This window comes from Sphaerisporangium sp. NPDC049457 (assembly GCF_055586705.1).
The window spans coordinates 112,252-166,255 of record NZ_JBVJHR010000007.1; the positions used below are offsets into that span (position 1 = coordinate 112,252).

General features: G+C 71.3%; 61 protein-coding genes and 2 pseudogenes (2 of these 63 running past the window's edge). 42 read left to right on the top strand and 21 right to left on the bottom strand.

Features of this window, described 5'->3' with window-relative positions:
- Positions 1-18, bottom strand: the beginning of a protein-coding gene (locus ACZ6QO_RS12945; protein ID WP_465850335.1) for a DUF488 domain-containing protein. It extends 348 nt beyond the left edge of the window; only the first 18 of its 366 coding nucleotides appear in the window; the start codon lies at positions 16-18; its stop codon lies beyond the left edge, outside the window.
- Positions 19-496: 478 nt separating this feature from the next.
- Between ACZ6QO_RS12945 and ACZ6QO_RS12950 the strand changes: the two genes are divergently transcribed.
- On the top strand, positions 497-2,245 hold the full coding sequence (locus ACZ6QO_RS12950) for a serine/threonine-protein kinase (protein WP_465850337.1): 1,749 nt from the start codon (positions 497-499) through the stop codon (positions 2,243-2,245).
- A gap of 307 nt (positions 2,246-2,552) precedes the next feature.
- Here ACZ6QO_RS12950 and ACZ6QO_RS12955 read toward each other — a convergent pair whose 3' ends face one another.
- Together ACZ6QO_RS12955 and ACZ6QO_RS12960 are read right to left on the bottom strand one after the other, a co-directional pair.
- Positions 2,553-3,317 carry an SDR family NAD(P)-dependent oxidoreductase gene (locus ACZ6QO_RS12955; protein WP_465850339.1) on the bottom strand — a complete coding sequence of 255 codons (765 nt, stop codon included), beginning with the start codon at positions 3,315-3,317 and terminating at the stop codon, positions 2,553-2,555.
- A gap of 49 nt (positions 3,318-3,366) precedes the next feature.
- On the bottom strand, positions 3,367-4,314 hold the full coding sequence (locus ACZ6QO_RS12960; RefSeq protein WP_465850340.1) for an NADP-dependent oxidoreductase: 948 nt from the start codon (positions 4,312-4,314) through the stop codon (positions 3,367-3,369).
- A gap of 157 nt (positions 4,315-4,471) precedes the next feature.
- Here ACZ6QO_RS12960 and ACZ6QO_RS12965 point away from each other — a divergent pair, with 157 nt between their 5' ends.
- The 4 genes from ACZ6QO_RS12965 (at position 4,472) to ACZ6QO_RS12980 (ending at position 7,592) form a co-directional block, all read left to right on the top strand.
- Positions 4,472-4,855: a winged helix-turn-helix transcriptional regulator gene (locus tag ACZ6QO_RS12965; RefSeq protein ID WP_465850342.1), complete on the top strand. Its 384-nt coding sequence runs from the start codon at positions 4,472-4,474 to the stop codon at positions 4,853-4,855.
- 194 nt (positions 4,856-5,049) lie between these two features.
- On the top strand, positions 5,050-5,502 hold the full coding sequence (locus ACZ6QO_RS12970; protein WP_465850344.1) for an STAS domain-containing protein: 453 nt from the start codon (positions 5,050-5,052) through the stop codon (positions 5,500-5,502).
- 142 nt (positions 5,503-5,644) lie between these two features.
- Entirely contained in the window at positions 5,645-6,571 is a 927-nt protein-coding gene (locus tag ACZ6QO_RS12975; protein WP_465850345.1) for a pentapeptide repeat-containing protein, read from the top strand.
- A 244-nt stretch (positions 6,572-6,815) separates the two neighbouring features.
- Entirely contained in the window at positions 6,816-7,592 is a 777-nt protein-coding gene (locus ACZ6QO_RS12980; RefSeq protein WP_465850347.1) for an SDR family oxidoreductase, read from the top strand.
- Between the two features lie 61 nt (positions 7,593-7,653).
- Here the strand turns inward: ACZ6QO_RS12980 and ACZ6QO_RS12985 are convergent, their stop codons facing one another.
- The 3 genes from ACZ6QO_RS12985 to ACZ6QO_RS12995 are packed head-to-tail and all read right to left on the bottom strand — an operon-like array spanning position 7,654 to position 11,050.
- Complete coding sequence (locus ACZ6QO_RS12985) at positions 7,654-8,424, bottom strand: ABC transporter permease (protein WP_465850349.1); 771 nt, start codon at positions 8,422-8,424, stop codon at positions 7,654-7,656.
- The gene (locus ACZ6QO_RS12990; RefSeq protein ID WP_465850351.1) at positions 8,421-10,004 is read right to left on the bottom strand and encodes a DUF1349 domain-containing protein; all 1,584 of its coding nucleotides are present in this window, start codon (positions 10,002-10,004) and stop codon (positions 8,421-8,423) included. Before ACZ6QO_RS12990 ends, ACZ6QO_RS12985 begins: the two co-directional genes overlap by 4 nt.
- Entirely contained in the window at positions 10,001-11,050 is a 1,050-nt protein-coding gene (locus ACZ6QO_RS12995) for an ABC transporter ATP-binding protein (protein WP_465850353.1), read from the bottom strand. The genes ACZ6QO_RS12990 and ACZ6QO_RS12995 overlap by 4 nt, the downstream gene beginning before the upstream one ends.
- A 135-nt stretch (positions 11,051-11,185) precedes the next feature.
- On the opposite strand from ACZ6QO_RS12995, the gene ACZ6QO_RS13000 reads away from it, so the two are divergent.
- The 3 genes from ACZ6QO_RS13000 (at position 11,186) to ACZ6QO_RS13010 (ending at position 14,866) form a co-directional block, all read left to right on the top strand.
- Positions 11,186-12,775, top strand: a complete 1,590-nt coding sequence (locus ACZ6QO_RS13000; protein WP_465850355.1) for a sensor histidine kinase — start codon at positions 11,186-11,188, stop codon at positions 12,773-12,775.
- Positions 12,776-12,900: 125 nt separating this feature from the next.
- Positions 12,901-13,584, top strand: a complete 684-nt coding sequence (locus ACZ6QO_RS13005) for a response regulator (RefSeq protein ID WP_465850356.1) — start codon at positions 12,901-12,903, stop codon at positions 13,582-13,584.
- A gap of 385 nt (positions 13,585-13,969) precedes the next feature.
- A complete protein-coding gene (locus tag ACZ6QO_RS13010) occupies positions 13,970-14,866 on the top strand; it encodes a helix-turn-helix transcriptional regulator (protein ID WP_465850357.1) in 897 nt (298 codons plus the stop codon).
- Between the two features lie 80 nt (positions 14,867-14,946).
- Here ACZ6QO_RS13010 and ACZ6QO_RS13015 read toward each other — a convergent pair whose 3' ends face one another.
- Positions 14,947-16,122, bottom strand: coding sequence for a GDSL-type esterase/lipase family protein (locus ACZ6QO_RS13015; protein WP_465850359.1), 1,176 nt, complete (start codon positions 16,120-16,122; stop codon positions 14,947-14,949).
- A gap of 100 nt (positions 16,123-16,222) precedes the next feature.
- A complete protein-coding gene (locus tag ACZ6QO_RS13020; RefSeq protein WP_465850360.1) occupies positions 16,223-16,792 on the bottom strand; it encodes a TetR/AcrR family transcriptional regulator in 570 nt (189 codons plus the stop codon).
- A gap of 139 nt (positions 16,793-16,931) precedes the next feature.
- Between ACZ6QO_RS13020 and ACZ6QO_RS13025 the strand changes: the two genes are divergently transcribed.
- Positions 16,932-17,162, top strand: a complete 231-nt coding sequence (locus ACZ6QO_RS13025; protein ID WP_465850361.1) for a hypothetical protein — start codon at positions 16,932-16,934, stop codon at positions 17,160-17,162.
- Positions 17,163-17,196: 34 nt separating this feature from the next.
- Here the strand turns inward: ACZ6QO_RS13025 and ACZ6QO_RS13030 are convergent, their stop codons facing one another.
- On the bottom strand, positions 17,197-17,349 hold the full coding sequence (locus ACZ6QO_RS13030) for a hypothetical protein (protein WP_465850363.1): 153 nt from the start codon (positions 17,347-17,349) through the stop codon (positions 17,197-17,199).
- 196 nt (positions 17,350-17,545) lie between these two features.
- Positions 17,546-18,118, bottom strand: a complete 573-nt coding sequence (gene vanY-N, locus ACZ6QO_RS13035; protein ID WP_465850365.1) for a D,D-peptidase/D,D-carboxypeptidase VanY-N — start codon at positions 18,116-18,118, stop codon at positions 17,546-17,548.
- 191 nt (positions 18,119-18,309) lie between these two features.
- On the opposite strand from vanY-N, the gene ACZ6QO_RS13040 reads away from it, so the two are divergent.
- The 3 genes from ACZ6QO_RS13040 (at position 18,310) to ACZ6QO_RS13050 (ending at position 20,986) form a co-directional block, all read left to right on the top strand.
- Entirely contained in the window at positions 18,310-18,984 is a 675-nt protein-coding gene (locus tag ACZ6QO_RS13040; protein ID WP_465850367.1) for a response regulator, read from the top strand.
- A gap of 71 nt (positions 18,985-19,055) precedes the next feature.
- Positions 19,056-20,495, top strand: coding sequence for an ATP-binding protein (locus ACZ6QO_RS13045; protein ID WP_465850369.1), 1,440 nt, complete (start codon positions 19,056-19,058; stop codon positions 20,493-20,495).
- A gap of 8 nt (positions 20,496-20,503) precedes the next feature.
- Positions 20,504-20,986, top strand: a complete 483-nt coding sequence (locus ACZ6QO_RS13050) for a GerMN domain-containing protein (protein WP_465850371.1) — start codon at positions 20,504-20,506, stop codon at positions 20,984-20,986.
- 71 nt (positions 20,987-21,057) lie between these two features.
- Here the strand turns inward: ACZ6QO_RS13050 and ACZ6QO_RS13055 are convergent, their stop codons facing one another.
- Complete coding sequence (locus tag ACZ6QO_RS13055; RefSeq protein WP_465850373.1) at positions 21,058-21,663, bottom strand: TetR/AcrR family transcriptional regulator; 606 nt, start codon at positions 21,661-21,663, stop codon at positions 21,058-21,060.
- A 166-nt stretch (positions 21,664-21,829) separates the two neighbouring features.
- Between ACZ6QO_RS13055 and ACZ6QO_RS13060 the strand changes: the two genes are divergently transcribed.
- The 5 genes from ACZ6QO_RS13060 (at position 21,830) to ACZ6QO_RS13080 (ending at position 25,903) form a co-directional block, all read left to right on the top strand.
- Entirely contained in the window at positions 21,830-22,597 is a 768-nt protein-coding gene (locus ACZ6QO_RS13060; RefSeq protein ID WP_465850375.1) for a DUF998 domain-containing protein, read from the top strand.
- A 6-nt stretch (positions 22,598-22,603) separates the two neighbouring features.
- On the top strand, positions 22,604-22,825 hold the full coding sequence (locus ACZ6QO_RS13065; protein WP_465850377.1) for a hypothetical protein: 222 nt from the start codon (positions 22,604-22,606) through the stop codon (positions 22,823-22,825).
- Between the two features lie 149 nt (positions 22,826-22,974).
- A complete protein-coding gene (locus tag ACZ6QO_RS13070; RefSeq protein WP_465850379.1) occupies positions 22,975-23,622 on the top strand; it encodes a cysteine hydrolase family protein in 648 nt (215 codons plus the stop codon).
- 1 nt (position 23,623) lies between these two features.
- Positions 23,624-25,201 (top strand): aldehyde dehydrogenase (NADP(+)), encoded by a 1,578-nt coding sequence (locus ACZ6QO_RS13075; RefSeq protein WP_465850381.1) that lies wholly within the window; start codon positions 23,624-23,626, stop codon positions 25,199-25,201.
- Positions 25,202-25,306: 105 nt separating this feature from the next.
- Positions 25,307-25,903, top strand: a complete 597-nt coding sequence (locus ACZ6QO_RS13080) for a TetR/AcrR family transcriptional regulator (RefSeq protein WP_465850383.1) — start codon at positions 25,307-25,309, stop codon at positions 25,901-25,903.
- A gap of 59 nt (positions 25,904-25,962) precedes the next feature.
- Here the strand turns inward: ACZ6QO_RS13080 and ACZ6QO_RS13085 are convergent, their stop codons facing one another.
- Both ACZ6QO_RS13085 and ACZ6QO_RS13090 read right to left on the bottom strand, forming a co-directional pair.
- Positions 25,963-26,685 carry a response regulator transcription factor gene (locus ACZ6QO_RS13085; protein ID WP_465850384.1) on the bottom strand — a complete coding sequence of 241 codons (723 nt, stop codon included), beginning with the start codon at positions 26,683-26,685 and terminating at the stop codon, positions 25,963-25,965.
- Complete coding sequence (locus tag ACZ6QO_RS13090; protein WP_465850386.1) at positions 26,682-27,959, bottom strand: sensor histidine kinase; 1,278 nt, start codon at positions 27,957-27,959, stop codon at positions 26,682-26,684. Before ACZ6QO_RS13090 ends, ACZ6QO_RS13085 begins: the two co-directional genes overlap by 4 nt.
- Positions 27,960-28,158: 199 nt before the next feature.
- Here ACZ6QO_RS13090 and ACZ6QO_RS13095 point away from each other — a divergent pair, with 199 nt between their 5' ends.
- The 3 genes from ACZ6QO_RS13095 (at position 28,159) to rox (ending at position 32,823) form a co-directional block, all read left to right on the top strand.
- Entirely contained in the window at positions 28,159-29,019 is an 861-nt protein-coding gene (locus tag ACZ6QO_RS13095; RefSeq protein WP_465850387.1) for a carotenoid biosynthesis protein, read from the top strand.
- Positions 29,020-29,310: 291 nt separating this feature from the next.
- Positions 29,311-31,065, top strand: coding sequence for a glucuronyl esterase domain-containing protein (locus ACZ6QO_RS13100; protein WP_465850389.1), 1,755 nt, complete (start codon positions 29,311-29,313; stop codon positions 31,063-31,065).
- 333 nt (positions 31,066-31,398) lie between these two features.
- Positions 31,399-32,823 (top strand): rifampin monooxygenase, encoded by a 1,425-nt coding sequence (rox, locus tag ACZ6QO_RS13105; RefSeq protein ID WP_465850692.1) that lies wholly within the window; start codon positions 31,399-31,401, stop codon positions 32,821-32,823.
- Between the two features lie 77 nt (positions 32,824-32,900).
- Here the strand turns inward: rox and ACZ6QO_RS13110 are convergent, their stop codons facing one another.
- Complete coding sequence (locus tag ACZ6QO_RS13110; RefSeq protein ID WP_465850390.1) at positions 32,901-33,287, bottom strand: VOC family protein; 387 nt, start codon at positions 33,285-33,287, stop codon at positions 32,901-32,903.
- Positions 33,284-34,087 (bottom strand): arsenate reductase/protein-tyrosine-phosphatase family protein, encoded by an 804-nt coding sequence (locus tag ACZ6QO_RS13115; protein WP_465850392.1) that lies wholly within the window; start codon positions 34,085-34,087, stop codon positions 33,284-33,286. The genes ACZ6QO_RS13110 and ACZ6QO_RS13115 overlap by 4 nt, the downstream gene beginning before the upstream one ends.
- A 118-nt stretch (positions 34,088-34,205) precedes the next feature.
- Between ACZ6QO_RS13115 and ACZ6QO_RS13120 the strand changes: the two genes are divergently transcribed.
- The 5 genes from ACZ6QO_RS13120 (at position 34,206) to ACZ6QO_RS13140 (ending at position 36,823) form a co-directional block, all read left to right on the top strand.
- Positions 34,206-34,790, top strand: coding sequence for a DinB family protein (locus ACZ6QO_RS13120; protein WP_465850394.1), 585 nt, complete (start codon positions 34,206-34,208; stop codon positions 34,788-34,790).
- 1 nt (position 34,791) lies between these two features.
- On the top strand, positions 34,792-35,229 hold the full coding sequence (locus ACZ6QO_RS13125; protein ID WP_465850396.1) for a VOC family protein: 438 nt from the start codon (positions 34,792-34,794) through the stop codon (positions 35,227-35,229).
- Positions 35,230-35,400: 171 nt separating this feature from the next.
- Positions 35,401-35,967 carry a dihydrofolate reductase family protein gene (locus ACZ6QO_RS13130; protein ID WP_465850397.1) on the top strand — a complete coding sequence of 189 codons (567 nt, stop codon included), beginning with the start codon at positions 35,401-35,403 and terminating at the stop codon, positions 35,965-35,967.
- On the top strand, positions 35,964-36,119 hold the full coding sequence (locus ACZ6QO_RS13135; RefSeq protein WP_465850399.1) for a hypothetical protein: 156 nt from the start codon (positions 35,964-35,966) through the stop codon (positions 36,117-36,119). Before ACZ6QO_RS13130 ends, ACZ6QO_RS13135 begins: the two co-directional genes overlap by 4 nt.
- 128 nt (positions 36,120-36,247) lie before the next feature.
- Positions 36,248-36,823 carry a helix-turn-helix domain-containing protein gene (locus ACZ6QO_RS13140; protein ID WP_465850400.1) on the top strand — a complete coding sequence of 192 codons (576 nt, stop codon included), beginning with the start codon at positions 36,248-36,250 and terminating at the stop codon, positions 36,821-36,823.
- Between the two features lie 344 nt (positions 36,824-37,167).
- On the opposite strand, the gene ACZ6QO_RS13145 is transcribed toward ACZ6QO_RS13140, so the two are convergent.
- The gene (locus tag ACZ6QO_RS13145; protein WP_465850402.1) at positions 37,168-37,878 is read right to left on the bottom strand and encodes an SDR family oxidoreductase; all 711 of its coding nucleotides are present in this window, start codon (positions 37,876-37,878) and stop codon (positions 37,168-37,170) included.
- Positions 37,879-37,936: 58 nt separating this feature from the next.
- Here ACZ6QO_RS13145 and ACZ6QO_RS13150 point away from each other — a divergent pair, with 58 nt between their 5' ends.
- Positions 37,937-38,299: a MerR family transcriptional regulator gene (locus ACZ6QO_RS13150; RefSeq protein ID WP_465850403.1), complete on the top strand. Its 363-nt coding sequence runs from the start codon at positions 37,937-37,939 to the stop codon at positions 38,297-38,299.
- 33 nt (positions 38,300-38,332) lie between these two features.
- Here ACZ6QO_RS13150 and ACZ6QO_RS13155 read toward each other — a convergent pair whose 3' ends face one another.
- On the bottom strand, positions 38,333-38,896 hold the full coding sequence (locus ACZ6QO_RS13155) for a TetR/AcrR family transcriptional regulator (RefSeq protein ID WP_465850405.1): 564 nt from the start codon (positions 38,894-38,896) through the stop codon (positions 38,333-38,335).
- 137 nt (positions 38,897-39,033) lie between these two features.
- Here ACZ6QO_RS13155 and ACZ6QO_RS13160 point away from each other — a divergent pair, with 137 nt between their 5' ends.
- The 7 genes and pseudogenes from ACZ6QO_RS13160 to ACZ6QO_RS13190 form a co-directional block, all read left to right on the top strand.
- Positions 39,034-39,759, top strand: coding sequence for an SDR family oxidoreductase (locus tag ACZ6QO_RS13160; RefSeq protein ID WP_465850407.1), 726 nt, complete (start codon positions 39,034-39,036; stop codon positions 39,757-39,759).
- Between the two features lie 69 nt (positions 39,760-39,828).
- Positions 39,829-40,899 (top strand): aldo/keto reductase, encoded by a 1,071-nt coding sequence (locus ACZ6QO_RS13165; protein WP_465850408.1) that lies wholly within the window; start codon positions 39,829-39,831, stop codon positions 40,897-40,899.
- A gap of 68 nt (positions 40,900-40,967) precedes the next feature.
- The gene (locus tag ACZ6QO_RS13170; RefSeq protein WP_465850410.1) at positions 40,968-41,714 is read left to right on the top strand and encodes an SDR family oxidoreductase; all 747 of its coding nucleotides are present in this window, start codon (positions 40,968-40,970) and stop codon (positions 41,712-41,714) included.
- 141 nt (positions 41,715-41,855) lie between these two features.
- Positions 41,856-42,002, top strand: a pseudogene (locus ACZ6QO_RS13175) (helix-turn-helix domain-containing protein); the annotation flags it as partial.
- Between the two features lie 40 nt (positions 42,003-42,042).
- Positions 42,043-42,195 carry a hypothetical protein gene (locus ACZ6QO_RS13180; protein ID WP_465850412.1) on the top strand — a complete coding sequence of 51 codons (153 nt, stop codon included), beginning with the start codon at positions 42,043-42,045 and terminating at the stop codon, positions 42,193-42,195.
- 175 nt (positions 42,196-42,370) lie between these two features.
- Entirely contained in the window at positions 42,371-43,165 is a 795-nt protein-coding gene (locus tag ACZ6QO_RS13185) for a MarR family winged helix-turn-helix transcriptional regulator (RefSeq protein WP_465850413.1), read from the top strand.
- 57 nt (positions 43,166-43,222) lie between these two features.
- Positions 43,223-43,279: pseudogene (locus ACZ6QO_RS13190) on the top strand (hypothetical protein); the annotation flags it as partial.
- 53 nt (positions 43,280-43,332) lie between these two features.
- Here ACZ6QO_RS13190 and ACZ6QO_RS13195 read toward each other — a convergent pair.
- A complete protein-coding gene (locus tag ACZ6QO_RS13195) occupies positions 43,333-44,028 on the bottom strand; it encodes a sensor histidine kinase (protein WP_465850415.1) in 696 nt (231 codons plus the stop codon).
- Positions 44,029-44,054: 26 nt separating this feature from the next.
- Here ACZ6QO_RS13195 and ACZ6QO_RS13200 point away from each other — a divergent pair, with 26 nt between their 5' ends.
- The 7 genes from ACZ6QO_RS13200 (at position 44,055) to ACZ6QO_RS13230 (ending at position 49,672) form a co-directional block, all read left to right on the top strand.
- Positions 44,055-44,210, top strand: coding sequence for a hypothetical protein (locus tag ACZ6QO_RS13200; protein ID WP_465850416.1), 156 nt, complete (start codon positions 44,055-44,057; stop codon positions 44,208-44,210).
- 134 nt (positions 44,211-44,344) lie between these two features.
- Positions 44,345-45,013, top strand: a complete 669-nt coding sequence (locus ACZ6QO_RS13205) for a hypothetical protein (RefSeq protein WP_465850418.1) — start codon at positions 44,345-44,347, stop codon at positions 45,011-45,013.
- A gap of 272 nt (positions 45,014-45,285) precedes the next feature.
- Complete coding sequence (locus tag ACZ6QO_RS13210) at positions 45,286-45,801, top strand: peptidase inhibitor family I36 protein (RefSeq protein ID WP_465850420.1); 516 nt, start codon at positions 45,286-45,288, stop codon at positions 45,799-45,801.
- An 888-nt stretch (positions 45,802-46,689) separates the two neighbouring features.
- Entirely contained in the window at positions 46,690-47,529 is an 840-nt protein-coding gene (locus ACZ6QO_RS13215) for a helix-turn-helix domain-containing protein (protein ID WP_465850422.1), read from the top strand.
- 66 nt (positions 47,530-47,595) lie between these two features.
- Positions 47,596-48,177, top strand: coding sequence for a dihydrofolate reductase family protein (locus tag ACZ6QO_RS13220; protein ID WP_465850423.1), 582 nt, complete (start codon positions 47,596-47,598; stop codon positions 48,175-48,177).
- 181 nt (positions 48,178-48,358) lie between these two features.
- Positions 48,359-48,835, top strand: a complete 477-nt coding sequence (locus tag ACZ6QO_RS13225) for an NUDIX hydrolase (RefSeq protein WP_465850425.1) — start codon at positions 48,359-48,361, stop codon at positions 48,833-48,835.
- 252 nt (positions 48,836-49,087) lie between these two features.
- Positions 49,088-49,672 (top strand): dihydrofolate reductase family protein, encoded by a 585-nt coding sequence (locus ACZ6QO_RS13230; RefSeq protein WP_465850427.1) that lies wholly within the window; start codon positions 49,088-49,090, stop codon positions 49,670-49,672.
- 160 nt (positions 49,673-49,832) lie between these two features.
- Here the strand turns inward: ACZ6QO_RS13230 and ACZ6QO_RS13235 are convergent, their stop codons facing one another.
- Positions 49,833-50,840 (bottom strand): RNA polymerase subunit sigma-70, encoded by a 1,008-nt coding sequence (locus ACZ6QO_RS13235; RefSeq protein WP_465850429.1) that lies wholly within the window; start codon positions 50,838-50,840, stop codon positions 49,833-49,835.
- Positions 50,841-51,352: 512 nt separating this feature from the next.
- Here ACZ6QO_RS13235 and ACZ6QO_RS13240 point away from each other — a divergent pair.
- Positions 51,353-51,646 (top strand): hypothetical protein, encoded by a 294-nt coding sequence (locus ACZ6QO_RS13240; protein ID WP_465850430.1) that lies wholly within the window; start codon positions 51,353-51,355, stop codon positions 51,644-51,646.
- Positions 51,647-51,974: 328 nt separating this feature from the next.
- Here ACZ6QO_RS13240 and ACZ6QO_RS13245 read toward each other — a convergent pair whose 3' ends face one another.
- Together ACZ6QO_RS13245 and ACZ6QO_RS13250 are read right to left on the bottom strand one after the other, a co-directional pair.
- Positions 51,975-52,409 (bottom strand): VOC family protein, encoded by a 435-nt coding sequence (locus tag ACZ6QO_RS13245; protein WP_465850432.1) that lies wholly within the window; start codon positions 52,407-52,409, stop codon positions 51,975-51,977.
- Positions 52,410-52,539: 130 nt separating this feature from the next.
- Positions 52,540-52,938, bottom strand: a complete 399-nt coding sequence (locus ACZ6QO_RS13250) for a VOC family protein (RefSeq protein WP_465850433.1) — start codon at positions 52,936-52,938, stop codon at positions 52,540-52,542.
- Between the two features lie 93 nt (positions 52,939-53,031).
- Between ACZ6QO_RS13250 and ACZ6QO_RS13255 the strand changes: the two genes are divergently transcribed.
- Positions 53,032-54,004, top strand: partial view of a helix-turn-helix transcriptional regulator gene (locus tag ACZ6QO_RS13255; protein WP_465850435.1) — the 5' portion only. 17 nt of this gene lie beyond the right edge of the window; only the first 973 of its 990 coding nucleotides appear in the window; it begins with the start codon at positions 53,032-53,034; its stop codon lies beyond the right edge, outside the window.

Here is a 54,004-nt window from a genome sequence, read left to right on the forward strand (position 1 = left end):
CTTGCTCCTGCCTGCCATGGTGTGCCTCCTCATGGTCGAGGGTGCGCTGATGGAGGTCCGGTGACGTGCGCCGCCGTCGTCAGGGCATCACCAGGGCCGGCATCCCTCTCATGACACCGACGCTACCCCGGGGGACGTCAGGGCATTCCGTTGGACGTGGCTCCGCAGGCAGGCGTACATCGCCATCGAATCGGACATTTGTGATCTACATTGTAAAGGCCGTGAGTGTATACAACGAACCTAAAAGCCACAAAAACTCAAGCTCGACAGCCCCCTATCCGACGAAAATTCTGGGGAGGCGGCGGATCGCGAATTCGGAGCGGCCGGACACGCGCCGGTCGTATTCTCCAGTGCCGTCCGCCGTAAACCCGACGATGCCTCTGACCTGGTTATACGCCGCGATGGGCGACGCATTTCGCGGGAGATCAACACCGTTGCGAGGCTGTTGTGAGGATTGTGTTGAATGTGAGGGGGAAGTCGGGGTACCCATGAGCCCATGGCTGACTCAGGCACCTCCGGACGTGTGGTCGCGGGACGCTACCGGCTTCTCGAGCCCCTCGGGCAGGGCGGTATGGGGGTCGTCTGGCGAGCCGTGGACGAACTGCTGCTGCGCGAGGTGGCCGTCAAAGAGCTGCTCGGCTCGGCCGAACTGACCCAGCCCGAGCGCGAGATCTTCACGACGCGGACCTTCCGCGAGGCCCGGGCGGCCGGGCGGCTCAGCCATCCGGGCGTCGCCGCCGTCTACGACGTCTTCGAGGACGACGGCCATCCGTGGATCGTGATGCAGCTGGTGCCCTCGCGGACGCTCGGCGCGATCGTGCGGGAGGACGGCGCGCTCGCGCCGCGCCGGGTCGCCGAGATCGGCCTGCAGGTGCTGGCGGCGTTGCTGGCCGCGCACCAGGCGGGCGTTCTGCATCGGGACGTCAAACCGGACAACGTGCTGGTGACCGCGGACGGCAACGCGGTGCTCACCGACTTCGGCATCGCGACGCTTGAGGACGATTCGCCGATGACGCGGACCGGCACCCTGGTGGGGACGCCGGCGTTCATCGCCCCGGAGCGGGCGCTGGGCGGGCGGGCGGAGCGGGCGTCGGACCTGTGGTCGCTGGGCGTGACGCTGTACTTCGCGGTGGAGGGCCGGTCGCCGTTCCAGCGAGGGCACATGCTGGCGACGCTGGCCGCGGTGCTGTACCAGGAGGCGGCGCCGTTGCGGGCGGCCGGCGAGCTGGCTCCGGTGATCGAAGGCCTGCTGGTCAAGGACTCGGCGGCGCGGATGACGGCGCCGGAGGTGGCCCGGATCCTCGGTGAGGTCGCGGCCGGCCGTGCGCCCGAGCCGGCTCCTGCCGGGTCTTCGCTCCCCTCCGCGCCGCCGGAGGAGTCGCAGGACCTGGACGCGATGCCGGTTCCGGGCCTGTCGTCCGCTTCACCATCGGTGCCCGCCTTGGAACAGGTGGTGGCTCCAAGCCCGGTACCGTCCGCGGACCCGGTGTCGTCGTCGGGTTTCGTGTCGTCCGCGACCCCGGTGGCCGCCGCTTCGGACCCGGTGGCGGATTCAGCGCCGGTGACGGCCGCCGCCGCATTGGCGGCTTCGGCGGCGTCCACGGCTCACGCGCGCCCGGGCCCGGCAGCGGCGCCGGGATCGGACGCGGAGCCGGGTCCGGACGCGGGCACAACGCCGGTACGCGGTCCGGGGCGGACGCCGCCGGGGCCGGTGCTGTTGCTGACGCCGCGCCGGCTGTTCGCCGCGGCGGGTGTCACTCTCGTGCTCGGCGGGTTCGCCGTGGGCGGGCTGGCCTATCTGCGTCCCGCCGCCGATGGCGCGATGGCCGCCGCGCCGGGCGCGGTGCAGGTGACGGTGATGCAGACGCGGCCGGCCTCCGGTGAGGGGGACGGCGGAGCCACGGGTGAGCCGGTGGTGGGGCGGACCGGCGACCAGGCCGGTGCCGATGGCTCGCCCGATGAGGCGGTGCGGCCCGAGCCGGCGGACGCGGCCACCGGTTCGGGAGACCGCCGGTCGCGATCGGCGCCGCCGGAGCAGGACGACAAGGTGACCGGAAAGCCTTCCAGCGGGGGGAAGGAGAAGCGGCGCGGCTCCTCGGGCGATTCCGGGAACGGCCATGGCAACGCGGGCAAGAACACGGGCGGTCGGAAGGGCAAGGGCGCGAGCGGCCAGAAAGGCACGGGCTCGGCGCACAAGCCGGTCAAGGCCTCCTCCGGCGGCCACGGAAACGGAAGGCGCGAGTGAGCGGACGACCGGTACACCGGGGTGGCGATGCCGTTGACCGGGGTGAAGACCGGGTGCGGTCGACTGCGATGAGAATCCGGGGTGCCGTCGGCGAACTCCGGCGCCGGTCACACGGCGGGGACGGGGAGGCCGCCCTCGAAGACTCGGCGACATCCGGCAGTTCTTCGGCAAGGTTCGCTGATCCGCCGCCGGTTGTCGGCGGACCCCCTCAGACCCCATGTATTCGCACGAGGTGTGCCGGCGCGGCGGCCTGTCAGTGCACGCCTCTGACGGTTCCGTCCCACGGCTGAACGCTGAACGGCGCAGGTCAGCAGGCGGTGGCCCCGCCGTCGATCGCGAGGGCGGCTCCGGTGATGAAGCCGGCTTCGTCGCTCAGCAGGAAGGCCGTGAACGCGGCGATCTCGTCCGGCCGCCCGACCCGTCCGAGCGGGTGCATCGCTCCGGCCGCCCGCAGTGCCTCCTCCGGGGTGGCGCCCATGCCTCCCCGCAGCAGGGGGGTGTCGACGCCGCCGGTGACCAGGGCGTTGATCCGGATGCCGGCCGCGGCCGTGTCGAGCGCCGCCGATCGGGTGAGGCCGATCACTCCGTGCTTGGCGGCGCTGTAGGCGGCCAGTCCCTGCTGGCCGCGGACGCCGCTGATGGAGGCGTTGTTCACGATCGCGCCGCCGCCGCTCGCCCGCAGCGCCGGGATCTGGTACTTGAGGCCGTAGAAGACGCTGCTGAGGTTGAGGGCCAGCTCGGCGTTCCAGGCGTCGCCGTCCAGGTCGGTGACCGGGCCGACCGCCGTGGCGGCGCCGACGTTGTTGAACGCGCCGTCGAGGCGGCCGTACCGGCTGACCGCCTGCCGGACCAGTTCGGCCATCTCGGCCTCCAGGGTGACGTCGGCGGCTACGAAGGTGGCCTCCCCTCCGGTGGCGCGGATGCCGGCCACCAGCGCGTCGCCGGCCTCCTTGCCGCGTGCGGCCAGGACGACCTTGGCGCCCTCGGCCGCGAGCCGCTCGGCGGTGGCGCGGCCCATGCCGGAGGTGGCGCCGGTGATCAGGATGACTTTGCCGGTGAGACGTGTGGACACGTTGACTCCTGTGTCGGTGAGGTCGTGTTCGGAATGAAAGTCAGAAGGTTCAGAAGGTGAGGACGAGCCTGCCGCGCAGGCCGCCGGCTTCGAGTCGCCGGTGCGCGGTGGCCGCCTCGGCGGCGGGAAGGGCCGCCGCGACGCGCGGGGTGAGCGCCCCCGCCTCGGCGAGCCGGCGGATCTGGTGCAGCTTGTCGGTCCGTCCCGCGTAGTCGGGGACGAACACCGTCCGCACCGCGACCCTGCCGTTCTCGCCGAAGTCGTGACCGCCGGGCTCGTCTCCGGTGCGGAAGCGGGCGTAGTCGCCGCCGTCCCGTACGGCGTCGAGCAGCCGCGGCCCGGCCAGGGCCGTGTCGGCGACGGCGTCCACGCCGTCCGGGTAGCGGGCCCGGATGCGTTCGGCGACATCGGCGCCCCTGGCCACGACGTCGGCCGCGCCCAGGCGGCGGACGAGCGCCTCGTCGGCGGGCGCGGCGTCGGCGACCACGGTCAGGCCGGCGTGGGCGGCCAGCTGGACGAGGTAGCCGCCGAGGATTCCGGCGGCGCCGATCACGGCGAGCACCGATCCGGGAGCGAGTGCCAGCGTGTCGAGCGCCAGCATCGCCGTGAGCCCGTTCATCGGGAGTGTCGCGGCGGCCGGGTGGTCGGCGTTGCCGGGCGCGGGAACGATCCAGCCGGCCGGCAGCACCACGTGTTCGGCGTAGCCGCCCCGCGGTGACACCATCGCCATCACCGGTTGGCCCAGGGACAGTTCGGTCTCGGTTCCCGGGCCGATCTCGTCGACCACTCCGGCGATGTCCATGCCGAGCACGTACGGCCCGGGCACGCCGTCGAACACCCATGCGTTCGCGCCGGAGCGCAGCAGGGCGTCGGCGGGGTTCACCGCCGCCGCGTGCACCCGTACGCGGATCTCGCCGGGCCCGGCGTGTGGGTCGGGCAGGTCGAGAACGCGCAGCGTTTCGGGTCCTCCGAACTCGTGTACCCCGATTGCTTGCATTATCCCAGCTCCCGAGTGGTTCTTGATGTATACCAGGTCTGACGCCGGTACCTTCGCATCGAGTGCGGCCGTGCCGCAAGAAGGCACTTCGTCATGACCAGGTATCGCCAGAAGAACCGTCTGGGGCGAACCTGGTACTGGTCGTATACTGCGGGCCATGTCGCAGCCGCTCCCGCAGGTCGAGGTCGCCGAGCCGTGCGAGGAGGCCCGCCTCGCCCTGATCCGCGACGTGCTCGAACGGATCGGCGACAAGTGGTCGGTGGTCGTCATCTGCCAGCTGGACGACACCACCCGGAGGTTCAACGAGCTCAGCCGGATGAGCAAGCCCATCACCAAGCGCATGCTCAGCGCGACCCTGCAGGGGCTGGAGCGAGACGGCCTGGTGACCAGGACCGTCTACGACACCAAGCCCCCGCGGGTCGACTACGCGCTGACCCCGCGCGGGATGAGTCTGCTCGAGGTGGTCCGGGCCCTGGCCGGCTGGGCGGAGGACAACGCCGTCGGCATCCTGGAGTCGAGAGCGGGCTACGACGCCCGCTGACGGCTTCTGGCCGGGGGTGCGGGGCGCGGTCTTGGGGCCGCATGGTGCGGGCTTTGCGGACTTGACGGTGTGGTGGCGTTCGCGGGGGATTCTCGACCATTCCGGGGTGTCGGCGGGCCGGCGAGCTTACCGGCCGGTTGACTTCAGAGGGGTAGCGTTCGTACCTACATCCCGAATCGGTTGAAAGGGCGCAGATGGCCGCACAATTCAAGGTGTCCATCGCCTATCGGCCCCCCGTCGCAGTGCTGGCGCTGACGGGCGAGCTCGACCTCGCCACGTCGGACATGCTGGTCGCGAGCGCGAAGGACATGATCGGCCGCGGACACGCGCATCTGGTGATGGACGTCACCGGCCTTCGGTTCTGTGACTCGACAGGGCTGGAAGCGATCATCGACGCCGCCGACCGGGCGGTGAAGGCCGATGGCTGGCTGCGCCTGGTGGGCGTGGGCGGCGTCCTGGAGCGGGTCTTGGAGATCACCCGGCCGGAGCATCCGTTCCGGCCCGAGGTCCACGGCGACCGGACGTGGTCGGCGACCTCAGCCCGGCCGGCGCAGCCCTCCAGGCGCCTGGTGCCGCCGCGCGCCGGCGGCCGGGCGCTTCCCGGCCGCTCGCGGGGCCTGGCGCCGCGCGCCGCCTCGCCGGTGTGAGCGTCCCGGCTCCGGCGTCAGTGCGAGTGAGCCCTGGCGGCGGCCTGCCCGCCCGGGTCCGGGCGGGGCGGGGTTCGCCGTAGCCTGGGAGCGCTGCACCGGCAGGCGGTGCCAGCGCGGCGCGCGAGGAGAACGACGCACCTTGTCCGACAAGCGGGAACACGTCCGTCAGGTGCCAGGCACGGATCCGCTCGCCCTGCTGCGGGCCGACTGCGGCAGTTGTTTCGCGCTGTGCTGCGTGGCCCTGCCCTTCTCCGCGTCGGCGGACTTCGCGGCCGACAAGCAGGCCGGCCGGCCGTGCGCCAACCTGCGCGCCGACTTCGGCTGCGGCATCCACGACCGGCTCAGAGACAGCGGCTACCCCGGCTGCGTGGCCTACGACTGCTTCGGCGCCGGGCAGAAGGTCTCCCAGCGCACCTTCGCCGGGCGCGACTGGCGGGCCGACCCGGGCGGCGCCGCGCGCATGTTCCAGGTGTTCCCGGTCATGCGGCGGCTGCACGAGCTGCTGTGGTACCTCACCCAGGCGCTCACCTACCCGAAGGCCGCTCCCCTGTACGGCGAGATCCGCCTGGAGCTGGACCGGCTCGAACGGCTCACCGAGCAGGGCCCGGAGGTCCTGGCCGGGCTCGACACCGAGGAGCGGCGGCGGCAGGTCGCCCCCCTGCTGGCGCGCGTCAGCGAGCTCGTGCGCGCCGAGGCCGCATCCGGGCGCCGCGGCAAGGACCGCCGGGGCGCCGACCTGATCGGGGCGGCGCTGCGCGGCGCCGACCTGAAGGGCGCCGACCTGCGGGGGGCGTACCTGATCGGGGCCGATCTTCGCCGCGCCGATCTGCGGCTGGCCGACCTGATCGGCGCCGACCTTCGGGGAGCCGATCTGAGCGGCGCCGACCTGACCGGCAGCGTCTTCCTCACCCAGTCGCAGGTCAACGCCGCCAAGGGCGACGGCGCCACCAGGCTGCCCGCCCCGCTCGCCCGCCCGGCGCACTGGCCGGCCACCAGCCAGAGCGCCGCCGGCGCGCCGGCCGCTTCGGCGTCCGCCCGTCCGCGTGGCCGATCCCGCCGCCGCTGAGCCGGCCGCTGAGCCCACCCGGCGGGGACGGCCCGCGACGTCTCCCGCGTCTCCCGCCGGACGGCTCGCATGCACCCGGCGCGACATCCCATATGTGCGTTATGTCCAAGTTTGGGTAGTGCTGTCGGTGTCAGTCTCGGCAGGGTGCGGCAGGCGTCCACGCGCGCGGCGCGCCCATCGTGTGCCGAGCCGGCGGCCCGGACGAGCGGACCGCTTCCAGGGCTCTCACGGAAGGTGTCTCCTCATGGCCTCGCAGACCTCTGACACCCCACTCGCCGGCCGGGTCGCCGTCGTCGCCGGCGCCTCCAGCGGCATCGGCGCGGCGGCCGCCGAACACCTGGCATCGCTGGGCGCGAAGGTCGCCGTGCTGGCCCGGCGCGCGGACCGGCTCGCCGAGCTGGTCTCGCGCATCGAGAAGAACGGCGGCACCGCGCTGGCGATCGCCGCCGACGTGACCGACGCGCAGGCCGTGCGCGCCGCCGCCGACCGGGTGAGAGACGACCTGGGTGAGGCGGACCTGGTGCTCAACAACGCCGGTGTGATGCTCCCGGCCCCGATCGAGGAGCTGGCCACCGACCAGTGGCAGCGCCAGATCGACCTGAACATCACCGGCCTGATGAACGTCATCGGCGCGTTCGTCCCGCAACTGGTGCGGGCGGCCGCCGAGCGCGGCGTCGGCGACCTGATCAACACCTCCTCGATCGCCGCGCAGAACATCTTCCCGAACTTCGCCGTGTACGCGGCGACCAAGGCCTACGTCACGCACCTGTCCCGGCACCTGCGCACCGAGCTGGGCCCGAAGAACGTACGGGTCTGCGCGATCGAGCCGGGCATCGTCGGCACGGAACTGCAGGGCCACGTCACCGACACCGGCGCGCAGGACTGGCTGGAGGGCTCCAAGGAGACGATGGAGTGGCTGACGTCGGAGGACATCGCCCATGCCATCGGCTTCCTCGCCTCCCAGCCGGCCCGCGTCAACTTCCAGCAGGTCACGATCATGCCCACCGGCCAGCCCAGCTGACCACACCCCCACGGCGCCGGCCCGGCCGCCCTCGCGGGGGGCCATCGGGCGGGGCGGCGGGTCAGGGGTCGCGTCGCCGCAGCAGCAGCGCGGCGCCGGCCAGCGCGGCGGCCGCCCAGGCGGCGAGCACGCCCAGGCCCGCCCATGGGGTGAGCGGCAGCCGGGACAGGCCGGTGGTGGCCTGGACGGCGAGGCCGGCGCTCATCGGCGAGACCCGCCAGATCAGGCGCTGCCATCCCGGGTCGGACACCATCAGGGCGAGGCCCGGCAGGAAGTACAGCAGTCCGAGGACGCCCGCGGCGGCCACGGCGGAGTCGCGGACGACGGTGGCGACGCCCAGGGCGAGCAGGGCGACCAGCACCAGGTAGAGCACCGACCCGGCGGCCGCGCGCAGCATCGGCCCGTCGGCCACCGCCGGCAGCAGATGGCCGGGCGCGGGGGCGGGGCCGCCGGGCAGCAGGATCCGCCCGGCCAGCACCGACGCGGGCACCGCCACCAGCGCCGCGGCCAGCGTGAGACCGGTGAGCAGGGTGGCCTTGGCGGCCAGGACGGCGCCCCGGCGGGGCATCGCCGCCAGCGTGGTGCGGATCATGCCCGTGCCGTACTCGCCGCCGATCATCGACACGGCCAGCAGGGCGGCGGCGGCCTGGCCGAGCCGGACGCCGTACAGGCTGATCACGGCGGGATCGTGGCCGCAGCCGCCCGGCGGGCAGGACACGGCGGCCGCGGCGGCGCCGGTGGCGACGGTGACCGCCACCAGGGCCGTCAGCAGCCGGCCGGTACCGGCCACGGTGCGCAGCTTGGTCCATTCGGCGTGCAGTTCGCGTCTCACGCGTCCCTCCGGTTCAGCCGGACGGCCGCCAGGGCCAGGGCCAGCGCGGCGTAGCCGGCGAGCACGGCAAGGCCGGCCCACGGCGCCAGCGGGTAGTAGCCCATCTGCGGGGTGTAGTGGCCGAGCACGTGCGAGTACTGCGGGATGCTCTGCTGGATCGCGAACCCGGCGGCCGGAGTGACCCTCAGCAGCCACTGCGCGACCCCCGCGGGCAGCACCGAGGCGGTCGCGAGGATCAGCGGCAGCACGCACGCCACGATGGCGAGGGTCACCGCCACCGCGCCGCGCCTGAACGCCGCGCCGAGCGCCAGGGCGAACACGGCGGTGAGCGCGTGCAAAGCCGCGACGCCGGCCACGATCCGCACCTCGGTGAGCGCGCCGACCGGCAGGATGTGCTCGCCGTTGGAGCGCAGGATCCTCGTCCCGGCGGCCATCGCGACGCCGGCGCCGGCCAGCCCGGCGGCGAAGGCCGCCCCGCCGATCACGACGGCCTTGGCCGCCAGCACGCGGCCGCGCCGTGGCGAGGCGAGCAGCGTGGTGCGCCACAGGCCGCGGCGGCGCTCCGCGGTGACGAACAGCACCGCCACCACGATCACCACGACCAGCGCGGACGCCACGCCGGTGAGGGTCCGCTCGACGGTGGCGCCCTCGCCGAGCGGCGCGATGTCGCCGACCCCCGTCACGGTGAACGCACCGCCGGACTCGGCGGCCCGGCCCGGGTGGTGCGGCGTGCCGTCCAGCTCGGTGGTGACGCCGACGTCGTCGCGGCTCCAGACGTCCGAGGACGTCGCGCCCCGCACGCCGACCTGGTCGAACACGGCGGTGGCCTCAGCGAAGCGCACCGCCGCGACCGACCCGCCGAGCACGTCGTCGCTGACCGTCAGGTCGCCGGGAGAGGTGACGAACATCCCGGCCCGCACCGTGTCCGGCAATCCGGGCAGGCGGGCGGCGCCGACCTTGCTCCAGTGGCGGCCGTCGGGCGACTCGTAGCCGGTGAGGGTGTCGCCGGAGCGGGTGAGGCGCAGCCAGCGCGGGGAGGCGGGGGAGACGCCGCCCGCTCGTCCGGCGACGTCGCCGGTGAAATCGTGCTGCATCCGCACCCCGTGCGCGCCGGTGACCATCACCGCCGCGTACGCCGCGCCCTGCCGGGTGCCGTCCTTGACCATGAGGCCCGCCTTGGCCCACGGCACCACGCCGGGGACGATGCCGGTGGGGTCGGGTCTGCGGATCCGGCCGGTCAGGGATGTAACGCGGACGGTGATGTCGCCGTCGCCGCGCAGCGGCCGGTGCACGAAGTAGAACCGGTCGTCGACCGCTTCGCCGTCCGGGCCCACCGGCGGGGCGGGGCAGGGCACCTCGACCGGGCCCTTGCTGCAGGAGGTGTGGCTGCCCGCCGCCGTGAGCAGGCCGAGCAGCGCGGTGAGCAGTGCGGCGGCCGCCATGGCGACGACCTGGCCGCGGACGGTGCGGAACTTGGTCCACTCGGCGTGCGCCAGGCGCACCAGCGGCAGCAGACGTGCCCGCCCGTCGCGGACGGGCCGCGGCCGGGAGCGGCGCGGAGCGGCGGCCCTGACGGTCATCGCGCCGCCTCCCCGCCCATGGCACGGTTCTCCGCCGCATCCACGCCCTGAAAGGCCCGCCCATCGGCCCCTTCCTCGGGACTGGGCGGTACGTCCGGCGGCCCACCAGGGGCGGGGAGCCCTTCCGCCGTCCCACCGGGCGCACGGAACTCGGCCGCTCCCCGGGTGAGCTCCATGTAGGCCTCCTCCAGCGTCGCGTGGTGTGCGCTCACCTCCGAGAACGGCACGTCTTCGCGGCCCAGCACCGCCACGACGCGCTCGGCGGGCAGCCCTGAGACGGTGAGGGTGTCGCCGCCGGTGGCGGCCACCGTCGCTCCGGCGCCCGCCAGCGCGGCCATCGCCGCCGCGCGGTCGCCGGTGCGCACGCCGACCCGATCGCGGGAGGCGGCCGCGATCAGGTCGGCCACGCCGGTGTCGGCGATCACCCGGCCGCGGGCGGCCACCACCAGGTGGTCGGCGGTGTCCTGCAGCTCGCTCATCAGGTGGCTGGAGACCAGGACGGCGCGGCCCTCGCCGGCCAGCGCCCGCAGCAGGCCGCGCATCCACACGATGCCCTCCGGGTCCAGACCGTTGGACGGCTCGTCGAGCAGCAGCACCTGCGGGTCGCCGAGCAGCGCCGCGGCGATGCCCAGGCGCTGGCGCATGCCCAGCGAGAAGCCGCCCGCCCTGCGCCGCGCCGCCGGGCCCAGGCCGGCCAGCTCGATCACCTCGTCCACCCGCCGGGCGCCCAGCCCTTGAGAGTGGGCCAGCCACAGCAGGTGGTCGCGGCCGGTGCGGCCGGGCTGCAGCGCGCCCGCGTCCAGCAGCGCCCCGACGTGGCGCAGCGGGTCGCGCAGGCTCCGGTAGGTCCGCCCGCCGATCAGCGCGCTGCCCTCCTCGGCCGCGTCCAGGCCGAGAATGACCCGCATCACGGTGGACTTGCCCGCGCCGTTCGGGCCGACCAGGCCGGTGACCCGGCCCGGCGCCACGGTGAAGGACATCCCGTCCAGGGCCAGAACGGCGCCGTAGCGCTTGCGAAGCCCGATGACTTCGATGGTGGCTTCCATGGTCGGCCAGGCTAGGCGCGGCGGCGGGCGCGGTCGTCCCACCAGTGAGCGATCTTCGCCGTCGCTCACGCGAGGGACGTCCCGTCCCTGACACGAGGGATGCCCGCCGGCCGAGCGGACGTGATAATGACCTGCGTGAACTCAGTGGACGGGCCCCGCCTCGCGACCGGCCGGGCGACGGCGGTGGTGGCCGCCCACGCGGCCCGCGCCGTTCGTGCGGGCGGCGGGGACGACAGGGGCGAGGGAGGCGGCGGCCGGTGGGCCGCCCGGTGGCGGCGCGCCGCCGCCGCCCGTCACACGCCGGTGGCGGCCGGGGTGGTGCTGGCGGCGTTCGCGCTGGCCGAGACGGCGGCGAACGCCGGCGGGCCCGGGGCGGCGCCGTTCGGGCGCGTGGAGACCGCTCCGGTGAACGCCCAGGTGGCGGGCGAGGCGCTCGCGCACGCCGGCGGCGCGCCGGTGCCGCAGCCCGGCGGCGCGGCGCTGTACATCGTGGTGTTCGGCCTGCTGGCCCTGGCCACCACGCTGCCGCTCGCGCCGCTGTGGGGTCAGCCCGCCGCGGCGGCCGTGCTGGTGTCGGTGGCGGGCGCGCTGTCGCTGGCGGCCTTCCACACGCTCACCATCGCCGGCGCGGCGGCCCAGCTCGCCTGCGGATACCGGCTCGGCCGCGCCGGCTCCCAGGCGCTGGCGGTGCTGCTGGCCGCGCCGTTCGTGGCGCTGGCCGTCGCCGGCACGATGGCCGGCGCGCCGGGGCCGCTCGTCGTGCTGCTGGCCTGCCTGGCCCCGGCGGCGGCGCTGGCGGGGGCGGCCGGGCGGGCCCGTGGCGAGGCGCGTGAGCACACCGCGGCCCGGCGGGTCATCGCCGACACCCTGGTGGAGCACACCGCGCGCGGCGAACGGGCCCGCATCGCCCGTGAGCTGCACGATGTCGTCGCCCACCACATCTCCATGGTCGCGGTCCAGGCCGAGACCGCCCGGCTGGCCGTCCCAGGGATGCCCGCCGACGGCGCGCGGCGGTTGTCGGCGATCGGCGACACCGCCCGCGCGGCGCTGACCGAGATGCGGCGGCTGCTCGGCGTGCTGCGCGAGGACGCCGCCACCGGCGGCGCGGAGGTCCGGCGGCCCCAGCCGGGCCTGCGCCTGGCCGAGCTCAACGCCCTGGTCGACGCCGCCCGCGAGTCCGCAGGGAGCGGCGCCCGCCTCATCCTGAGCGGCCGTCCGGTCGTGCTCGATCCCGGCGTGGAGCTCGCGGCCTACCGCATCGTCCAGGAGGCCCTCACCAACGCCCGGCGGCACGCGCCGGGCGCCGCGGTCGACGTGGAGCTGCACTACGGCGACGACCTGCTGCGGGTCCGCGTCCGCGACAACGGCCCCGGCCCCGCCACCGGCGGCCCCGCCGCGGACGGCCCCCACCCCGCAGGTCGGTACCCAGGCGGCCAGGGGGCCGGCGGTCCAGGCGCCTGGGACTCAGGTGCCGGCCGAGACACGGGGGATCCGGGTGCCGACCGGGGTGCCGATGGTCCGAGCGGCGGCGGCGGCGTGCGCGGCGCGGGCGCGGCGCCGGGCGGGCACGGGCTGGCGGGCATGCGAGAACGCGCGGCGGCCGTCGGCGGCGAGCTGCGCACCGGCCCCGCCGCCGGCGGAGGATTCCTCGTCGAGGCCCTCCTGCCCGGCCGCCCCGCCTCCGGAGCGGCCGACTCCGGCGCGGACGATAGGGGCGCCGTATGATCTCCGATCCCTCTGGATCCTCCGGTCCCTCCAAATTTTCTGGGCGCTCTGGACCGTCCGACACTTCCGACACCTTCGACACGTCCGAGAGAGTCGACACGTCCGAGACGGTCGAGCCTTCGAAGGTGCGCATCGTGGTCGCCGACGACCATGTGGTGGTACGCGCCGGTTTCGCCGAGCTGCTCGACACCCAGGCCGACTTCGCGGTCGTCGGCACCGCCGCGGACGGGGCCGAGGCGGTGCGGGTGTGCCGCCAGGCGCGCCCCGACGTCGTCCTGATGGACGTGCGCATGCCCGGCATGGACGGCATCGAGGCCACCCGGCGGCTCGCCGGCTCCTCCGAAGCCGGGCCGCGTGTGCTGATCTTGACCACCTTCGACCTGGACGAGTACGTCTACGACGCGCTGCGCGCAGGGGCCAGCGGGTTCCTGCTCAAGGACGTCACCGCCGAGCGGCTGTTCGACGCGGTGCGGGTCATCGCCGCCGGCGAGGCGCTGCTGGCCCCGGCGGTCACCCGCCGCCTCATCGGCGAGTTCGCCCGGCTGCGCCCCGGGCCGGGCGCGCCGGCCGCCGCCGCGCTCGCCGCGCTCACCCCCCGTGAGACGCAGGTGCTGCGGCTCATCGCCGAGGGGCTGTCCAACCCGGAGATCGCGGGCCGGCTCACCGTCACGGAGGAGACGGTCAAGACGCACGTCAGCCGCCTGCTCAACAAGCTCGGCCTGCGCGACCGCACTCAGGCGGTGGTCGCCGCGTACGAGTCGGGGCTGGTCGTGCCGCGTTCCCAGGACCCCGGCCGGCGTCCCGGCTGAGCGCGACGAGGGACGACGCGGCAAGGGACGACGCGGCAAGGGACGACGCGGCTGGGGGGTAAATCGTCGGCAAAGGCGAAGGGGTAAATCCTTGGTAAAGGCGGCGGATGTCCGTTCGCCGCCGTCCACAGTGCGCCGCACGGCCGGCGGCCCGGCGCGATGCCCGGGCGCTCGCGGCCGCCACGGTTCCGGACTCCGCGTCCCCCGGGCGGCTTCAGGCCGCGTGCCCGGCGATCCGGCCGCCCGTCCCCGCCGGCGGCCGCGAGCACCGATCGGGCCGTGACCTCGGGCGACAGCCGGTTCGCGGCCTCAGGAGCTTCGCGGTGCACGCGGGCGGAGGCCGTATTTTGTCGATATGGACCGTGAGAGGCCACTGGGAGAGTTTTTGCGGGCCAGGCGACAGCGCACGACTCCTGATCAGGTGGGCATCCCGTCCGGTGGGAACCGCCGCAGGACGCCGGGGCTGCGCCGCGAGGAGGTGGCGCTGCTGGCGGGCGTCAGCATCGACTACTACGTCAGGCTTGAACAGGGACGCGAACGCCGCCCCTCCGAGCAGGTGCTGGAGTCCCTGGCCCGCGTCCTGCGACTGGACGCCGAGGCCACCGAGCACCTGCACGAGCTGGCCCACCCGCGCGCGCACAGACGCGAGGCGATCGTGCACGCCGACCGGGTGGACCCCAACGTGGTGCGGCTGATCGAGAGCTGGGACCGCGTGGCGGCCTACGTGGTGAACACCCGGCTGGACGTGCTCGTCAAGAACGCCGCGGCCACCGCCCTGTACGAAGGCATGGAGCACAACGACAACCTGCTGCGGCTGGCCCTGCTCAACCCCCGGTCGCGGGAGTTCTACCTCGACTGGGACATGGACACCCGGCACAAGATCGCCCACCTGCGCGCCGCGATCGGCCCCGAGCGGGACGACCCGTTCCTCAACGAGCTGGTGGAGGAGCTGTGGCAGGGCAGCGAGCAGTTCCGCCGGCTGTGGGTCCGCCACGACGTGCGCAGCCGCGTCCGTTCCCCCGTGCGCCTCCACCACGCCGTGGTCGGCGACCTGAGCACGACCATGGAGGTGCTGAGCATCGACAGCACGCCGGGACAGAAGCTCATCGCCTTCCAGGCCGAGCCGGGCAGCGCCTCGGAGCACGCGCTGATCCTGCTCGGCCGACGCGGGCGCGTTGAATACGCGCCGTCGCCCGGAACGGTGCGGTGTCCTTCGGACCAGGTGAACACCGCGGACACCCCGGACGCCATGAACACTTCGAGCGCCTCGGCGCCGGAGTAGGCGCCGGTCAGGCGTCCGGCCGCCCATCGCTCGATCACGCCGGCGACCTGCCGGCGGGGCGCGGGAGCGGGCCGGCGTGGTCAGCCGGTCCGGGCGGCGAAGTGGCCGCCGTCGCCGAATACGAGCCGGGTGAAGTTCTCGCCGATGCGGCGGTGTCCCGCGGGGTCAGGGTGGACCTCGTCGGGCAGCGGGAGTTCGGCGTAGTCCTTCTCGCCGTACAGGTCACGGCCATCGAGGTAGTACAGGTGCGGGTCGTCGGCCATGCGCTCTTCGACGATCCGGGCGAGCTCGTCGCGGATGACGTTGAGCGTGAGGCGCCCGGCGGCGCGTTCGGCCGGATCGCCCGTGGCCGTGAACCGCAGGGTCCCGCCGTCGAAGGAGGGGGCGAGGGGGCCGGGGGTGTCCTCCTGGACCGGGCACAGGATGGGGGACACGACCAGCAGCGGAGTGGTCGGATGCCCGTCGCGGATGGTGTCCAGGAAGCCGTGGACCGCGGGGGTGAAGGCGCGCAGGCGCATCGTGTCGCGGTTGACGATGTTGATGCCGAGCTTGACGCTGATCAGGTCCGCGGGGGTGTCCCGCATGGCGCGGGCGGTGAACGGGTCCAGCAGTGCGCTGCCGCCGAATCCGAGGTTGACCAGCTCCACTCCGCCCTGGGCGGCCGCCAGGGCCGGCCAGGTGGCCGTGGGGTTGGCGGCGTTCGACCCGTGGCTGATGGAGCTGCCGTGGTGCAGCCACACCCTGCGCCCGCTGTCGGGCGCCGGCACGACCGGGGCATCGGTGCGCAGGGCGATCAGTTCGGTGATCTCGGTGTGCGGGAGCCAGATCTCGATGTTCTTGTCGCCGGCCGGCAGACCGGTGAAGCGGGCGGTGCCGGCGGGTCCCTCATGCAGTTCGGCGGACTGGGTGGCCATGTCGATGGTGTGGACCCTGCCGCCGGGCACCGTGGCCTGGGCCGTGAGACGGCCGTCGGCCAGCAGGTCGTACACGCCGTCCGGCGGGGCGGGGAACCCCTGGTAGACCCGTTTGGTGGGCAACGTGTCCAGTTCGATCGCGGTGGCCCGGGTGCGGAACGCGAGCCGTACGCCGGACGGCTGCGCCTCGGCCATGGCCAGTTGGTCGTCGGGGATCCGCCGGCGCGCCTGAGCGGGCAGCCGGTGGGGGAGCAGGCCGTGGGCGGTCGCTTCCACATCGAGGAAGCCGCGCAACAACTCCGCGGTGACGGGCGTGGTGATCCAGTCGTGTTCGGTGTTCATCGTCTCAACCTGTTGATCGGTATTTCTGTGATGTGCATGCACGGCGCGGGGGACCGCCTCTAAGGTGCGGCCCCCGCTGCCGGTCAGGCCGTGGCCACGGTCAGGGCGTGGCCCGTTGCCGGAGCAGGACGTCGAGGGAGTCCAGGATCCAGGCCCAGGACTCCTGTGAGTCGACGGCGGTGTGGCTGAAGCCGCCGGCAAGTTCCAGGCTGACGTAGCCGTGGAAGACGCTGCCGAGCATCCGGACCGCGTGCGTCTGGCCCGGCTCGGTCAGGTCATAGCCGCGCAGGATCGCCCGGGTCATCTGCGCGTGGCGGACGCCGGCGCTGGCGGCCGCCGTCTCGGGGTCGAGCCGGAGCCGGGCCGCGGCGAAGCGGCCGGGGTGCTCACGGGCGTAGTCGCGATAGGCGTCCGCGAACGCGACCAGGGCGTCCTTGCCGGCCCGTCCGGCCAGGGCGGCGGCCACCCGGTCGGCGAGCTCCTGCAGCGCGAACAGGGCGATCCTGGTCTTGAGGTCGTGGGAGTTCTTCAGATGCGAGTACAGGCTCGCGACCTTGACCCCGACCCGCCGGGCGAGCGCCGAGACGGTCACCTGCTCGAAGCCGATCTCGTCGGCCAGTTGAGCCCCTTCCCGGGTCAGACGCTCCGGGGTCAACCCTGCCCTGACCATATGACCTTCCCCCTTCCGGCTACAACGATTATGCATCCACCTAATACTTCTAGGCAAATGGACCTGCCGCTTAGGAGGCTTCCGGCCGCACTTTCCCAAAGAAATACGGCTCGGCCGGGAGTGGCTGGAACCGTCGGGCATGACCGATCTGCTGCTCCGGCTGACCCCCGAGTCCATCGCCGAGTTGCGGCAGACGCTCGATCGCAAAGCGGAGGAACTGAGCGTCCGGGACGCGGACGACCCGCGCGGCGCGCAGGTCGTCCTCCTCATGGCCGGACTGCCCCTCGCACCGTACGATCCCGCCTTCGATCCCGCCGTCGATCCGCACACCTCTGGAACGGCTGTCGCGGCGTCCGCGGACGCGTCGTGACCGAGCCGCCGAGCATGCGCGCCGCGCGCCGGCGCTACGTCACGGCCTGTGTGCTCTTCTGGCTGCCGCTCGGCCTGACCATCGCGCCGTCGATCCTGCTCTTCACCGAACGCGGCATGTCCCTGGTGGCCATCGCGGGCTTCTTCGCCGCGCGCTCTCGCACCGCCGCCGTGCTGGAGCTGCCCACAGGGGGACTGTCCGACGTCCTTGGCCGCCGAACCGTCCTGGCCGCCGCCGGCCTGCTGAACCTGGCCGCTCTCATGCTGCAAGGCCTGGGCACCACCCCCTGGGCGCTCACGACGCGCTGGTCCGCCGGCTCCTGCGGCCGCCCCGGCGACCGGCCTGGGAACCGGCGGCCGTCATGGGGTGGAGCCGGATCGGGGCTAGGTGCGCTCCCCGTTCTCGGCGACCTCCTGCACGCCGGGGTGGGGGCGTCGTCGTGGTGGCGTGCCGGTGCTGTCCGGGCGGTACTCGAAGTGCCACCACTCGTTGTCGTAGATGCGGTAGAGGTCGTAGCGGGCGCCGTGCTCCTCCAGCCAGCGCGCGCCCTCGTGGGGGCGCACGTCCAGCGCGATACCCTTGACGTGGGAGGACTCCGCCGGTGGCAGCACCAGCATGCGCGCCGAGGCCGGTGAGCCTGAGCGGCGCACCTCCTCCTCGAACATCCGCTGCTGAACGAGGGGATCGCGATATCCCGAGGTGAGGCCGATGAGCCGGCCGTGGCGCCACAGCGCCTCGGTGCGCGCCGCGGTGAACGCCGCCATGGCGCCGTCGGTGAGCCCGGTGAGGTCCTCGGCGGGGAACCGCATCCCCAACGCCCATCGGCAGGCCAGCTCGCGGGCACGGCCCGGACGGCGGAGCGACGCCACGGGCAGCAGGAGAACGGCGAGCACCAGCGTGGCCACGGCGTACAGCCGGTCTCGGGGCCGGAGGGGGATGGTACGTGGTTCGTTCATAGCCGACCACGATCGGCGCCGAATGTACGCGCGCCGTCCGCCGAATGTCACCGTTCGTCGACGGCGGCCACCGGGGGCGTGACCGTGACACGACCATGACACGGCGCGGACGAGGCGGGGACACGGCCGATCGACAGTGGAGGGCGCTGACCTGCGGGCGAGTTACGGAGCGTGCTGTGATAATCGGGGGCGTGTCGCGAGTGCTGTTGATCGAGGATGACCCGGCCGTGCGCGAGGGCCTTGAGCTGGCCCTGACCCGGCACGGGCACCGGGTGAGCGCGGTGGGGTCCGGCGAGCAGGGGCTGGACCGGCTGCGCGCGGACCTTCCCGACGTCGTCGTTCTCGATCTGATGTTGCCCGGCATGGACGGGTTCGAGGTGTGCCGCCGCATGCGGGCCGCCAGGGAGGTGCCGATCATCATGCTGACCGCGCGCGGCGACGACATGGACGTGGTGGCCGGGCTGGAGGCGGGCGCCGACGACTACGTGGTCAAGCCGGTGCAGCCCAGGGTGCTGGAGGCGCGCATCCGCGCGGTGCTCCGGCGGATCGGCCGGGACCAGGCGGAGCTGGAGCGGCACGGGGATCTGACCATCGACCGGGCCGGGCTGGTGGTCGCCAAGGGCGGCGTGCCGGTCGGCCTCGCCCCGACGGAGCTGCGCCTGCTGCTGGAGCTTTCCGGCACGCCGGGCCGGGTGCACAGCCGTCAGCAGCTGCTGGAATCGGTGTGGGAGCACGGGTACTTCGGCGACTCGCGTCTGGTGGACGCGTGTGTGCAGCGGCTGCGCGCGAAGATCGAGGACGACTCGGCGGCGCCCGTCTACGTGCAGACGGTACGTGGGTTCGGGTACCGGTTCGGGCCGGTGTGAACCGGGCGGTGGCGCCTCGGCCGAGCCTTGGACTACGTGCCAGGCTGCTTTTTGCGTTCGCGCTGCTGTGCGTGGTCACCGCGGTGGCCGTGGCCGGCGGGATGTACGTCCAGGCCCGCAACGACATCCTGCAACGGGCCCAGGACGCCGCGGTGCAGGCGATGAGAAGCCGGCTGGAGAGGCTCTACCCGTTGCGCAGCCCGGCGCCGGACGCGAGCGAGCTCGGCGAGATCGCCGCGATCGTGGCCGAGGGGGACAACGACGCGGTCGCCGTCTACCACCAGACGCGCTCGCCGGCCGGCCTGCGCCGCCCGTGCCCGCCGGTCGCCGATCCCGCGGCGGCGGGGCCGCCCGGAGTGCCGTGCCGGCACGGCCTGGATCCCGGGATGATCCCCCGAGGGCTGCGCCGGATGGTGGCCGAAGGCAGCATCGCCTGGCAACGCGTGGTGTGGCAGGACGGGCCCCACCTGATCATCGGCACGCCGTTGCTGATCGTCGAGCAGGACGGGACGACGCGGCAGTCGGGCATCGAGGTCTACACCGCGCGCAGTCTTGGTCCCGAACAGACCAGCATCGACCGGCTCGCCACCTTCGCCTGGCTCACCGGCGGGGCGGCCCTGGCGTTCGCGGTCTTCCTCGCGTTGCTCGCCACCCGCGGCGTGCTGCGGCCGGTGCGCGAGCTCGGCCGGGCGGCCCGCCTGCTGGGCGAGGGCGAGCTGCGCACCAGGATCGCGGTCAGCGGCTCCGACGAGCTGGCCGATGTGGCGCGCACGTTCAACGACACCGCCGCGGAACTGGAACGGCACGTCGAGCAGCTGCGCGCGATGGAAGCCGACGCCCGCCGGTTCGTCGCCGACGTGTCCCACGAACTGCGCACCCCGCTGGCCGCGCTCACCGCGGTCGCCGACGTCCTGGACGAGGAGGCGGCCGGGCTGCCCGAGCCCGCCGGCCGGGCCGCCAGGCTGGTCAGCCAGGAGACGCTCAACCTCACCGCGCTGGTGAACGACCTCATCGAGATCAGCAGGTTCGACTCCGGCGTGGCGGCCCTTGCGCTGAACGACGTGGACGTCGCCGAGCTGGTACGCGCGACCCTGCGCGTGCGCGGCTGGTCGGAGCAGGTGCGGACCGAGCTCCCATCCGCGGTGACGGCGCGGCTGGACCCGCGCCGCGTGGACGTCGTCCTCGCCAACCTGGTCGGCAACGCCCTGAGGCACGGCGAGCCGCCGGTGTCGGTACGGCTGTCCGCCGACCCGCACCAGCTCACTCTGGAGGTTCGCGACCATGGGCCGGGGCTGGACGAAGCGGTGCTGCCGCACGTGTTCGACCGGTTCTACAAGGCCAGCGCGGCCAGGGCCAGGTCCGAGGGCAGCGGCCTCGGCCTGGCCATCGCGCGGGAGAACGCGCGCCTGCACCGGGGCGACCTCACCGTCGCCAACGCCTCGGACGGCGGCGCCGTGTTCACGCTGCGCCTGCCACGCCGGGCACACGATCCGGACGGAGGCCCCGAATGAGGCCCCGAATGCGCACCGGGCCCGTCCGCCGCGCGCTCGCCGCGGGCCTGGTGTCGCTCGTCGCCGCGGCCGGGTGCGGCGTGCGGCCCAGCGACCCCATCCGCGTCGGCGAACCGCCGCGCGGACCCGTCGCTCCGACCATGAAGATCACCCTCTATCTGGTGAAGGACGGCCGGCTCAGCGCGGCGACGCGGCCCGGCCGCCGGCCGTCCCCGGCGGACACGCTCGCACTGCTGGCCGCCGGGCCGACCGCGGCGGAACGGGCGGACGGCCTCACCAGCGACGTCCCGCCCGAGGCCGGCCCGTTCTCGGTGACCGCCGAGCGCGCCGGCCGCCTGGTGGTGAAACCGTCCACTCCGGCCGGCGAACTGTCCAAGCTGGCCGTCGCGCAGATCGTGTGCACGGTCGCCACCATGGCGCCGCGGCTCCCCGTCCAGATCACCGTCGCCGGTGAGGGGCAGAACGTCGACCCCCGCGACTGCCCGGGGTGACCAGGACGGGGCGGCCCGCCCGGGATCGGTCGGCCCTTGCGGGTGATGGCGGTCCACGCGCTCGCGGGCCTTCACCCGGATGCGCTCCGGTCTCCGGCCTCGTGGTGGCGCGCCCAGCCTTCATCGAGAAGTCGGAACCCTGCATCGATGGTTGATTCCGGACTTGCCTCGTGGGTGGCGCTGAGCTGGATCTGCAGGGCGAAACGGACGTAGAAGCGGATCTCGTCGGTCGGCTCCGTGAGCCCGAGCTCTTCGGCGATCGCGGCGACGAGGGCGCCCTCATGGCGGAACCACATCTTCTCCGCGTAATCGATCAGGGCCGGTGTCTCTTCCATGAGGGTGAGGATCTGGCGTTGGGGCCCGGACCTCATCGCGGCGATCTCGGAGAGGTAGTGCGCCTTCAGCGCGTCAGAGATCGTCGTCCCCGGCGCCCGGCCGCTGACCGCGGCCACGAGGCGCTCATGCCGTTCGTCCTCGTCGCTGAAGACGAGCGCCTCCTTCTGCGGGAAATGCGTGAAGACCGTCTTGGGTGAGACGTCCGCCTTGTCGGCGATCTCGCGAACGCTGACCCCGTCGAAGCCGCGCTCGAGAAAGAGCGCCGTTGCCGCGTCCAAGATCGCCGCCCGCGTTGCCGCCTTCTTGCGTTCCCGTCGTCCCACGGCCGTTCCGTCAACCATGACCAGATCCTACTAGTGCCGCACTCCAACCACATTGACGATAAAAGTAGTCTCGATATAGTAAGTGTGCGAGTGAAGTTATCGGGTGACCGGGATCCCCGTGCTGCGTCGACTCGGCGCGAACCCGTACCGACCCCGGCGCCCAGCGCCGACACTGGAAAGGACCATGACCATGACCATGGCCGGCGACATCAACCCGCTCTCGAGCCTCGAACGAAACGAGCCCGCGAACGACGCGGAGCCTGAAGCGCTCGTCGCCGACGCGCGCCGGCCTTCGCGGCGCCGGACCGCGGGAGCCTTGCTCATCGCGGGGCCGATGATCTTCTTGCTGGCCGAGTTCATCGCCGCCGCGGCATGGACGGATCCGCCCTACAGCTACACGTACCACTTCATCAGCAATCTCGGAGTCCACGGGCCCTCGACACTGTTCGGGCAGTACATGTACTCACCGCTGGCATGGGTGATGAACGCCGGCTTCTTCATGTTCGGGATCACGATTCTGGCCGGTGTGGCCGTGCTGCGCGGTCTGCTCGGCCGGCACCGCTGGGCAGCGCTTGTGCCCGCGACGCTGCTGGCCGCCGGCGGCGTCCTGCTGGGATTGTTTCCCGGATCCGGTGAGGCGATGAACGACGGCACCGGCGACTTCCATGCCTTGGGCGCCCTGGCAGGCTTCGTCGGCGCCAACGTCCTGGCCATCGCGCTCGGGAGCATGCACCGACGCGTCGGGCTCTCCCTGAAACTCGGGCGGACGCTGGTCGCGGTTGGCGTGATCGGCCTGGTCTCGATGGTGGCCTACTTCGCCGACCTCATCTCCGGAGTCAACATCCTCGTCGGCCTCATCGAACGCGGCGCCGTCCATCCGTTCCTGCTCGGCCTCAGCTGCGCGGGAGTTGCCCTCTGGCATGGGTGCAGCCGTCCCTCGGCGACCGACTGAGCTGGGTTGTTCACTGTCCGCGTCAGGGCGTTGCCGCCGATCGACAGCACGACCACCTTGACCTGCTGGGCGGCGGCCACCTGCGCGAGCAGTTCGGCCTGGGACGCGGTGTTCTCCTTGAACGCCTCGTTGCTGACGTGCCGGGTCTCCGCCCCTGAACAGGCCAGGTTGACAGGGGTGAGCCCGGCCTGGCCCAGCCCGGTGATCTCCGCCACATCGGAGCGGTGACATCCGGTGCCCTCCCCGTGCACGGCCGTGCCGTCGTACACCGCGCCTGGATTCGCCCGGCGCCGCCGCCACCCGCGCCGGCAGCGGTCGCTTGACATTTCAGGATGATGTGGATAATCCTGAATGAGGATGACGAACATAATCCACACGTGGAAGTGACCCGCACCATGACGCACGCCTACGACCCCGGCCGCACCGCGGTCCTGCTGGTCGACCCGTACAACGATTTCCTGTCCGAAGGAGGCAAGCTCTGGCCGGCGCTCCAGCGTGTGGCCACCGACGTCGGCCTGCTGGACAACCTGCGCACCGTCGTCGCCGCCGGCCGCCGCGCGGGCCTGCGCATCGTCTTCGTCCCGCACCGGCGCTGGCAGGAGGGCGACTACGAGGGCTGGGACCACCCCAACCCGACCCAGCAGGGGATCCGCGAGCGCCACACCTTCGCGCTGGGCACCTGGGGCGGGCAGTTCCACCCCGACTTCCAGCCCGCCGACGGCGACGTGATCGCCCACGAGCACTGGGCGCAGAGCGGCTTCGCCGGCACCGACCTGGACTTCCAGCTCAAGCAGCACGGCGTCACCCACGTCATCGTCATCGGGCTGCTCGCCAACACCTGCATCGAATCCACCGGCCGCTTCGCCATGGAACTCGGCTACCACGTCACCCTCGTCCGCGACGCCACCGCCGCCTTCAAGCCCGAGATGATGCACGCCGCCCACGAGCTCAACGGGCCCACCTACGCCCACACCATCACCACCGCGGCGGAACTGTCGCGGACGCTGGCGAACGAGGAGCACTGAGATGGCACTGACCGGAGACATGCTGATCGGCTCCGCATCGGTGGCGGCGTCCGACGGCACGGTGAAGGCGCTCAACCCCGCGACGGGCGAACGGATCGAGCCGGACTTCGCGCTCGGCGGCCCGGCCGAGGCCGACCGTGCCGCGCGGCTGGCCGACGCGGCCTTCGACACCTACAACGGCACCGGGCTCAAAGAGCGCGCCGCCTTCCTGGAGCTGATCGCGGACCGGCTCGACGCGGCGAGCCGGGAACTGGCCGAGCGGGCGTCGCTGGAGACCGGCCTGCCGGTCGCGCAACTGGAGGCCGAGGCGGCCAAGGCCGCCGTCCAGTTCCGGCAGTTCGCCGAGGTGGTCCGCCAGGGCCGCTTCCGCCACGCCACCTGGGACCCGGCGCAGCCGCGGCGGCGGCCGCGGCCGCGCATGGACCACCGCATGCAGAAGATCGCGATCGGCCCGGTCGCCGTCTTCGGCGCGAGCAACTTCCCCATCTCCTACTCGGTCGCCGGCGGCGACACCGCCTCCGCGCTGGCGGCGGGCTGCCCGGTCGTCGTCAAGGCCCACAACGCCCACCCGGGCGCGTCGGAGCTGGCCGCGCGCGTCATCCAGAGCGCCGTCGCCGACTCCGGACTGCACGAGGGCGTGTTCTCCCTGGTGCGCGGGGCGGGCAACGAGATCGGCGAGGCCCTGGTGGACCACCCGCTGATCAAGGCGGTGTCCTTCACCGGTTCCGAGGCCGGCGGCATGGCGCTGTACCGGAGGGCCCTGCTGCGCCCCGACCCGATCCCGGTCTTCGCCGAGATGACCAGCGTCAACCCGACGTTCGTCCTGCCCGCGGCGCTGGCGGCGCGCGGCGGCGAGATCGGCGACGGCTTCGCCGAGCGCATGCTCGTCAACGTCGGGCAGGCCTGCCTGAAGCCGGCCATCCTGCTCGCCGTCGACGGCGCGGGCTACGCCGAGATGCGCGACGCGGCCGCCGCACGGGTGAGGGCGATGGACGCGCGTCCCATGCTGACCCCCGGCATCCACGACGCCTACGTCCAGGGCGCACGGCGGCTGCGCGACTCCGGCGCCACGCTCCTCGCGCAGGGCCCGCAGCCCCGAAGCGCCTGGGAAGGCCGCGCGCACCTGCTCGAAGTCGACGGGGACCGGTTCCTGGCCGACCCCGCGCTGGGCGAGGAGGTCTTCGGACCGGCCGCGCTCCTGGTCCGCCTGACCGGCGTCGACCAGCTGTTGCAGGTGGCCCGCGGCCTGCGCGGCCAGCTGTCGGCGACGATGCACCTCGACCGGCCCGACTACGGCGACGCGGCGCGGCTGCTGCCGATCCTGGAGCGGCGCACCGGCCGCATCGTGGTCAACGCCTTCGCCCACCCGCAGGAGGTCGGCCACGCCACCATCCACGGCGGGCCGTTCCCGGCGACCACCGACAGCCGTTTCACCTCGGTCGGCATGAGTTCCATCGACCGGTTCCTGCGTCCCGTCACCTACCAGGGCTTCCCCGAGGAGCTGCTGCCCGACGCGCTGGCCGCGCACAACCCGCTGGGGCTCTGGCGGCTGGTCGACGGTCACCTCACCCGCGACTGACGAGCCGCACGCGGGCGGCCCGAGGCACCGTAGTTGCCGTATCCATATGATGGGCGTCATCCAGCTTTGCCCGGCCATGGTGCCGTCTGGAACAGGAGGGGTGCGATGGGACACTCGCGAGCGGAGAAGGCGGCGTCCCGCGAGCGGGTGCTGCGCATCGCGGCCCGCAAGGTCCGCGCCGAGGGCGTGACCCGTCCCGGCGTCGCGGAGCTCATGAAAGAGGCGGGGCTGACGCACGGCGGCTTCTACAAGCACTTCGCCTCCCGCGACGACCTCATCGCCCAGGCCGGGGAACTGGCCCTGGCCGAGGGCTCGGCCAAGATGGAGACGGCCGCTCGGGCGAACGAACGGGAACCGCGGACCGGGCTCATCGACGCCTACCTCGCACGACAGCACCGCGACTCTCCGTCCACCGGCTGCGCCCTGGTCACGCTCGGCGCCGCCGCCGGACGGGGCGACGTCCCGCTCAAGGAGGCCTACGAGAAGCAGGTCCGCACCTACCTGGACCTGCTCGCCGACCTCACCGACGAGTCCGGTGACTCGGGTGGCTCGGGTGGCTCGGGCTCCGAGGACGCCCGGGCCGAGGCGATGCTCACCCTCAGCGCCCTGGTCGGCGCCATGCTCATGTCCAGGGCCGTGGCCGACCCGGCCTTCTCCGACGAACTGCTGGAGACCGTCACCGAGCGGCTGAAACGGCGCTGACCGTTGGTCACGACGCTGACCACGGCCCGCCCGGCAGTCCACGGCGGCCGCATCGGGGGTCAGCGCGTGGTGGTCGGCGGCGCCGGGTCGTCCGGGCTGACCAGTCCGGTCCGGTAGGCGGTGACGACCAGTTGCGCGCGGTCGCGCGCGCCCAGTTTCGCCATCGCGCGGCTGACATGCGTGCGCACGGTGGCCGGGCTGAGGAACAGTTCGGCGCCGATCTCGTTGTTGCTCAACCCTCGTCCCACCAGGGCCAGGACTTCGCGCTCGCGCTCGGTCAGCGCCGCGAGCCGGGTGTCGGCGGCCTGGGCGGCCCTGTACTGCGCGGCGAACCGGCCGATGAGGCGGCGGGTGATCCGCGGCGCGAGCAGCGCCTCACCGGCGGCGACCACCCGGATGGCATGCAGAAGCTCGGCCGGGCCCGCGTCCTTGAGCAGGAAGCCGCTGGCGCCGGCCTGCAGTGCGTCGAAGACGTACTCGTCGGTGTCGTAGGTGGTGAGGATGAGGACGCGGACCCGCTCCAGCCCGTGTGTCCGGGCGATCTGGGCGGTGGCCTGGATGCCGTCCAGCTTGGGCATGCGGATGTCCATGAGGACGACGTCGGGACGGGTGGCGCGGGCCCGCTCGACGGCTTCGGCGCCGTTGGTGGCCTCGGCCACCACCGTGATGTCGTCCTCCACGTCGAGCAGGACCTTGAACCCGGAGCGCACGAGGCCCTCGTCGTCGGCGACCAGCACCCTGATCGAGGCGTCGGCGGGCGGTGACGCGGCCGCCGCGCTCACAGGCGCGGCCCGGCCGGCGCGATGGGCAGTCGTGCCCTGACCTCGAACCCGCCGCCCGGAAGTGGCCTCGCGTCCAGTTCCCCGCCCAGCAGCTGGCACCGTTCGCGCATTCCGCGGATCCCGCGGCCGGACTCGTCCCCGCCGCCCGTGCTGCCCGTGCCGGTCGTGCCGCCAGTGCCGCCTGTGCCGTTCGGACGGCGGGCCGGCGGGCGCGGGCCCGTGAGGTCGCCAGGGACGGCGCGGCGGCCCTCGTCGGTCACGCGGATCTCCAGGACCTCGGCGCCGGGGTTGACCGCCACGGTGACCCGGGTCGGGCCGACATGGCGGATCACGTTCGTGATCGACTCCTGGAGGATGCGGTAGGCGGCACTGCCCACCGCGCTCGGCAACGGCGCCGCGGGTGAGGTCTCCTCAAGCTTGATGTCGAGCCCTGCCTCGCGCGCCTTGGCGGTCAGCTCGTCGATCTGCCCCAGCCCCGGGTACGGCTCGCGCCCGTCGTCGTCGTCACGCAGCACCCCGAGGATGGCCCGCATCTCGCGCAGCGCCCGTGAACTGGTCTGCTCGATGGCCAGCAGCGCCTCGCGCGCCACCTGCGGCCGCTTGTCGAGCACGTGCGCGGTGACACCGGACTGGACGTTGATGATCGCTATGGCGTGGGCGACGGTGTCGTGGACCTCGCGCGCGATGCGGAGCCGTTCGGCGTCGACCCGCGCCCGCGCCACCTCCTCGCGAGTGCGTTCGGCCAGCTCGGCCCGTTCCTGAGCCTCGGCCGCGATGACCCGCCGGGACCGGACGGATTCGCCCAGGGCCGCGCTCATGACCGAGGCGCCGATCCGGAAGAACACCCAGCCGATGGCGGCGCGCGGCTCGATGTCGGCTGCGGCGACCAGCCAGCCGGCGGCCAGCACCGAAATCCCCACGCCGGCCGTCAGCAGCGACCGGCGCCCGTCACCGTAGGCGGTCACGGTGTACAGGGCGACGAAGAGCCCGAGCCAGCCAGGCCCGTCAGGGAAGCCGAGGCCGAAGTACACCAGGCTGGTGAGCGCGGTGGTGACGAACACCGGCACCGGCCGCCGGCGGCGGACGGCGACGACCACACCACTCGCGATCAGCAGGACATATCCCAGATTGCCCAGGTCGGTGAGGGGGCGCGACGCCACCTCACCGGCATTGCGCGCCACGGTGCCCTGAACCTGCATCACGGTGACGAAGAGGGCGAGCAGTACGTCCTGCGCCGTCGCGGGCAGGCGCAACGACGCCGGGCGGAGTCCCATGCCGCGATCCTACGGTCGCCCGGCGCCGGAACACTCCGCCCAGGCGCGCGACCGCCTACGACGAAGGGCGTATCCGGGCACCGGCCGGGTGCGCGGATCAGCGTAGCCGCGCCATCGGCCCGCCGGACGCGGCGGCCGCCCCGGTGCCGCGACGATCGACACGCGTCCCGCCAAGTCGAACAGCACCACGGAGGCACCAATGGCCGCAGACCAGCGCCGATCGGCGTTGACCGCTTTGTGGATCGTCACCGGCCTCGTGCTGATCCTGCAGCTGACGAAGAGCCTCAGTCCCGGCATGGGCGTCCCGGTGCTGCTTCTCGCCCAGACGGTGTTCACGCTGCTGCACGGCTCCCTCCGGTACGGCCCGCGCGCGATCGCGGTGTTCTACGCGGTCACGCTGCTGGTCAGCAACATCCTGGAGAACCTCAGCATTCTGACCGGCTTCCCGTTCGGGCACTACCACTACACCGTGCACCCGCAGCTGTTCCTGGTCCCGGTGATGATCGGGCCCGCCTACGCGGCCACCGGCTATCTGGCGTGGACGATCGCCACACTGCTGGCCGGAGACGTCCGCCGCGGCTCCGGCCCGCTGACCACGATCGGGACACCGGTCATCGCGTCCTTCGCCATGGTCGCCTGGGATCTGGCGATGGATCCCACGCTCTCCACCGTCCAGAAACTGTGGATCTGGGAGGACGGCGGCGGGTTCTTCGGCGTCCCGCTGGTCAACTTCCTCGGGTGGTCGCTGACGACCTACCTGTTCCTGCAGCTCTTCGCGCTGTACCTGCGCTCCTACGGCCCAGAGCCGGCCGCGGCGCCCGAGCCGGCCACGGCGTCCCACGTGCAGGTGCTGCTGCTGTACGCCGCGACCGCCGCGACGTTCGTCATCGCCTTCCTGACCCGCGAGCGCACCACCGTGACCGACGCTCTGGGGCGGACGTGGCGTACCGGCGACATCTACGAGACGTCGGCGCTGACCGCGATCTACGGCATGTTCTTCATCGTCGTTCTCGCCGCGCTCACCCTCGCCCGGCGCGGCTCCGTCACCCCGCCGGCCTAGCGCTCGGAATGTGGATGCGAAGAGGTATGGCCATCCGTATTTGCGCTAGTTTCCGAAGCTTTCATCGGGCCGTTCACCTCGACACCTGCTCGCGGAAGCTCCACCCGTCATCGGCGTAAGAACATCTCGCCGCATTCTTGACACCTTTTAGCAAGGTTTCCAGACTGATCGCGGCTGGACACCCCCGCGATGCGTACGGCCTGGCGCCCATGATCCGGCGCCGCGCCCGGTGCCTTCGATCATCGATCGGCGGTCGTCCCTTCCACCGTCCCGCCCGGAAGGAGAGCCCTGATGACCATCAGTACAGGCCGCCGCAGGACCCGATCGACGCTCATCGCGCTGGCCATGGCGAGCATGCTCGCGGCCGCCGGCACCGTGTCGGTGACAGACGCCGCCGCCGCACTGACCGGCGGCACAGCACTCACCGGCACCGCCACGCCGCCGCGCGCCGCCACGCCCGGTGGCGCTTTCGCGCAGGTCGCGGCCGGTGTCGAGGACGAGGGCGCCGACTGCCCGGTGCCCGCCCTGCCCGACGCCGGCTCACTGCCGACCGTCTCCCGGCTGCCCGACCCGTTCAAGAGACTGGACGGCACCCGCATAACGAGCAAGGCCGACTGGCGGTGCCGGCGCGAGGAGATCAAGAAGCTGGCCGAGAAGTTCGTCTACGGGGAGAAGCCCGGCAAGCCCTCCAGCGTCACCGGCACCGTCTCGTCCAGCAACATCACCGTGAACGTGTCCCACAACGGCCGCAGCTCCAGTTTCTCCGCCGGTGTGCAGCTTCCCTCCGGCACCGGGCCGTTCCCCGCCGTGATCGTCTACGGCGGGTTCGGCGCGGACACCGCCACCATCCGCTCCTCCGGCGCCGCGGTCATCACCTACGACCCCTACGCCGTCGGCAAGGAAGGCACCCCGCGCAGCAACAAACAGGGCGCCTTCTACAGCATCTACGGCTCCGGCAGCACCACCGGCCTGCTCGCCGCCTGGGCCTGGGGTGTCAGCCGCATCATCGACGTCATCGAACAGTCCGGCGGCGGCATCCTCAAGGCCGACGCCACCGGCGTCACCGGATGCTCCCGCTTCGGCAAGGGCGCCTTCGTGGCCGGGGTGTTCGACCAGCGCGTCGCGCTGACCATGCCCATCGAGTCGGGCACCGCCGGTGTGCCGATCTTCCGCGGCATCCCCGGCGAAGGCGCCCAGAGCCTCTCCAGCGCCTACGGCGAACAGCCCTGGTTCGGCGACGCCTTCGGTTCGTTCACCGGCAGTCCCACCCGCCTGCCCGTCGACACCCACCAGATGGTCGCCATGATCGCGCCCCGTGGCCTGTTCATCATGGACAACCCGCACATCGCCAACCTCGGCCCCCGCTCGGCGAGCGTCGCCGCCCTCGGCGGCGCCGAGGTCTACAAGGCCCTCGGCGCGGGCGCCGACATCACCTACTGGTCCGACGTCCAGGACGGCAGCCACTGCGCCAACCGCTCGGAGTGGCGCACCCCGCTGCAGCAGAACATCCAGAAGTTCCTGCTCAGGACCGGCAGCGCCTCCGGCGCCATGAGAATCTCCTCCCGTGCCGGCGGCAACCTCGCCGAATGGCGCGACTGGACCACCCCCACCCTCACCGACACCCCGAACCCGACGCCCACCCCCACCCCGACCGTCACCCCCACGCCCACCCCGACTCCGACGCCGACGCCCACTCCGACTCCGACCGTCACCCCGACTCCGACGCCGACGCCGACGCCGACTCCAGTACCCGGTGGGTGCGCGGCCACGATGCAGATGGTGAACTCCTGGCCCGGCGGCTTCCAGTCGACCGTGACCGTCCGCGCCGGCACCAGCGCGATCAGGGGCTGGACGGTCAACTGGAGCTGGCCCGGGTCCCAGACCATCACCCAGCTGTGGGGCGGCGTCCGCTCGGGCTCCGGAGCCGATGTCACGGTTCGCAACGAGTCGTGGAACGGCGCGCTCGCCGGCAACGCCTCCACCACCTTCGGCTTCACCGCCGGCGGCGGCGCGGCGACCCCCACGCTGAGTTGCACCGCGTCCTGAACCCGTTCGGAGTCATGATCACGTGGCCGGGAAAAGGAATGGACGGGATGACGCCCTGACCTGTAGCTTGCACTCGACCGTGACGCCGCCTGAGGAGGTGAGACCCATGAACGCTGTATCGCCGTGGGTGCTCCCTCTTCTCGTCACGGCCGGGCGATCGACGTAGGTGTCGCCGGGAGCGCCTCGCCACCAAGGCACTCCCGAAAGGCAACACCTATGCACTCTCAGTCCACCGCCGAGCCGTCGTCGAACGATTCGGCCGGGCACGCCCCGACAGTGGGGGGCGTCTCCGCACTGCGGTCGCCGGCCTCCGGCGCCGATCGCGCGCCCCTGATGTTCGACGTGATCATCGCCGGATGCGGGCCGACCGGTGCGATGCTGGCCGCCGAACTGCGGTTGCACGACGTGCGGGTACTCGTTCTGGAGAAGGAGACCGAGCCCAAGTCGTTCGTCCGCATAGTCGGCCTGCACATTCGCAGCCTCGAACTGATGGCGATGCGCGGACTGCTCGATCGCATGCTCGAACACGGAAGACGGCGCCCGGCCGCCGGCTTCTTCGCCGCCATCGCCAAACCCGCGCCCAAGGGCCTGGACTCCGCGCACGCCTATCTGCTGGGCATCCCGCAGCCGGTCATCGAAGGCCTGCTGGAAGACCACGCGATCGAACTGGGCGCGCAGGTCCGGCGCGGTCGTACGGTGGCCGGCTTCGAGCAGGACGAGGACGGGGTGACCGTCGAACTGGCCGACGGTGAACGGCTGCGTGCCCGCTATCTCATCGGCTGTGACGGCGGGCGCAGCACGGTGCGCAAACTGCTCGGCGTCGGCTTCCCCGGCGAGCCCTCGCGGACCGAGACGCTGATGGGCGAGATGGAGGTGGGTGCGCCGCAGGAGGAGATCACCGCCAGGGTGACCGAGGTCCAGCAGACCCACAGGCAGTTCTGGCTCAGGCCGTTCGGCGGAGGGGTCTACAGCGTCGTCGTCCCCGCCGCCGGAGTCGGCGATCGCGCGCAACCGCCCACCCTCGAGGATTTCAGGCGACAGCTGCGCGCCATCGCCGGAACCGACTTCGGCGTGCACTCCCCGCGCTGGTTGTCCCGCTTCGGGGACGCCACCCGGCTGGCCGAACGTTATCGGGTCGGGCGGGTGCTGCTGGCCGGCGACGCGGCGCACATCCATCCGCCCATCGGCGGGCAGGGCCTCAACCTGGGCGTCCAGGACGCGTTCAACCTCGGCTGGAAACTGGCCGCGCAGATCCGCGGCTGGGCGCCGGACACACTGCTGGACACCTACCAGGCCGAACGCCACCCGGTCGCCGAGGACGTGCTGGACAACACCCGCGCCCAGATGGAGCTGCTGTCGGCCGAACCGGGCCCGCGGGCCGTGCGCAGGCTGCTCACCGAACTGATGGACTTCGACGAGGTGAACCGCCATCTCATCGAGAAGATCACCGCGATCGGCGTCCGCTACGACTTCGGCGAAGGCCCCGGCCTGCTCGGCCGCCGCCTGCCCGACATCGAGGTGAAACAGGGCCGCCTCTACGATCTGCTGCACCACGGCCGCGGCCTGCTGCTGGACCGCACCGAACGCCTCACCGCCGGCGGCTGGTCAGACCGGGTCGATCACCTCGCCGATCCCACTGCGGCGCTGGATGCCCCGTGCGTCCTGCTACGCCCCGACGGCCATGTCGCGTGGGTCGGCGACGATCAGCAGGACCTGGACGACCACCTCTCCCGCTGGTTCGGCAGACCCACCGGCTGATCTCGCCCGAGCGCCCCCGCCGGCTGACCTCGCCTGCGCGCACGAGGCCCTCGCCCCGATTCGCCTGAAGGAGAAGGTCAGCGGCGGTGGGCGGGTTCGAAGAGCTCGACGAGGTTGCCGGCGGGGTCGGTGAGCAGGATCTGGCGCCCGCCCGGGCCGGCGACCACGTCGCCGCGGAAGGCGAGTCCCGCCGTACGCAGCCGGTCGATCTCGGCGTCGAGGTCGTCGACGATGAGGTGGATGCGATTGCGGCCGCCGGTGCGGGCGTCCTCGGGCGTGGCGCGGGCCCCGGAACTGGCGGGCCCGGACAGCAACAACCGCAGCGGGCCGCGGATGACATCGGCGAAGGCGGGAGCGGCGCTGATGTTCACGCTGAACCCGAGGTGGGTGGTGTAGAAGTCGACGGCCGCCTGGACGTCGTCGACGATGTAGCGGACGCCGGCGAGCCGGTCGGGCGATGTCATGGCTGGACCTCCCGGTCTGGGGTGTGGGCGAGGACGGGCAGCAGATAGCGGACGCGGGTGTCGATCTCGGCGGCGGTACGGTCGAACGCGGAATGGTCGAACGCTGCGTGGTCGGGCCCGGCGACGTCGTCGCCGGGGGCGGCCGGGTCGGGGATGCTCCAGTGCAGGCGTTGCGGGTGACCGTCGAACTCGGGGCAGACCTCGCGCACTCTGTCGCACAGACTGATCACGTAGTCGAACCGGCGGCCGGTCATCGTGTCCAGATGCCGCGGCCGCCGGCCCGCGATGTCGATCCCGTACCGCTGGTGCAGCACGCGCACGGCGTCGGGGTGCAGGCGCGCTTTCGGATGGCTGCCGGCGCTGGTCACCTCGGCGCGGCCGCCGGTGCGGTGGCGCAGCAGAGCCTCGGCGATGGGGGAGCGGGCGCTGTTGCCGGTGCACAGGAACAGCACGGAGGGCGCGGGCGGGTCTTCCGCCGCGACCGCCGGCGGGGCGGGGAGCAGGCGTAGCGCGGGATGCAGGGCGGCGCCGGCGGCCGCCAGCGCGTCCGCGCAGCGCTCCAGGTCCAGGTGGTAGTAGGTGTCGCGGCCGTCGAAGCTGCTGCGGCGGGCCGCGACCAGCCCGCCGGAGCGCAGCAGCCGCAGATGGTAGGAGACCAGGTTCTGCGGCTGGCCGACCAGCGCGACCAGCTCTCGCACGCGGAGATCGCCGCGCGCCAGTTCGCGCAGCAGCCGCCAGCGCACCCCGTGGGCGGCCAGCCGGAGGAACGGCGGCAGGACGGCTTGTTCGGACGGCGTCATGGCCCGAGGATACATCAATCTATTTCGATGCACTTTGCCGGCCATCGCCGCCCACTCGATCACGACGGGCGCGGATCGCGGACCGATCCCGTCCGCTATGGGGGCAAGGATGCGAGTCATGACCGATCAGAACTGGAACTCCCTGCTCCGAGAGCAGCTCACCTGGCACTGGACCACCCAGCTGCGTGAGCGTCTCGACGGGCTCACCGATGAGGAGTACTTCTGGGAGCCGGCGCCCGGCTGCTGGAACGTGCGCCCGCGCGGCACCGGCACCGCACCTGTGCAGGCCGGGTCCGGCGCGATGACCATCGACTTCGCGATGCCGGTGCCCGACCCGCCGCCGTTCACGACGATCGCCTGGCGGCTCGGGCACGTGATCGTCGGCGTGCTCGCGATGCGCAACGCCACCCACTTCGGCGCCGCGCCCACCGACTACCAGTCGTTCGAGTACGCCCCGACCGCGACCGAGGCGCTGGCCCGGCTCGACGCCGAGTACGCCGCGTGGCTCGCCGGGGTGGAATCCCTCGGCGAGGAGGGCCTCGCCCGCCCGTGCGGGGAAGGGGAAGGGCTGTACGCCGACCATCCTCTTGCGGCGCTCGTGCTGCACATCAACCGCGAACTGATCCACCACCTGGCCGAGGTGTGCCTGCTCCGCGACCTCTACCAGCACACTCACCGGCGGATCCGACAGGAGGCGAGCTGAGATGGCCCGCGAAGTCCAGATCACCTTCGACTGCGCCGACCCGGCCGGGTTGGCGGCCTTCTGGGCCGAGGCCCTCGGTTACCGGTTGCAGGACCCGCCGCCGGGTTTCGAGTCGTGGGAGCAGGCCCTGGACGCGCTGGGCGTGCCGCCCGAAAGGCGCAACGACCGCTCGGCGGTGGTCGACCCGGACGGATCGGGTCCGCGGTTGTTCTTCCAGCGGGTGCCGGAGGGCAAGCAGGCGAAGAACCGCGTCCACCTCGACGCGCGGGCCGCCCCCGGGCTCCAGGGCGACGCGCGGATGGCGGCCCTGGAGGCGGAGGCCGAGCGGCTCGTCTCGCACGGCGCCACCCGGCTCCGCCGTCACGAGCCCGCTCCTCCGCTCGACGGCGGCCACATCATCATGGCCGACCCGGAGGGCAACGAGTTCTGCCTGGACTGAGGTGACGGCCGCGCCTCGCCTGAGGTGCCGGGCTGCGCCTCGGCTGAGGCGTGGCCCGCCGTGACCGCCGGGCGCGCGTCCGGCGAACGGAAATTTCTGCGGCCGATGTAGAGAACCGTCCCGCGGCTCCGACCACCTTGCGAAAGCGGGCATCGTGCGAAGGAGACGGACATGCGAAAGATCATTCACTGGGTGCACGCGTCGATCGACGGGTACATCGACGGACCGCGGGGCGAGTTCGACTGGCCGGTGATGGGGGAGGAGATGTCGGCCTACTCGGAGATGCTGAGCGACCGGGCCGACACCTTCCTGTACGGACGCGGCGTGTGGGAGGGCATGGTGTACTTCTGGCCGAACGCCGAGTCGATGTCGGACCACCCGCACGTCGCCGTGTTCGCCCCTCGGTGGCGCGCCACTCCGAAGATCGTCTTCTCCACCGCGCTGAAGGACGACGAATGGGCCGCCCGGATCATCGGTGGTGATCTCTCCGCCGAGGTGGAGGAGCTCAAGCGGCAACCCGGCAAGGACCTCCTGCTGACCGGCGGCTCCAGCCTGGCGGCCGCCCTCACGGACCTGGGCCTGATCGACGAGTACCACATCGCGATCCACCCGGTCGTACTGGGCGGCGGCAAGCCGCTTTTCGCGCCCCGTCCGGGCCGCCTGACCCTGCGCCCCGTCGAGTGCCGCATGCTGGACTCCCAGGTGACCGTGACCCGATACGAGCGCGTCCAGGCATGACCTTCACGGTCGGCGCCGTCACCGAGGTGGCCCTGCGGCCGGCCAAGGGCGAGGGCCGCCCCGGCGCGTTCACCCCGGCCAGGCTCTTCGGCCCCGAGGTGGAGCTGACCGCCGGCGCCGAGTTCGTGGTATCCGAGGTACCCGATGGATGACCGCGAACGTCCGCCGTGCCGCCCCACATGCGCAGCCTCGCCGACCTGCGGCATGGGACGATCTCCGTCGTGAAGCCGAAGAAGGGCCGCCTCCGCGTCTCCCGCACCGCCGCCCACAGGGCGCCGCGATGAGCGCGCCCGGCCGAGATCGCCGTCCCGCCAGCACCGCCGCCGCCGCGGCCGGTGTCCAGATCCAGCGCCGCCGGCAGCAGCGCGGCATGAGCCAGGCCGAACTGGCCCGACGCACCGGGCTGAGCAAGGCGACCCTGTCGCAACTGGAGGCGGGCCTGGGCAACCCCACTCTCGACACCCTGGACGCCATCGCCGTCGCCCTCGCCATCCCGCTCACCGACCTGCTCATCCGCCACGGCGACCCCGGCACCGTGCACCTCGCCTCGACGGTCGCCGGCCGGGACGAGCCCACCCGCGAACTGCTGCGCCGGATCAGCGGCGGCCACAGCCTGGAGATCTGGCGGCTGCGTCTCCCGCCGGACACCGCCGTCGACGGCGTTCCCCACGCCCCCGGCACCATCGAGCATCTCCTGGTCGCCTCCGGCGGTCTTCTCGCAGGTCCGGCCGACGATCTGCGCCGCCTGGAGGTCGGCGACATGCTGGCCTTCGCCGGCGACGCCCCGCACTGCTATCGCACCGGCGACACATCCGCCGACGTCACCGTGGTCATCGCCTCCCCGGTCACCGGCTGAAAGACCGACCCGGACGCACCGACTTGGCCCTGTTCTCGCATAGCCACGGCGAACGGACATGTAGCGCAGGGTGAGGCTCGGGGCTGGAGCGGGCGCGAGCGTCGACGGCACCGCGATCGGCGGTGGCAGCGATTCAGCTTCGAGGTTCACTTATCGGACTTCCGGCGCGCCTGGTGACTCGGGCTTCGTCGAGCCATCCCTCGGTCACGCGCATGGCGCAGATGCCGCCCAGGGCCCGCAGGAGGGTGGGGCCGGTGACACGGGCGCCCAGGCTCCGCGATGACCCTGCCTCGGCTGGAAATCAGCATCCTCTCCGGAGATCGCCGCAGTTCAGAGGGAAAGTGTCAGCCGAAGAGAGAGGTGGCGATGTCAGCGTAGAAGAGGGCGGGGTCGCGCGAGAGGGAGGCCTTGACGTTGGCGGTGGGAGTGTCGGCGATCACTTCGAGTTCGCCCGCTTCCAGACCGTCCAGGGCCATGGTGACCACCTCGTGGGGTGGGAGTTTGGGGACGTCGTAGGCGGCCATCATGTCGGTGTCGGCTATGGCCAGGGCCAAGGCGGTGACCTGGGTCTTCTGGTCGGCCAGTTCAAGTCTGACGCCGTTGGTGAGCGACCATTCCGCCGCTTTCGAGGCGGCGTAGCCGTTGCTGGCGGGGGCGAAGGTGTACCAGCTCAGCGCCGAGATGACGTTGAGGATCGCGCCGCCGGCAAGTCTGGGGGCGAAGGCCCGGGTGACGTTGAGGGTGCCCCAGAAGTTGGTCTCGAACTCGCGGCGGACGTTTTCCGTGGAGGGGCCGAGCAGGGGGGCGTCTGTCGAGATGCCGGCGTTGTTGATGAGGATGTCGAGCTCGCCTACCTCGGTGGCCGCGGCTTCGATGGACGTCGGATCGGTGATGTCCAGCTGAAGGGGCACGACGCCGGGGATGTTGATGTGGCCGGGGCGGCGGGCGGTGGCGTAGACAGTAGTGGCGCCGCGGGCGAGGAGAGCCTCGGCGAACGCCTTGCCGAGTCCGCGATTGGCGCCGGTCACGAGGGCTTTTGTGCCGTTGATCTGCATGCCGCTACGCTACGACCTCACGTTGACGTCAGAGGCAAGTATTGTGAGGTGGATCACTGTGCGGATCGGGGACCTGGCGAGCATGACGCGCGTGAGTGTGCGGGCGCTCCGGTACTACGAGGAGCAGGGATTGCTGGCCTCGACGCGTAGTGAAAGCGGGCAGCGGCTCTATGAAAACGCGGCGGTCAGCCGCGTGCGGCTGATTCAGCAGTTGTACGGCGCGGGACTGTCCAGCAAGACGATCGCGGAGCTCCTGCCGTGCGTCGACGCCAAGGTGAGCACGCCGGAATCGCGGGAACGGCTGGCGGCGGAGCGGGACCGGATCAACACGCAGATCGCCGAGCTGATCATCGCCCGGGACAGGCTCAACGACATCATCGACGCGACGTCGAGGCCGAATCCGGAGTGCGACTACGTATGAGCGTGGGCCCGCGATCTTACCTGCGCTGGACCCCTAGCGGGGCTTGAGTCCGTCGACGACGACGTTCAGCATTCGGGTCAGCTGGGGGCGCTGCTCAGGTGCGCCGGCCACGGAGAGCAAACCGGCGAGGATGCCGCCTACCTCGACCGGGTCGATGTCGCTGCGCAGTTCTCCTGCTGTGGCGCCGGCCTCGAGCACCATCGCCAGGACCTGCTGGACCTCGTCGCAGACCGGTCCGGTGCCGAAGCGGCCGGAAGCGCTCATGGCGACCAAGGCCTCGCAGATGCCGCGTCGTTCACCGGCCCAGTCGGCGAATCGGAGCATCCACGCGTGGAGAGCCTGCGCGGGCGGCTTGGTGGCCAGCAGGGTGCGCGCATCTTCGCGCAAGGGCCGGATCTGGTCCCGGTAGACCTCTTCGACCAGATCCTCTCGGGTGGGGAAGTGCCGGTACAGGGTGGCGTTCCCCACTCCCGCGCGTTTGGCGATCGCGTCCAGCGAGATCGCGCGTCCGGACGCGAAGGCTTCGGCGGCCGTGGCGATCAGCTGCTCGCGGTTGCGCTGCGCGTCGGCGCGCAGGGTGCTGCGTGGAGGTGTCATGACCTTCGCGATCGTGAGTGTCGGATGAGGCTCGGGAACGATTCGGGGATGTCCCCGGTTCAGTGTACGGTGGGCCAATCGGGGAGTTCCCCGGTTACGGGTGGTCTCACCCATCGCTTCAGCACGAAAGGTTTACCATGCCTACAGCTCTCATCACGGGGGGGACGACCGGGATCGGCAGAGCGACGGCCGCGCTGCTGCACGCCTGCGGCTACCAGGTCGCGGTCACCGGACAGAATCCCGAGTCCCTCGCGCGGGCGCAGTCCGAGCTCCCCGGCGACGTGCTCGTCGTCCGATCCGACGGGCGCGTGCTCTCCGACACCGACGCCCTGATGTCGGCGGTGTCGGCGCGGTTCGGATCGCTGAACCTGCTCTTCCTCAACGCCGGGGTCTTCCGTCCGGCACCGGTTGCCGAGGTGACGGAGGAATCGTTCGACGAGCACGCCGACCTCAACTTCAAGGGCCAGTACTTCACCCTCCAAAAGGCCCTTCCCCTCATGACCGACGGCGGATCGATCGTGCTGACCGTCGGCATCGGATCTCGTCGCGGCACCCCTGGCGCCACGGTGGGAGCGGCGACACGCGGCGCGCTGCTGGCCATGCTGCCCTCGCTCGCGCTCGAACTGGCCCCGCGCAGGATTAGGGTCAACGCCGTGAGCCCCGGGGCCACCGACACCCCGCTGTTCGACAAGTTGGGGGTGCCCGAGAGCGGCAGGGACGCCATGCGCTCGAAGATCCCCTTCGAGCGCTTCGGATCCAGCCGGGAGGTCGCGGAAACGGTCGCCTTCCTCGCTTCGGACGCCGCCGGCTACATCACCGGCCAGGACATCACCGTGGCCGGCGGCTACGGGCTCGGCGCCTGAAACCCGGGCGAGTCGACCACCAATCCGCACCTCTCGAACGCCACGAACCCCACCTCACAGGAGAACACGATGGCACTCACTCTCGACACTTATCGGCTGCTGGGCCGTTCCGGACTCCGGGTCTCACCGCTGGCGCTGGGCACGGCGACCTTCGGCACCGAGTGGGGCTGGGGCGCCGAGCGCGACGAGGCGCGCAAGCTCTTCGACCGCTACACCGAGCTCGGCGGCAACTTCTTCGACACCGCCAGCACCTACACCAACGGCAGCTCCGAGCGACTGCTCGGCGAATTCGCCAGCACCAACCGCGACAAGATGGTGCTGGCGACGAAGTACTCGACGCTGCGTCAGCCCGGTGACCCGAATTCCGGGGGCACCCACCGCAAGAGCATGCTGGCGTCGGTGGAAGCCAGTCTGCGGCAGCTGAACACCGACTACATCGATCTGCTCTACGTGAACGTATGGGACTTCAGGACGCCGGTGGAGGAGATCCTGCGGGGCCTGGACGACCTGGTGAGGCAGGGCAAGGTGCTGTACGTGGGGATCTCCAGCGCCCCGGCCTGGCAGGTGTCGCGCATGCAGGCGATCGCCGACCTGCGCGGCTGGTCGCCACTGGTCGCGATGGAGACCGAGTACAGCCTGATCGAGCGCACCGCGGAGCGTGACCTGATCCCGATGGCACGCGAGATGGGACTCGGCATGGTCCCCTTCTCCCCGTTGGGCGGCGGGGTGCTCACCGGCAAGTACAGCCGGGAGGACCAGAACCAGGCGGGCTCCGTTGTCGGCGAAACCGCCGGCGACCGCAAGAGCCTCAACGTCGCCCTGGGATGGGTCACCGACCGCAACCTCGCCATTGCCGATGCGGTGAAGGAGGTGGCCTCGGAGCTGGGCCGCACACCCGCCCAGGTCGCACTGGCCTGGACCCTGAACGCCCCGGGCGTGACGGCGCCCATCATCGGCGCCCGCACCATCGCGCAGCTGGAGGACAACCTGGGTGCCCTGCAGGTCGACCTCACTCCTTCCCAGCTGACCCGCCTCGACGAGGTCAGCGCCATCGACCTCGGCAATCCGCACGACCTACTCGCCAGCGATCACATCCGCACGGTCACCACAGGCGACATGAAGATCGAAACCCTCGGCTGATTCGTTCATCAACGGCGACATCCCGATATACGACATGTTCTTGATGATGGAACGGAGCTACCGCGGTTATGGGTGAGTACAGCGACAAGAATGTGGTGATCACAGGTGGCAGCAGCGGCATGGGGCTCGCGCTGGCGGAGCTGCTGGTGCAAGGCGGAGCCCGCGTGGTGATCACCGGCCGTTCTCAGGCCAAGCTCGACGCGGCACGCGAGCGGCTCGGGGAGAATGCCGTGGCCGTCCGGACGGATGTGGCCTCACTGTCCGACCTGGATATGCTCGTCGGCCGGGTGAAGAGCGAGCTCGGCTCGATCGAGGCTCTGTTCGTCAACGCCGGCATCTCACCCCTCACGCCCCTCGAGTCCACGACCGAGGGCGTGTACGACGAGCTGTTCGCGATCAACGTCAAGGGCGCCTTCTTCACTGTGCAGAAGCTCGCCCCGCTGCTGAGCGCGAACGCCGGCATCGTCCTCACCACCTCGATCGCGAACGTCATCGGCATGGTGGACACCAGCGTCTATGCGGCCGGCAAGGCAGCGCTGCGCTCGATGGCCCGCACCTTCTCCCGCGAGCTGCTTCCGCGGGGAATCCGTGTCAATGCGATCAGCCCGGGTCCCATCGACTCGGGGATTCTGGAAACGATGAACTTGTCGAAAGAGGCCGCCGACCAGTTCAGGGCGGAGCGGACCGCGAGCAACCCCATGAAGCGCTACGGCACCGTCGAAGAGTTCGCCAAGGCGGCCGCATTCCTCGCCTTCGATGCCACGTACACCACCGGCATCGAGCTGGCCGTGGACGGCGGCGAAACCCAGCTCTGAGCTCGTCTGCCGTTCCGCCACGGGCGTGAGCCCGCTACCGCGGCGGTTTCAGGGGGCGCTGCAACACGTGGTCGTGTCTATGAGGCCGCGAGCAGTTCATGCAGGCTCGGCATCCAGCCCTCCTACGGGGACCGGCGCCGGGTGCCAGGCCTCAGGCGCGAGGAGCTCGCCGCACTGGCCGGGCTCAGCACGACGTACTACACCCGCTTGGAGCAAGGCGAGAACCATCAGGTCTCGGATGCGGTCCTGCACGCCATCGCACGGGCACTGAGACTGTCCCCGGACGAGCGCGCGCACCTCTACCGGCTGGCCCGGGCTCTCCCCGCACATGGCGAACGGCACCACCGCCATGACCCTCGACGTCGCCGAACGCCGGATCACCATGACCCGACCGCGTACCCCCGAGACCGCGACCCCCACCACCTTCGAGCAGTTTCTCACCGGCGCCATCACCTGCATCCCCACAACCCGCCACGACTGATGGCGACGGGTGCGGTCGTTATGGGTCGCAAGACGTTGCTGCCCGGCAGAATCGACCGGAGTTGTCGGATCCGGGCCATGTTGTTCGTAGCTGTGGTGAGAACAGGCCCACCGGGGCGCTGTCTCGACCAAGGGAGACGCGAACGATGCCGCACCTACAGGCCAAAATCCACCGCATGTTCGAGCTTGTCGAGCCGATCGCCACCGTCACGTTCTCCGAGGTGCCCAACGAGGAGTTTTCGGCCCTCGGCATGCGCAACTACTGGGACGGATACTTCGCCGGCCGGGCCGCGCCGCTGGGGCCGGCACCGGCCGAGGTGGTGCACGCGGTCTTCTACAACTTCGCCGACGGCGAGGTGGCGCGCCACATCCCGTGGGTGTGGGGGAAGATCACTCCGCAGGAGGCGATCGCCGTACGCGAGCGGGGCAGCACCACCGCCCTGCGGCAGAGGATCGGGGAGCTCGCCGACTCGCCCGGTCTGCTGCGGGTCGCCGACCTCGCCACCCGGGCAGCGGTCAGCGCGCCGGCCGAGGGCCGAGCGCTGTACGCCGGGCTCCGGGCGCTCGACGTGCCCGAGGAGCCGGTGGCCAGGCTCTGGCACGCGGCGACGCTGCTGCGGGAGCATCGCGGTGACGGCCACAACGCCGCCCTCCTCGCCCACGGCATCGGCGGCACCGAGTCCCACGTCCTCATGGCCCTTTCCCTCGGGATGAGGGCGGAGGAGTTCGGCCGCATCCACCACCTGCCCAAGGCACGACTGTCCGCTGTCGTCGACGGGCTGCGCGGCCGCGGCCTCGTGGACGCCGCCGGCGGGTTCACCCACGCCGGCCGGGAGATCAAGCAGCGCATCGAAGCCCTCACCGACGAGCTGGCGGCCCCGGCGTACGACGTGCTCAGCGCGGACGAGCTCGACGAGCTGGTCACGGGGCTCGAGCCGATCGCCGCCGCGGCACAAGCCGCCGACGACTGAACGGGCGCGTCAGGCGACGTCCACGATCTCCAGCGGGAGACCGAATCTGGGCTGAACATGGTGGAGAACTACAACGGCGTCAGCGACCACCTCAGGTTCGGCAAGCGCGGAGAGCTCGCCTCCAACCGGCGCGAAGGACAGGAACTGGGGATGTTGTGCCCGCACATTCACCAGTCGGCCGCGAACCGGCGCGGCCGTTCGGGCGCGACCGTGTACAAGGCGATCACCATGCACAGCGGGGTCAGCCCGGCGTTGCGTCCGAGCCCCGCGATCGTGAACGCCGACGCCACGACCACGGCCATCGCGCTCACGGGCAAGCGGCGCCGCAGCGTCAGCGGCAGGCCCGCGCCCAGGGCGAGCAGCACCAGCCACGCGTCAGGCTCGGGATAGGCGTAGGCGTCGGTCGGGTCGGCGGTCAGCACGCTACTCACCGCCACGGCGGTCACCGCCAGGCCGATCAGCAGATCGAGCAGCCGCTCCCGCCTGCCCGGGACGACCGCGCCGTGTTCATCGCCGTGCCGGGGCGGAGCCTCGAGCGCGGGCGACGGCGTGCGCAGCAGGCCGAGCATGCGGCGCAGATCCCCCAGCGCGGCCCGGGCGGCCTCCTCGATGGCCGACAACGCGGGCCCGGCCTGCTTGGGCCGCTCGCCGACCAGATGCCGGGCGACCCCCGACTGCACGGTGATCACCGACAACGTGTGAGAGACGATGTCCTGCAGGTCGCGGACGATCCGCAGCCGCTCTGCGAACACGGCCTGCTCCATCGCGGCGGCCCGGCTCCGCTCGGCTTCCAGCGCCTGCGTCATCGCCTCCTCCCCGCCCAGCCGCCACCGGCGGACGTAGAACCCCAGCGCCCAGGCCACGGCGAAGAACCCCGACTCCGGGCAGCGTGGCCAGGGAGAAGGTGTCCAGCGACCCGTGCGTCCTGCTCCTGCTCGCCGCCCTGGTCACGGTGCTGCTCTCCCTGCACCAGCCCACCGCTCTCCTCGGCGGCCTGGGCCGGCAAGAACTCGGGATCCCGGAAATGAGTAGGCCCTACTCATGAGAAATCCGCTCGTCACACCCACTCTGGATCACATGAAAGGAAGAGTCACCATGTCCTCCGCAATGTCTTTCGCAGCAGTCCGCCGTGCCAGTGTCCTGGTTGCCGCCGCATGTGTGGCGGCCGCCGCAGGCGGAATGACCACCGCCTCGGCCTCGGCCCAAACCGGCGTGGCCGGAGTGCAGGCATCGGCCGCCGGTCCCGCTCCGGACACCTGCCGCAGCGGCTACGTCTGGCGTGGCGCCCGCGCCATCGACCACGTGTGCGTCAGCCCGGCTGACCGTGACCGCACCGCCCGGGAGAACGCCACCGGTGTCTGGCACGACTGCAGCCAGGGGTTCGTCTGGCGGGAGGCCTACCCCGGCGACTACCGGTGCGTGGTGCCCGGCTCCCGGAGCGCCAACCGCGCCGACAACGCCAGCGCCCCCTACCGGCTCGCCTGGGTGATCATGACCCGCTGGCACCACGACGCCCCCAAGTCCAACTGCCAAGACGGTGTCGGCTGCTCCACCAACGAGAGCGACTACTACACCGCAGGCGTGCGCGGCTACTACCTGACCCCGGGCGCCCAGGTCACCATCCAGATCATCGACAAGAAGACCGGTGTACGGCTGTGGTCCGGCCGCGCCATCGCGCGGACCGGCGGCAAGGGACCGGAGGGCAGCTACGACCTCGACACCGGCAACCTGCTGTGCCAGGGCGGCACCTTCGCCACGCCGTACAACGCCTACGTCCAGGCACGCCAGAACAACGGCCCCTGGTCACCCCAGGTTCCCATCTCCTTCCACAAGTGCAGCCACCTCTGACATTTCGGCACGGCCAGGCGTCACACGACAAGCCTCAGCCTCATGTTGCGCTGGGCGAGGGTACGGCCGGGGCCCAGCAGGTCCTTGCGACGCTTCGCTGTCCTGTTGGAGCTCGGCAACCGGGTCGGCTTCGCGGTCGGCGAGGCGTTCCTGCTGCCCGCAACGCCACCACGCATAGCCAGCCAAGACGGTCTTCGCCCGCGCGGAGGCTCACCAGATCCCCCGCGAGAACCCTGTAACCGAGTCACGACCCCCGAGCCTGGAGAGTCTGCATGACTGGGAGCGAGAGGAACAGCGCCCTCATACCCGTACTGGTCGCCGTCATCGGCCTGGTCTCGGCCCTGGTGACCTCTCCGCTATGGGGCGAACCAGTATGCCGGGCAGCGGGGGTCTGCCGCGATGGCGGTGACCGCACCGGCTCGGCAGCCAAGCCCAAGAGCAGCCACGGCTCGACCGGCCGCACCAAAACCTCCAAGCAGCCATCCCAGCCGACCAACGGCGTGGCGGAGTGGAGCTGTCCCGGTGGACTGTTCTGCGCATGGGATGGCACTCAAGGAACGGGCAGCATGATCGTCCATAAGGACGCCACATGCGCTTTGCACGACATCGGGGGCGCCGGCGTCGGGGACCGGCTGACCTCCTATCAGAACCGGACCGGCACAAGCGTCGCACTCTTGAACTGGACGGGTACCGAATGGCAGACCCTGGTCACGGTTCCCGACGGTGAGAAAGGCGACATGCCACAGGGGACGGGCAATATGGCGGACGGAGTGCAGGTCTGCGGCTGACCAACCGTGCAGGGGCCCCGGCATCCGCCATGCCGCGCTCCGCCCTTCGCCATACCTCTGCCCGCCCAGCGCCTCGCGCACCTGCCCGGTCATCGCCAGCTACCTCGGCACGCTGGCCGCCGCCGACGTGTTCACCATGGGCAACGCCTTCGGCTGCTGGAGTCCATGCGAATCGACACCGTCCTGCTCGGCCCCTTCGGCATCCGTCCCTGACCAACACGCCCGACCGCCGACGAAGAGCCAGCAGTCGTGGTCCCACGAACACCACCCCCACACGCGACCAGGAAACGGCCGCGTGGGACACCGCTTCGTGGACTGCCGTCAACACCGGCACCGTCCGCCTCGCCAGCCGCGCCACACCAGCGACGAGTCCATCCAGCCTGCCCAGGCCCCGCCCAGCCTCCGGTACCCGGTAGTACTCACGGTGGGCTGGTGATCGACACGATCTAATTAGTTTCCCGGTCCCTGCCCGGGACGCCGCTCAGGCGGGAAAATAGGGGTGGGTTGCCCGCCGACGTCGGTTCGTCTATGGCGCGGGTGAGGCCGTTGATTAGTTTGATCGCTGGGAGCTGCTTCAGGGGCCGCGCAGTGTTGCCATGAGCACGAGGGTCCGCCTCTTCTGTCCCCCGCCGGCTCCCGCGGGTGACCCGCGGATGCCACCCATATCGATGGGAGGGGAGGAGGCGCCGTGCAAGAGGTCGACGAGCAGGACCTGCACGTGGAGCGGGCAGATGCTGCAGGCCTTGGTCGACGGTCAGCGCGATCAACCCTCCAAGATCATCCCAATGTGGGTTTTGGGCTTATGTGGGCTGACCCCCACACACTGATGATCAAGGAAAGATCATCCTGGCGGCTCGATGCCGGTGGGGCGTCAGCGAGACTGTGGGGGTGGAGTATGTGTCCAGAGTGCCGCGTCCGCCGCTGGACGGGTTGATCGACGACCTTTACTACCTGGAGGGTGCGCCGCCGTACGCCCGGCTGACGCTGCCGCCGATGCCGGGGGCCCTGCTCATCGTCAACCTCGGGGCGCCGTTCCGCATCCGCGCCGGCGCCGACATCGAGACGGCCGAGTACACCGACGGCTGCGTGGTCACCATGCCCACCCGCGCGTTGGAGTTCGGCTACCCAGCATGGACCCGGTCCGTCGGCGTGCACGTCAAGCCGTGGGGGCTGGCGCCGTTCCTGCCGATGCCCGCGGCCGAGCTGTGCGACCGGCCGGTGACGGTAGAGCAGGTCTGGGGCCGGCCCGCCACTGCCGAGCTGCGAGACCGGCTGGCCATGGCAGACGGACCGCACGAGATGCTGACGCTGCTGGAGCAGGAGCTGATGCGACGGCTGTGCGCGACCGCCGGTCTGGGGCTGGTCCGCCATACGAGCAGCGTCCTCGCGGCGACCAGCGGGGCGGTGGCGATCGGCGACCTGAGCGTGGCAGCCGGTGTCAGCAGCACTCATCTGGCACAGCGGTTCAAGAAGCTCATCGGCGTCACGCCGAAGCGACTGGCCCGCACCTACCGCTTCGCCGCCACCGTGCTCGCGATCAACCCCGCCGGGCCGATCGACTGGGGCGACCTCGCCGGTGGCGCAGGCTACTTCGACCAGGCCCACTTCGGCCACGACTTCCGGGCGTTCACCGGGCTCACACCGACCCGGTACATCGAGATCCGGCGGCGGTTCCTGCGCGAACATCCCGGCCACGTGCTGGACGGCTGGCCGCTGCCGGCCGATTGATTTCTTACAAGAGCGACAGCTCACTGACACGCTAATTTGGGGCACCCCAAAGCAGAGGAGAGCCCCGTGGGCAAGGTCGTCATGTACAGCTCGGTATCGGTGGACGGCTTCATCGCGGACGAGAATGACCAGCCCGGACCGCTGTTCGACTGGCTGTCCAGCGGTGACGTCCCGTTGGACGAGAGCGGCGAGCTGAAGGTGTCGCAGACGTCCTACGACTACACCCGGCCGTACTGGGACCAGATCGCAGTCACGATCGCCGGCCGCCACGTCTTCGACCTGACGGACGGCTGGGACGGCAAGCCTCCGGGCGGCATCGACCACGTGGTCGTCGTGACGCACCGGCCGCGCCCCGAGGGCTGGGACCCCGAGGCGCCGTTTCACTTCGTCGACGGCGTCGAGGCGGCCATGGCCAAGGCGCAGGAGCTCGCGGGCGACCGCATGGTCGAGGTCGCCGCCGGCGACGTCGGTGGCCAGGTGCTCGCCGCGGGCCTGATCGACGAGGTGCGCATGGACGTCGTACCCGTCGTGTTCGGGTCCGGCAAGCGCTACTTCGGGTCGGTCCACGCGCAGCACCTGCTGGAGGATCCTGACGTGGTGATCCAGGGCGTCCGGGTGCTGCACCTGCGCTATCAGGTGTGCCGTTGACCGATCTGACCGGGTACGCGAAGAAGCCCACTGCGAACGGTGACCCAACATCGCACCCCCGGCCGCGTTCGCGCATCGCTGCCCCTGATCGAGCAGCCGACACCGACCACGAGGTGCCGCTCCTGGATCGCCGACGTCCGTAGCCCTTCGCACGCCGGCAGGCCGCGTAGAGTCCTGGAGCATGACGAGCACCGGCACACCCGGCATGGCCGCTTGCCAGACCAAGGGAGGCCGGCCGGCCTTCGTGGTGAACGTCGAGGTCTTCCTCCAGCGTGACGGCCGCTGGCTGCTCATCAGGCGCGGCGCGCACGAAGCGCACGCTCCAGGGACCCTCGCCGGCGTCGGCGGCAAGGTCGAGGCCGAGGGCGCGGGGGAGGCCGTGCTGGAGCAGACCGCGCGCCGGGAGGTCGCCGAAGAGATCGGCGTCGACATGGCGGGAGCGCGGCTTCGCTACGTGGCGAGCGGCTTCTTCGTCACCGACGACGGCGATCCCGTGGTCAACGTGGTGTTCTCGGCTGTGCTGCCGCCCGGCGCCAGGCCGGTGGCCGCGTCGGCCGAGGAGGTGGCGGGCTTGGTATGGCTCACCCTCGCCGAGGCCGAGGCCGACCGGGACTGCCCGCCATGGGTGCTGCGCAACCTCCGCCTCGCGGCCTCGTGATCGCTCCGACGTGAGGGCCCGGCCGGGCTCACGCTCGTCCAGAGGGTCCGGAGCTGTTGGTGTGTGGCCAGGCGTTCGCGAGAGTGAAATCGGGATCCGGTCGGTGGTGTCCGAGCCCGCCGAGTGCGCCGTGCTGAGTCCGGAATGCGAGGACGACCTGAGGACTACCTGCGGGCGCGGATCCCGAACCGATGAGGTTCCCGCGCCGCGCCCGTCTATACGTGTGAGACCGACTCACGAGAGGCTGGCACGATGCGGAAACTATTCTTCGGTATGAACGTGACCCTGGACGGCTACATCGCCGCGACCGGCGACGACATCGGCTGGGGTGGGGAGGAGGGACCGGACTCATCGCCGAGCGCCGAGCTGTTCCAGTGGTGGTACGACCAGATGCGGGCGAGCGATCTGTCGCTGTACGGGCGCAAGCTGTGGAAAATGATGAGCTCCCACTGGCCGACCGCAGACCAGCAGCCCGGCGCCACAGCGGCGGAGATCGAGTTCGCGCGCCTCTGGCGGGACATGCCGAAGGTGGTGTTCTCCTCGACGATCGACAAGGTCGACTGGAACACCCGCCTGGTCACCGGCGACGCGGTCGCCGAGATCGCCCGGCTCAGGGCCGAGGACGGCGGTCCGATGGACATCGGCGGCGCGACGCTCGCCGGGGCGGCCATGCGGGCCGGGCTGATCGACGAGTACGCGCTGGTCACCGTGCCGGTCCTGGTGGGCGGCGGCACGCCGTTCTTCACCGCGCTGGACAGCTGGGTGAACCTGAACCTGGTGGAGACGCGGACGTTTCCCGGCGGCGTGGTGCTGACCCGATACGAGACGAGGCGATGAGCACGGGCCGGATGCTCTGCTCGTGAGGCCAGGTCCTGGGCCCGAGAGGCCAGGCCGACATCCTTCCTGGCGTGCTCACCGTGACCCTCGGCTATGGAGGGAACCATTTCGGTGACGGCGGCCCGCGCGCTGGACTCGTCGACGACGGAGACTCGTCTGATCACAGTGTCGGGGGCAGCCCCAGCCATGGTTTGCCGGCGGCGTCGAATCCGGTGAGCTCGGCGATCTTCCCGTCGGCGATGTGCAAGGCCGCGATGGCAAATAGCCGGTACTCCGGGTCGTCGGGGGTGCGGAGGTACAGCACGGCGGCAGGCATGCGGTTGACCGTCGTGGTGATACAGCGCCAGTCGTCGTGGCCGCGCTGGAAGAGCCCACCGGAGACCCAGCCGTCCACCGCGTCCTTGGCCGTGACGATCAAGGTGCCCGGCTCGGGCAGCATCGCGAAGCGCAGGTCGTCGCGTAGCAGGGACATCAGCCCGTCGAGGTCGTTGCGCTCATGGGCGTCCATATACGACTTCACCACGCCGCGCTCGTCATCCGACAGTTCGCGCGTGGCAGGGCTCCGCCAGTCGAGGCGGCGGGCGGGCAGCTGCTCGCGCATCGTCACGCGCGCCCGCTGCAGTGCGCTGGTCACCGACGCGACGGTCAGCTCGAGGGCGTCGGCGGCCTTCGCCGCCGGCCAGCCGAGAACGTCGCGCAAGATGAGCACCGCCCGCTGCCGCGGCGGCAGGTGCTGGACCGCGACGATGAACGCCAGCTCGATCGTCTCCCGCGCCACCACCGACTCCTGCGGGTCCTCCGGGAGCATCCGGTCCGGGTAGGGCTGCAGGTAGCGCACTTCCGAGCCCGCGCCCGGCAGCTCGGCGGGCACGGGTGTGCGGTCGTTGCGCTTCTCCAGGAAGTCGAGGCAGGCGTTCGTCGCGATCCGGTACAGCCAGGTCCGCGGCGCGGCGTGGCCCTTGAACGTCTCCCGCTTGTTCCAGGCCCGCAGGAACGTCTCCTGCGTCATGTCCTGGGCGTCCTCGTAGTTCGCGAGCATCCGGTAGCAGTGCACCTGCAGCTCACGCCGGTAGCGCTCGGTGATGAGCGCGAACTGTGCTGAGTCATGTGAGCGGGCCGCCGCGATGAACGCGGCCTCGTCGTCGCCTGGCAGTCTGGCGTCGGTCATGGTCGTCAATCCTTCCGCAGGTGGCGAGGGGCTACCAGAACTGACGACGCGGCAGAGGATTTCTGAGCGGTGCAGCCGCTGACACCGGCCGTTCGTCATGCCGGCTGGGTCGGGTCGATCCAGAGGACGTGTTGAGGTCGGGCACACCGTCGATGCCGAAGACAGGGTGCCCGTAGTACGGGGAAAGGTCGGGCGGATCTGGCTGTTCCGGCTGACCGCCCGGTGCAGCGACCGATCCGGGCCGGCCCCGCCGGCCGCCTGCGTGGTGTTCCAACTCACGGGCAAAGGTGTTCGACAAGCTGTAGTTCCGCACGCTGTAGGGGCTGTACTGAAGTTTTCACGACTGTCGTGGGGGTTCCCTCCTGGACTGTCCGGTGATGTTGACGCATAGGGGAGCGCGTGAAATAAGGACTGCAGATATGGCCGAGCTCCGTGAGGAAACGCCGCTGTCCTGAGCGGCGATCATCGCCATCGCGCATGCTCGGCAGGTGGTAGGCCTTTACCGAGGGGACATGATGCGTCGACTTCGCACGGCTGTTGCACTTGCCGGCATCGCCACCGGACTGCTGGTGGGCACGGGGACGCCGGCTCTGGCCGCCGCGCCCGCGGGTTCCTCCGCCGTCACCAAGGCCGCAGCCGCAGGCTGGTGGCGGTTCGGTGTGTATTACACCTATGAGGCCTGCCAGTATTACGGCAACAGCCTGACCCAGAGCCCTCAGTTCTCGTCGTACTACTGCAGTCAGTCGGTGTGGGACACCGTCGACCAGAGGTATTACTGGGGCCTGTGGGTCTACCAGGTCTCCTAGTACTGCAACGGCACTCGGGTAATGGGACGGCCGCGTCTTCAGTAGTGAGCGCGTCACGCTCGGGCTTGTGCCGCAACTGGCGAGACTGCTGCCCCGTGCCGACTCCTCTGAGCCGGTACGGGGCAGAAAGCAAGGCCCCGCTGCCGACCAGGCTGCACCAGCCTCGGCGGACGGCGACTCTGGTGGTGGTGACCAGCCCGCAACAAGATCAATCCCACGGAGATCCAGACGCGGCGCGGTGCGAAGGGAGATCTGACGGACAGCCTTCTCCCGTGGAGAGCCGATCAGCGAGTCAGGCCTGTGTCGCGTTCAACGAGGTAGACGTTCATCAGTCCAGGCAGAACTCGTTGCCCTCGATGTCCTGCATCACGAGGCACGACTCGTTTTCTTCATCGGCGGGCAGGAGTCGCACGCGTTTCGCGCCGAGAGGGATCAATCGTGCGCATTCGGCCTCGAGGGTTGCCAGGCGCTCTGCACCGACGAGTCCGGTGACGACCCGCACGTCAAGGTGCAGCCGATTCTTGGTGACCTTGCCCTCGGGAACGCGCTGGAAGTACAGCCGCGGACCGATACCCGAGGGGTCGCTGCATGCGAACCATGAGTCCCGCTGCTCGGGCGGCAGCGTGCGATTGAAGTCGTCCCAACTGGCGAACCCCTCAGGCGGTGCCGGCGCGACATACCCCAACACCTCGCACCAGAAGCGACCGACACGCTCAGGAGAGGCGCAATCAAAGGTGACTTGAATCTGCCTAACGGATGCCATGGGAAAATCCTCCCATAGAACACGTTACATACCGTAATCGCCCACCATGCGCCCCGGTCAGAGTGGCGAAGTCCTGAAACGGCCTCGGGGAGCATCGGTACAGCTCCCGCGTGAGTGGCAGTGCGTGGCGTCAACGTGCGAACTTCTCGATAGCCGCAGGGGTGACGGGGGTGAAGAAGTTGACGAGGTTGCCGTCAGGGTCGCGGAACAGCAGCGACCGGTTGCCCCAGGGCATGGTGGTGGGTTCGGTGACGAGGTCGGTGAGGAGGCCGATCAGGTTCTGGTGAACGCGGTCCACGTCGTCGACGAGGAACTCGGTGATCACGCTGTGGTTGTCCGCCGGGCGGGCGGAGCCCGGGGCGAACAGCGGGACGGTGCGGGTGCCGGCGATCGCGAGGGTGGCGCCGGGGGTGTTGAGTTCGGCGAAGTCTTCGGTGGCCCACATCGCCCGCACCCCTGTGGCTCGCTCGTAGAACTCGACGAGGCGCGCGACGTCGCTGGTGATGATGCGGATCGAGACAAAGTCCATAGGGATCTCCTTGGCTGTGCTGGAGGCGTGCACGTCGCAGGCTAGGAGAAATAGTGGACAGAATCGGTCCAGTATTCGCGTTAAGTTGTGCACATGCCTCGACCCACTGGCCGCGTGCTGACACTCCTGGAGCTGCTGCAGTCGGGCGGCACCCGGACGGTGGCCGAACTCGCCGACCGGCTCGGCGTCGAAGGGCGCACCGTGCGGCGGTATGTGGGTCAGCTGATCGACCTGGACGTGCCCGTGGAATCGGTGCGCGGTCGCTACGGCGGGTACCGGCTCGCCCCCGGGTACCGCTTGCCTCCGCTCATGCTCAGCGACGACGAGGCGCTGGCCGTGCTGCTCGGCCTGGTCGCCGGCCGCCGAGCAGGGTTGACGACGACGGAGCACACGGCAAGCGAGACGGCATCGGCGAAGATCCGGCGGGTGCTGCCCAAGCACATCGCCCGTCGGCTCGACACACTCCTGGAGGCTCTCGCCTTCACGGATCAGCCCGGGGAGTTCGACACCCCGGACGCCGAGCTCCTGCTCACCATCGCCGATGCGGTGCGCCACCGCCGACCGGTTTCGATCCGCTACACCGACCGCGACGGTCGGCGCAGCGAACGCACGCTGCACGCCTACGGGATCGTCGCCCATTCAAGCCGGTGGTACGTCACGGGCAAGGACGCCCAGATCGGCGAGGACCGAACCTTCCGGCTCGATCGCATCGCAGACGCGAGGGCCCTGCCCGGCTCATTCGAAACGCCTGTGGGCCCGGGTCCGGCGCAGCGCGTGTTGTCAGGGTTCGCCACGGCTGAGTACCAGCATGAGGTGACCTTGCGGATCCATGGGACAGTCGAGCAGATCCGCGTCCACCTTCCCGCCAGCGTCGCGAGCCTGGAGGAGCACGCGGCCGCGGCAGGCGAAGACCGGGCGACCGAGCGCTGGCTGCGCGTCGAGCTACGGGCGGAGCGGCTCGACTGGCTGCCTTCGGTACTCGCCTCGCTCAACCGGCCGTTCGTCATCGAGCGCCCCGATGAACTGCGCGACCACATCATCGCGCTCGCCGATCGCCTCGCGTCCT

Coding starts and splice junctions, on each gene's coding strand:
- ACZ6QO_RS12950 (WP_465850337.1), top strand. CDS start 497: ATGGCTGACTCAGGCACCTCCGGACGTGTGGTCGCGGGACGCTACCGG.
- ACZ6QO_RS12960 (WP_465850340.1), bottom strand. CDS start 4,314: ATGCAAGCAATCGGGGTACACGAGTTCGGAGGACCCGAAACGCTGCGC.
- ACZ6QO_RS12965 (WP_465850342.1), top strand. CDS start 4,472: ATGTCGCAGCCGCTCCCGCAGGTCGAGGTCGCCGAGCCGTGCGAGGAG.
- ACZ6QO_RS12970 (WP_465850344.1), top strand. CDS start 5,050: ATGGCCGCACAATTCAAGGTGTCCATCGCCTATCGGCCCCCCGTCGCA.
- ACZ6QO_RS12980 (WP_465850347.1), top strand. CDS start 6,816: ATGGCCTCGCAGACCTCTGACACCCCACTCGCCGGCCGGGTCGCCGTC.
- ACZ6QO_RS12990 (WP_465850351.1), bottom strand. CDS start 10,004: ATGACCGTCAGGGCCGCCGCTCCGCGCCGCTCCCGGCCGCGGCCCGTC.
- ACZ6QO_RS12995 (WP_465850353.1), bottom strand. CDS start 11,050: ATGGAAGCCACCATCGAAGTCATCGGGCTTCGCAAGCGCTACGGCGCC.
- ACZ6QO_RS13015 (WP_465850359.1), bottom strand. CDS start 16,122: ATGAACACCGAACACGACTGGATCACCACGCCCGTCACCGCGGAGTTG.
- ACZ6QO_RS13020 (WP_465850360.1), bottom strand. CDS start 16,792: ATGGTCAGGGCAGGGTTGACCCCGGAGCGTCTGACCCGGGAAGGGGCT.
- ACZ6QO_RS13025 (WP_465850361.1), top strand. CDS start 16,932: ATGACCGATCTGCTGCTCCGGCTGACCCCCGAGTCCATCGCCGAGTTG.
- vanY-N (WP_465850365.1), bottom strand. CDS start 18,118: ATGAACGAACCACGTACCATCCCCCTCCGGCCCCGAGACCGGCTGTAC.
- ACZ6QO_RS13050 (WP_465850371.1), top strand. CDS start 20,504: ATGCGCACCGGGCCCGTCCGCCGCGCGCTCGCCGCGGGCCTGGTGTCG.
- ACZ6QO_RS13055 (WP_465850373.1), bottom strand. CDS start 21,663: ATGGTTGACGGAACGGCCGTGGGACGACGGGAACGCAAGAAGGCGGCA.
- ACZ6QO_RS13060 (WP_465850375.1), top strand. CDS start 21,830: ATGACCATGACCATGGCCGGCGACATCAACCCGCTCTCGAGCCTCGAA.
- ACZ6QO_RS13075 (WP_465850381.1), top strand. CDS start 23,624: ATGGCACTGACCGGAGACATGCTGATCGGCTCCGCATCGGTGGCGGCG.
- ACZ6QO_RS13080 (WP_465850383.1), top strand. CDS start 25,307: ATGGGACACTCGCGAGCGGAGAAGGCGGCGTCCCGCGAGCGGGTGCTG.
- ACZ6QO_RS13090 (WP_465850386.1), bottom strand. CDS start 27,959: ATGGGACTCCGCCCGGCGTCGTTGCGCCTGCCCGCGACGGCGCAGGAC.
- ACZ6QO_RS13095 (WP_465850387.1), top strand. CDS start 28,159: ATGGCCGCAGACCAGCGCCGATCGGCGTTGACCGCTTTGTGGATCGTC.
- ACZ6QO_RS13100 (WP_465850389.1), top strand. CDS start 29,311: ATGACCATCAGTACAGGCCGCCGCAGGACCCGATCGACGCTCATCGCG.
- rox (WP_465850692.1), top strand. CDS start 31,399: ATGTTCGACGTGATCATCGCCGGATGCGGGCCGACCGGTGCGATGCTG.
- ACZ6QO_RS13110 (WP_465850390.1), bottom strand. CDS start 33,287: ATGACATCGCCCGACCGGCTCGCCGGCGTCCGCTACATCGTCGACGAC.
- ACZ6QO_RS13115 (WP_465850392.1), bottom strand. CDS start 34,087: ATGACGCCGTCCGAACAAGCCGTCCTGCCGCCGTTCCTCCGGCTGGCC.
- ACZ6QO_RS13120 (WP_465850394.1), top strand. CDS start 34,206: ATGACCGATCAGAACTGGAACTCCCTGCTCCGAGAGCAGCTCACCTGG.
- ACZ6QO_RS13125 (WP_465850396.1), top strand. CDS start 34,792: ATGGCCCGCGAAGTCCAGATCACCTTCGACTGCGCCGACCCGGCCGGG.
- ACZ6QO_RS13130 (WP_465850397.1), top strand. CDS start 35,401: ATGCGAAAGATCATTCACTGGGTGCACGCGTCGATCGACGGGTACATC.
- ACZ6QO_RS13135 (WP_465850399.1), top strand. CDS start 35,964: ATGACCTTCACGGTCGGCGCCGTCACCGAGGTGGCCCTGCGGCCGGCC.
- ACZ6QO_RS13140 (WP_465850400.1), top strand. CDS start 36,248: ATGAGCGCGCCCGGCCGAGATCGCCGTCCCGCCAGCACCGCCGCCGCC.
- ACZ6QO_RS13145 (WP_465850402.1), bottom strand. CDS start 37,878: ATGCAGATCAACGGCACAAAAGCCCTCGTGACCGGCGCCAATCGCGGA.
- ACZ6QO_RS13155 (WP_465850405.1), bottom strand. CDS start 38,896: ATGACACCTCCACGCAGCACCCTGCGCGCCGACGCGCAGCGCAACCGC.
- ACZ6QO_RS13160 (WP_465850407.1), top strand. CDS start 39,034: ATGCCTACAGCTCTCATCACGGGGGGGACGACCGGGATCGGCAGAGCG.
- ACZ6QO_RS13165 (WP_465850408.1), top strand. CDS start 39,829: ATGGCACTCACTCTCGACACTTATCGGCTGCTGGGCCGTTCCGGACTC.
- ACZ6QO_RS13170 (WP_465850410.1), top strand. CDS start 40,968: ATGGGTGAGTACAGCGACAAGAATGTGGTGATCACAGGTGGCAGCAGC.
- ACZ6QO_RS13180 (WP_465850412.1), top strand. CDS start 42,043: ATGGCGAACGGCACCACCGCCATGACCCTCGACGTCGCCGAACGCCGG.
- ACZ6QO_RS13185 (WP_465850413.1), top strand. CDS start 42,371: ATGTTCGAGCTTGTCGAGCCGATCGCCACCGTCACGTTCTCCGAGGTG.
- ACZ6QO_RS13205 (WP_465850418.1), top strand. CDS start 44,345: ATGACCACCGCCTCGGCCTCGGCCCAAACCGGCGTGGCCGGAGTGCAG.
- ACZ6QO_RS13210 (WP_465850420.1), top strand. CDS start 45,286: ATGACTGGGAGCGAGAGGAACAGCGCCCTCATACCCGTACTGGTCGCC.
- ACZ6QO_RS13225 (WP_465850425.1), top strand. CDS start 48,359: ATGACGAGCACCGGCACACCCGGCATGGCCGCTTGCCAGACCAAGGGA.
- ACZ6QO_RS13230 (WP_465850427.1), top strand. CDS start 49,088: ATGCGGAAACTATTCTTCGGTATGAACGTGACCCTGGACGGCTACATC.
- ACZ6QO_RS13235 (WP_465850429.1), bottom strand. CDS start 50,840: ATGACCGACGCCAGACTGCCAGGCGACGACGAGGCCGCGTTCATCGCG.
- ACZ6QO_RS13240 (WP_465850430.1), top strand. CDS start 51,353: ATGATGCGTCGACTTCGCACGGCTGTTGCACTTGCCGGCATCGCCACC.
- ACZ6QO_RS13245 (WP_465850432.1), bottom strand. CDS start 52,409: ATGGCATCCGTTAGGCAGATTCAAGTCACCTTTGATTGCGCCTCTCCT.
- ACZ6QO_RS13250 (WP_465850433.1), bottom strand. CDS start 52,938: ATGGACTTTGTCTCGATCCGCATCATCACCAGCGACGTCGCGCGCCTC.